General features: G+C 56.2%; 58 protein-coding genes, 2 tRNA genes and 1 other annotated feature (2 of these 61 only partly in view). Of the genes, 12 read left to right on the top strand and 48 right to left on the bottom strand.

Annotated features, from left to right (window positions below):
- From P0G09_RS03180 to P0G09_RS03170, 3 genes are all read right to left on the bottom strand, one after another.
- On the bottom strand, positions 1-651 hold the 5' portion of the coding sequence (locus tag P0G09_RS03180; protein WP_005934239.1) for a sugar phosphate isomerase/epimerase family protein. The gene continues 222 nt to the left of window position 1, outside the view; 651 of the gene's 873 nt are visible here — the first part of the coding sequence; the start codon lies at positions 649-651; its stop codon lies off the left edge, out of view.
- A gap of 871 nt (positions 652-1522) precedes the next feature.
- A complete protein-coding gene (locus tag P0G09_RS03175) occupies positions 1523-1936 on the bottom strand; it encodes an AraC family transcriptional regulator (protein ID WP_275251899.1) in 414 nt (137 codons plus the stop codon).
- 83 nt (positions 1937-2019) lie between these two features.
- Positions 2020-2580, bottom strand: a complete 561-nt coding sequence (locus P0G09_RS03170; RefSeq protein ID WP_207683854.1) for a TetR/AcrR family transcriptional regulator — start codon at positions 2578-2580, stop codon at positions 2020-2022.
- 156 nt (positions 2581-2736) lie between these two features.
- On the opposite strand from P0G09_RS03170, the gene P0G09_RS03165 reads away from it, so the two are divergent.
- Positions 2737-2812, top strand: a tRNA-Thr gene (locus P0G09_RS03165).
- Between the two features lie 76 nt (positions 2813-2888).
- Here the strand turns inward: P0G09_RS03165 and P0G09_RS03160 are convergent.
- The 5 genes from P0G09_RS03160 to queA all read right to left on the bottom strand — a co-directional run bounded on the left by P0G09_RS03160 (position 2889) and on the right by queA (position 6880).
- Complete coding sequence (locus P0G09_RS03160; RefSeq protein WP_275251898.1) at positions 2889-3671, bottom strand: hypothetical protein; 783 nt, start codon at positions 3669-3671, stop codon at positions 2889-2891.
- Between the two features lie 35 nt (positions 3672-3706).
- Positions 3707-4093 (bottom strand): TIGR04086 family membrane protein, encoded by a 387-nt coding sequence (locus P0G09_RS03155; protein ID WP_005934226.1) that lies wholly within the window; start codon positions 4091-4093, stop codon positions 3707-3709.
- A gap of 65 nt (positions 4094-4158) precedes the next feature.
- Positions 4159-4479 (bottom strand): preprotein translocase subunit YajC, encoded by a 321-nt coding sequence (gene yajC, locus P0G09_RS03150; protein ID WP_249258273.1) that lies wholly within the window; start codon positions 4477-4479, stop codon positions 4159-4161.
- Positions 4480-4562: 83 nt separating this feature from the next.
- Positions 4563-5708, bottom strand: a complete 1146-nt coding sequence (tgt, locus tag P0G09_RS03145; RefSeq protein WP_275251897.1) for a tRNA guanosine(34) transglycosylase Tgt — start codon at positions 5706-5708, stop codon at positions 4563-4565.
- A 143-nt stretch (positions 5709-5851) separates the two neighbouring features.
- Entirely contained in the window at positions 5852-6880 is a 1029-nt protein-coding gene (gene queA / locus P0G09_RS03140) for a tRNA preQ1(34) S-adenosylmethionine ribosyltransferase-isomerase QueA (protein ID WP_099357184.1), read from the bottom strand.
- 153 nt (positions 6881-7033) lie between these two features.
- Between queA and asd the strand changes: the two genes are divergently transcribed.
- The 5 genes from asd (at position 7034) to P0G09_RS03115 (ending at position 11731) form a co-directional block, all read left to right on the top strand.
- Positions 7034-8116 (top strand): aspartate-semialdehyde dehydrogenase, encoded by a 1083-nt coding sequence (gene asd, locus P0G09_RS03135; RefSeq protein WP_035394444.1) that lies wholly within the window; start codon positions 7034-7036, stop codon positions 8114-8116.
- 41 nt (positions 8117-8157) lie between these two features.
- Positions 8158-9051: a 4-hydroxy-tetrahydrodipicolinate synthase gene (dapA, locus tag P0G09_RS03130; RefSeq protein ID WP_005934211.1), complete on the top strand. Its 894-nt coding sequence runs from the start codon at positions 8158-8160 to the stop codon at positions 9049-9051.
- A 78-nt stretch (positions 9052-9129) separates the two neighbouring features.
- Entirely contained in the window at positions 9130-9888 is a 759-nt protein-coding gene (gene dapB / locus P0G09_RS03125) for a 4-hydroxy-tetrahydrodipicolinate reductase (protein ID WP_275251896.1), read from the top strand.
- A 46-nt stretch (positions 9889-9934) separates the two neighbouring features.
- Positions 9935-11227 (top strand): CapA family protein, encoded by a 1293-nt coding sequence (locus P0G09_RS03120; protein WP_275251895.1) that lies wholly within the window; start codon positions 9935-9937, stop codon positions 11225-11227.
- Between the two features lie 36 nt (positions 11228-11263).
- The gene (locus P0G09_RS03115) at positions 11264-11731 is read left to right on the top strand and encodes an ACT domain-containing protein (protein WP_097771119.1); all 468 of its coding nucleotides are present in this window, start codon (positions 11264-11266) and stop codon (positions 11729-11731) included.
- Positions 11732-11828: 97 nt separating this feature from the next.
- On the opposite strand, the gene tyrS is transcribed toward P0G09_RS03115, so the two are convergent.
- The 14 genes from tyrS to P0G09_RS03045 form a co-directional block, all read right to left on the bottom strand.
- Entirely contained in the window at positions 11829-13046 is a 1218-nt protein-coding gene (tyrS, locus tag P0G09_RS03110) for a tyrosine--tRNA ligase (RefSeq protein WP_097771118.1), read from the bottom strand.
- 66 nt (positions 13047-13112) lie between these two features.
- Positions 13113-13365, bottom strand: a binding site (T-box leader).
- A gap of 34 nt (positions 13366-13399) precedes the next feature.
- Positions 13400-15076 carry a DNA repair protein RecN gene (gene recN / locus P0G09_RS03105; protein WP_005934201.1) on the bottom strand — a complete coding sequence of 559 codons (1677 nt, stop codon included), beginning with the start codon at positions 15074-15076 and terminating at the stop codon, positions 13400-13402.
- A gap of 18 nt (positions 15077-15094) precedes the next feature.
- Complete coding sequence (locus P0G09_RS03100) at positions 15095-15583, bottom strand: arginine repressor (protein WP_098922368.1); 489 nt, start codon at positions 15581-15583, stop codon at positions 15095-15097.
- A gap of 28 nt (positions 15584-15611) precedes the next feature.
- Positions 15612-16463: an NAD(+)/NADH kinase gene (locus tag P0G09_RS03095; RefSeq protein ID WP_275251894.1), complete on the bottom strand. Its 852-nt coding sequence runs from the start codon at positions 16461-16463 to the stop codon at positions 15612-15614.
- A 34-nt stretch (positions 16464-16497) separates the two neighbouring features.
- Entirely contained in the window at positions 16498-17301 is an 804-nt protein-coding gene (locus tag P0G09_RS03090; RefSeq protein ID WP_227612379.1) for a TlyA family RNA methyltransferase, read from the bottom strand.
- Complete coding sequence (gene dxs, locus P0G09_RS03085; RefSeq protein ID WP_275251893.1) at positions 17298-19175, bottom strand: 1-deoxy-D-xylulose-5-phosphate synthase; 1878 nt, start codon at positions 19173-19175, stop codon at positions 17298-17300. The genes P0G09_RS03090 and dxs overlap by 4 nt, the downstream gene beginning before the upstream one ends.
- 36 nt (positions 19176-19211) lie before the next feature.
- Entirely contained in the window at positions 19212-19682 is a 471-nt protein-coding gene (locus P0G09_RS03080) for a divergent PAP2 family protein (RefSeq protein ID WP_005934165.1), read from the bottom strand.
- A gap of 27 nt (positions 19683-19709) precedes the next feature.
- Positions 19710-20591: a polyprenyl synthetase family protein gene (locus P0G09_RS03075; RefSeq protein ID WP_275251892.1), complete on the bottom strand. Its 882-nt coding sequence runs from the start codon at positions 20589-20591 to the stop codon at positions 19710-19712.
- Positions 20592-20603: 12 nt separating this feature from the next.
- On the bottom strand, positions 20604-20819 hold the full coding sequence (xseB, locus tag P0G09_RS03070; RefSeq protein ID WP_275251891.1) for an exodeoxyribonuclease VII small subunit: 216 nt from the start codon (positions 20817-20819) through the stop codon (positions 20604-20606).
- Positions 20797-22020, bottom strand: coding sequence for an exodeoxyribonuclease VII large subunit (gene xseA, locus P0G09_RS03065; RefSeq protein WP_275251890.1), 1224 nt, complete (start codon positions 22018-22020; stop codon positions 20797-20799). The genes xseB and xseA overlap by 23 nt, the downstream gene beginning before the upstream one ends.
- Entirely contained in the window at positions 22008-22949 is a 942-nt protein-coding gene (locus P0G09_RS03060) for a glycoprotease (protein WP_275251889.1), read from the bottom strand. The genes xseA and P0G09_RS03060 overlap by 13 nt, the downstream gene beginning before the upstream one ends.
- Positions 22946-23389 carry a transcription antitermination factor NusB gene (gene nusB, locus P0G09_RS03055; RefSeq protein WP_005933702.1) on the bottom strand — a complete coding sequence of 148 codons (444 nt, stop codon included), beginning with the start codon at positions 23387-23389 and terminating at the stop codon, positions 22946-22948. The genes P0G09_RS03060 and nusB overlap by 4 nt, the downstream gene beginning before the upstream one ends.
- Before the next feature lie 19 nt (positions 23390-23408).
- Positions 23409-23789 (bottom strand): Asp23/Gls24 family envelope stress response protein, encoded by a 381-nt coding sequence (locus P0G09_RS03050; RefSeq protein ID WP_275251888.1) that lies wholly within the window; start codon positions 23787-23789, stop codon positions 23409-23411.
- Between the two features lie 78 nt (positions 23790-23867).
- Positions 23868-24977: a hypothetical protein gene (locus P0G09_RS03045; protein WP_275251887.1), complete on the bottom strand. Its 1110-nt coding sequence runs from the start codon at positions 24975-24977 to the stop codon at positions 23868-23870.
- 69 nt (positions 24978-25046) lie between these two features.
- On the opposite strand from P0G09_RS03045, the gene P0G09_RS03040 reads away from it, so the two are divergent.
- Both P0G09_RS03040 and P0G09_RS03035 read left to right on the top strand, forming a co-directional pair.
- Positions 25047-25334: a YabP/YqfC family sporulation protein gene (locus tag P0G09_RS03040; protein ID WP_275251886.1), complete on the top strand. Its 288-nt coding sequence runs from the start codon at positions 25047-25049 to the stop codon at positions 25332-25334.
- On the top strand, positions 25246-26484 hold the full coding sequence (locus tag P0G09_RS03035; protein WP_275251885.1) for a sporulation protein YqfD: 1239 nt from the start codon (positions 25246-25248) through the stop codon (positions 26482-26484). The genes P0G09_RS03040 and P0G09_RS03035 overlap by 89 nt, the downstream gene beginning before the upstream one ends.
- 45 nt (positions 26485-26529) lie before the next feature.
- On the opposite strand, the gene hslO is transcribed toward P0G09_RS03035, so the two are convergent.
- From hslO to P0G09_RS02975, 12 genes are all read right to left on the bottom strand, one after another.
- Positions 26530-27441 (bottom strand): Hsp33 family molecular chaperone HslO, encoded by a 912-nt coding sequence (gene hslO / locus P0G09_RS03030; protein ID WP_275251884.1) that lies wholly within the window; start codon positions 27439-27441, stop codon positions 26530-26532.
- A complete protein-coding gene (locus tag P0G09_RS03025; RefSeq protein WP_275251883.1) occupies positions 27434-28195 on the bottom strand; it encodes a class I SAM-dependent methyltransferase in 762 nt (253 codons plus the stop codon). Before P0G09_RS03025 ends, hslO begins: the two co-directional genes overlap by 8 nt.
- Before the next feature lie 3 nt (positions 28196-28198).
- Positions 28199-28810, bottom strand: a complete 612-nt coding sequence (gene yihA / locus P0G09_RS03020) for a ribosome biogenesis GTP-binding protein YihA/YsxC (protein WP_005932873.1) — start codon at positions 28808-28810, stop codon at positions 28199-28201.
- Positions 28811-28825: 15 nt separating this feature from the next.
- Positions 28826-31276 (bottom strand): endopeptidase La, encoded by a 2451-nt coding sequence (gene lon, locus P0G09_RS03015; RefSeq protein WP_207683844.1) that lies wholly within the window; start codon positions 31274-31276, stop codon positions 28826-28828.
- Positions 31277-31398: 122 nt separating this feature from the next.
- Positions 31399-31977 carry a Gx transporter family protein gene (locus P0G09_RS03010; RefSeq protein WP_275251882.1) on the bottom strand — a complete coding sequence of 193 codons (579 nt, stop codon included), beginning with the start codon at positions 31975-31977 and terminating at the stop codon, positions 31399-31401.
- Positions 31967-33862 carry an ABC-F family ATP-binding cassette domain-containing protein gene (locus tag P0G09_RS03005; protein WP_275251881.1) on the bottom strand — a complete coding sequence of 632 codons (1896 nt, stop codon included), beginning with the start codon at positions 33860-33862 and terminating at the stop codon, positions 31967-31969. Before P0G09_RS03005 ends, P0G09_RS03010 begins: the two co-directional genes overlap by 11 nt.
- A 37-nt stretch (positions 33863-33899) precedes the next feature.
- Positions 33900-34640 (bottom strand): YjjG family noncanonical pyrimidine nucleotidase, encoded by a 741-nt coding sequence (locus tag P0G09_RS03000; RefSeq protein WP_275251880.1) that lies wholly within the window; start codon positions 34638-34640, stop codon positions 33900-33902.
- 126 nt (positions 34641-34766) lie between these two features.
- Positions 34767-34988, bottom strand: a complete 222-nt coding sequence (locus tag P0G09_RS02995) for a hypothetical protein (RefSeq protein WP_275251879.1) — start codon at positions 34986-34988, stop codon at positions 34767-34769.
- A 48-nt stretch (positions 34989-35036) separates the two neighbouring features.
- Complete coding sequence (locus P0G09_RS02990) at positions 35037-36833, bottom strand: SGNH/GDSL hydrolase family protein (RefSeq protein WP_275251878.1); 1797 nt, start codon at positions 36831-36833, stop codon at positions 35037-35039.
- A gap of 59 nt (positions 36834-36892) precedes the next feature.
- Positions 36893-37552 (bottom strand): HAD hydrolase-like protein, encoded by a 660-nt coding sequence (locus tag P0G09_RS02985; RefSeq protein ID WP_035394092.1) that lies wholly within the window; start codon positions 37550-37552, stop codon positions 36893-36895.
- A 172-nt stretch (positions 37553-37724) separates the two neighbouring features.
- Positions 37725-38048 (bottom strand): hypothetical protein, encoded by a 324-nt coding sequence (locus P0G09_RS02980; RefSeq protein WP_035394090.1) that lies wholly within the window; start codon positions 38046-38048, stop codon positions 37725-37727.
- A gap of 60 nt (positions 38049-38108) precedes the next feature.
- The gene (locus P0G09_RS02975) at positions 38109-38417 is read right to left on the bottom strand and encodes a YerC/YecD family TrpR-related protein (protein WP_275251877.1); all 309 of its coding nucleotides are present in this window, start codon (positions 38415-38417) and stop codon (positions 38109-38111) included.
- A gap of 328 nt (positions 38418-38745) precedes the next feature.
- On the opposite strand from P0G09_RS02975, the gene P0G09_RS02970 reads away from it, so the two are divergent.
- Positions 38746-40473 carry a carbon starvation CstA family protein gene (locus P0G09_RS02970; protein ID WP_005932856.1) on the top strand — a complete coding sequence of 576 codons (1728 nt, stop codon included), beginning with the start codon at positions 38746-38748 and terminating at the stop codon, positions 40471-40473.
- 91 nt (positions 40474-40564) lie between these two features.
- Here the strand turns inward: P0G09_RS02970 and P0G09_RS02965 are convergent, their stop codons facing one another.
- The 6 genes from P0G09_RS02965 to P0G09_RS02940 all read right to left on the bottom strand — a co-directional run bounded on the left by P0G09_RS02965 (position 40565) and on the right by P0G09_RS02940 (position 46294).
- Positions 40565-41110, bottom strand: a complete 546-nt coding sequence (locus tag P0G09_RS02965; RefSeq protein ID WP_275251876.1) for a GNAT family N-acetyltransferase — start codon at positions 41108-41110, stop codon at positions 40565-40567.
- 19 nt (positions 41111-41129) lie between these two features.
- Positions 41130-41822 (bottom strand): alpha/beta hydrolase, encoded by a 693-nt coding sequence (locus P0G09_RS02960; RefSeq protein WP_275251954.1) that lies wholly within the window; start codon positions 41820-41822, stop codon positions 41130-41132.
- A gap of 191 nt (positions 41823-42013) precedes the next feature.
- Positions 42014-42937 carry a translation elongation factor Ts gene (gene tsf / locus P0G09_RS02955; protein ID WP_275251875.1) on the bottom strand — a complete coding sequence of 308 codons (924 nt, stop codon included), beginning with the start codon at positions 42935-42937 and terminating at the stop codon, positions 42014-42016.
- 54 nt (positions 42938-42991) lie between these two features.
- The gene (gene rpsB, locus P0G09_RS02950; RefSeq protein WP_035394088.1) at positions 42992-43711 is read right to left on the bottom strand and encodes a 30S ribosomal protein S2; all 720 of its coding nucleotides are present in this window, start codon (positions 43709-43711) and stop codon (positions 42992-42994) included.
- Between the two features lie 202 nt (positions 43712-43913).
- A complete protein-coding gene (locus tag P0G09_RS02945; RefSeq protein WP_275251874.1) occupies positions 43914-45866 on the bottom strand; it encodes an LTA synthase family protein in 1953 nt (650 codons plus the stop codon).
- A 134-nt stretch (positions 45867-46000) separates the two neighbouring features.
- Complete coding sequence (locus P0G09_RS02940) at positions 46001-46294, bottom strand: YlmC/YmxH family sporulation protein (protein ID WP_156068266.1); 294 nt, start codon at positions 46292-46294, stop codon at positions 46001-46003.
- Between the two features lie 135 nt (positions 46295-46429).
- Here P0G09_RS02940 and P0G09_RS02935 point away from each other — a divergent pair, with 135 nt between their 5' ends.
- Positions 46430-47044: an HAD family phosphatase gene (locus P0G09_RS02935; protein ID WP_275251873.1), complete on the top strand. Its 615-nt coding sequence runs from the start codon at positions 46430-46432 to the stop codon at positions 47042-47044.
- Between the two features lie 70 nt (positions 47045-47114).
- Here the strand turns inward: P0G09_RS02935 and P0G09_RS02930 are convergent, their stop codons facing one another.
- The 6 genes from P0G09_RS02930 to P0G09_RS02905 all read right to left on the bottom strand — a co-directional run bounded on the left by P0G09_RS02930 (position 47115) and on the right by P0G09_RS02905 (position 51504).
- Positions 47115-47273 (bottom strand): DUF1540 domain-containing protein, encoded by a 159-nt coding sequence (locus P0G09_RS02930; protein WP_097771984.1) that lies wholly within the window; start codon positions 47271-47273, stop codon positions 47115-47117.
- Positions 47274-47330: 57 nt separating this feature from the next.
- A complete protein-coding gene (locus P0G09_RS02925) occupies positions 47331-47690 on the bottom strand; it encodes a nitrous oxide-stimulated promoter family protein (RefSeq protein WP_097771985.1) in 360 nt (119 codons plus the stop codon).
- A 284-nt stretch (positions 47691-47974) separates the two neighbouring features.
- A complete protein-coding gene (locus P0G09_RS02920; protein ID WP_097771090.1) occupies positions 47975-48391 on the bottom strand; it encodes a flavodoxin in 417 nt (138 codons plus the stop codon).
- Positions 48392-48552: 161 nt separating this feature from the next.
- Entirely contained in the window at positions 48553-49323 is a 771-nt protein-coding gene (locus P0G09_RS02915) for a heparan-alpha-glucosaminide N-acetyltransferase (RefSeq protein WP_275251872.1), read from the bottom strand.
- Between the two features lie 133 nt (positions 49324-49456).
- Positions 49457-50008: a ferritin family protein gene (locus P0G09_RS02910; RefSeq protein ID WP_035394078.1), complete on the bottom strand. Its 552-nt coding sequence runs from the start codon at positions 50006-50008 to the stop codon at positions 49457-49459.
- A 134-nt stretch (positions 50009-50142) separates the two neighbouring features.
- Complete coding sequence (locus tag P0G09_RS02905) at positions 50143-51504, bottom strand: uracil-xanthine permease family protein (RefSeq protein ID WP_275251871.1); 1362 nt, start codon at positions 51502-51504, stop codon at positions 50143-50145.
- 306 nt (positions 51505-51810) lie between these two features.
- On the opposite strand from P0G09_RS02905, the gene P0G09_RS02900 reads away from it, so the two are divergent.
- On the top strand, positions 51811-52938 hold the full coding sequence (locus P0G09_RS02900; protein WP_275251870.1) for a cysteine desulfurase family protein: 1128 nt from the start codon (positions 51811-51813) through the stop codon (positions 52936-52938).
- An 18-nt stretch (positions 52939-52956) separates the two neighbouring features.
- Entirely contained in the window at positions 52957-53811 is an 855-nt protein-coding gene (locus tag P0G09_RS02895; protein WP_117476216.1) for an ATP-binding protein, read from the top strand.
- A gap of 95 nt (positions 53812-53906) precedes the next feature.
- Here the strand turns inward: P0G09_RS02895 and P0G09_RS02890 are convergent.
- Positions 53907-53990, bottom strand: a tRNA-Leu gene (locus P0G09_RS02890).
- Between the two features lie 180 nt (positions 53991-54170).
- On the bottom strand, positions 54171-55367 hold the 3' portion of the coding sequence (locus P0G09_RS02885) for a nicotinate phosphoribosyltransferase (RefSeq protein ID WP_098922425.1). The gene runs 321 nt beyond the window's last position; only the last 1197 of its 1518 coding nucleotides appear in the window; the start codon falls outside the window, past its right edge; its stop codon occupies positions 54171-54173.

The raw sequence follows: 55367 nt of genomic DNA, 5'->3' as shown, positions 1-55367 counted from the left end.
ACCGCAGAGCACATTCTCCTTGTCGGTAGAAACGGCATCCTTGATATGAATATATACAATGTACGGGCGGAGAGCATCCCAGCATTTGGCGGTATCCTCGCCGCACTGTACAAAGTTTGCAAAGTCGAATGCGGACTTGAAGTGTGCGCTGTTCAGCGTCTGCATCAGGTCAACACAGCGGGAAAGAACATCACCATAGATATCCTTCTCGTTTTCGTGCATCAGGATCACGTCGTGCTTCTCAGCAATGGCAATGAACTTGCGCAGCTTCTCGATGACAGCGTCACGATAGTCGGCAGGATCCTTGCCTTCCGGCATAAAGAAGCTGAACATGCGGATGTACTTGCAATTCAGGACCTTAGCGATCTCGCACAGCGTTTCCAGCTGAGCACACTGCTTTTCAAAGCCCTCTTCATCGTCGATCTTGACCTTGCCAATGGGACTGCCCAGGCTGGAAACGCCAACACCAGCGGCCTGCAGACGGGGCAGCAGATCGGTCTTGACTTCCTCAACGGTAAAGTCAGCGATTCCCTTTTTATCTGCACTGCGCAGGCTGATGTACTGCATTCCAAGCTCACGGACTGTCTTGAGCTGCTCATCAAAAGAAGAGCTGATCTCATCGGCAAAGCCGGAAATATAAATATCCTTCATAAAAATCTCCTTTTTTGTGTAGGATACAAGCCTTACTGTAACTAATATATCACAATTGTTAAAAAAATGCCGCACAAATCTTTTTCGGTTTTTTTAGCACATTGTGCAACAGATTTTGTTGTTTTGTTGCATATCATGAAACAAGGTGCATCAAACCAATCTTGTGGGGTGAAAAAAGGAGAAAAACTGTGCAAAATGTCCATTTTCGACTTCGATTTCTTGGCAGCGAAAAACAGAACAGCAGGATTCACAATGTAAATGGCACAGGATTTACACACGACAATCATCGAACAAACTGATATATTAAACCCTAGAGATCGGCTCCTTTGATTCTTAAGGGCCGTGGCAGACTTTTAAGATCAGACTGAGAACGCCTAATTTGCTTTCCTTCAGAAACACTCACCTTTGCCGAGTGTTCAAAACCGTGAGCTGATCTGCCACTGAGGCTTACACTGACTCGAACCTGTCCCCCGTGGGCAGGTTTGAGTTGTTTTCAGACCAATCAAAGGAGTTCAAACCCATGTCCAAGACGAAGACTGAGACCCCCTGTCCTGCGCAATTCCGCTGATATCCCCTGGGAGGAGACCCGCCTCCGCCACAAGGTAGATAAGCGGATCTATGTCCTCTTACTGTTTTTCTGGGCTGGTGCGGTGCACACCGCTTTCTGGAGCACCGCTGGAAACTGGGCATCTTCTACCTGCTTGTCGGCTGGACCGGTCTCGGCCTTGCATTTTCTCTGGTTGACCTCCTGATCGCACTCCCTATTCCGAAGGACGAAAACGGAATGATCGAGATCTGATCTCCGTTTCTTGACACGCAAAATCCCCTCAGAGCTCTGACAGTGCTGTCAGAAATCTCTGAGGGGATTTTTCTATGCATCTGGGGCCGTGGGTTCCTCCGCCGCTTTCCGGTGGGCCCGAGCATATTCCCGGGGGCTCTGCCCGTATGCGCTGCGGAACGCCCTATAGAAGTTTGCATAATCCTTGAAGCCGCACAGCAGATAAGCCTCGTTCGGCACGGTTCCCCGTCCCAGCAGTTCACACACTGCGTGGAGCCGCTGCTGCATCAGGTAACGATAAACGCTCGTACCAGTCTTTTGACTGAACTCGTGCATCAGGTGATATTTGCTGACGAAGAACTGCTCCGCCAATTGGTCTATGGTCAGCGAGTCCGCGTAATGCTGGTTGATGTATTCCGTCACATTTTCGGTCAGGCTTCGGTTTTCAATTTCCTGCTTCCGAAGCTCTGCATCCTGGTTGTAGAGGTTCACCAGAAACAGTGACATCACACTGAGCTGATTGATGGCATGTCCGTACGTCTCCGGCGCTTTCTGTTTTCCGCAAGTCCGCCATCCCGTTTCACCCCTCCTCAGTGAAGATAGAATGAAGCCATACATTTGGCCAGATCCTCTGGTCGTTCTGCAAAGTTTCCATAGCGCCAGCTGTTGAAAAAACCCATATATGCCCCGATGAACGAGTTGCGGAAGTATCGATTTTCGCCCGGCAATGAAACGGGCCATGGCACAAACTGTCTTGCATCCCCGACTTCGATGTTGGAGATCAGAACAAGAATGATCTTCTCACTCAACGCATCGCTGAAAAAACTGGTCAGATGGCAATCCATCAGGACACAAAGGTTCTTTCGCTCCGCATACGTCCAGCGGAACAGCGCAGTCAGGTTTTTTTCCAGGGTACTGTACGCCGGCAGCTGCCCCGCAAGCAGGGTCATCTGCCGGTCGAGATAGTAATCCAGCACGTCGTCCTTGGATTCAAAGCTGCGGTAAAAGGTAGTTCGGTCGAGGTCCGCCATGTGACACAGCTCTGTGACGGAGATCTTTTCCAGCGGCTTTTTCATTAAAAGCTGAAACAGTGCCGTGCAAAATGCATCCTGATTTTTCTGCGCAACGGGGTTGATATGGTTCGTGTACATTGTGCGCTGTGTTCAGCTCCTTCCTCAAAATGATTGACTTTATTGTACCATATTCTCTAAAAAAAGCAATTTGATTTCACTGAAAGCGTTTTTTCAAAAAGAAATCTTGACAGTTATTTTCTTTTATGCTAAACTATCTATCGTTGCGAAACATTTGCTACTGTGGCTCAGTTGGTAGAGCAGTTCACTCGTAATGAACAGGCCGCCGGTTCAAGTCCGGCCAGTAGCTCCAAAATGAAAACTCCCGAGAATCAGCTTATGAGGCTGGTTTTCGGGAGTTTTTTTGTCCAGACATTTCTCTTTTCAGCTCATATAAGTTTCGCCTGCCCTGCCAGATACAGCATCCCCACTGCCGCACCGCAAAGTGGCAGGAGCAGAAACAGCATCCGGGCAAACTGACCCAAAAGCGCGCCTGTGCTGGGGGCCTGTCCTCCACGCCCGAATGCGGCTGAACAGAGCCTTCCGCTTACCTGCAGTGCGGATGCGCCGAACGTGCACAGCGTTCCGGCCGCAAGGGATGCAGGGATACCGCAGACGCAGAGCAGCACAAATGCTGTCCGTGGGTTCAAATCCACAAGCAGCCTGGACGAAAGCAATCCGGAGCCTGTCCCATACAGCATCGCAAAAAGGAAGATGGGCAGCGGCCCCAGGGCGGAAAGCCCCAGGAACAGCACTGCCGTCAGCGCACCTGCCACAGTGAGAAATTCCGTTCGGAACAGGCGCACTGCCCCGGCGGCATCCTGCACAGAAAACAGGCTCTGCCAGCAGTTCAGGTAATAGGAAAGCGTTTCAGCATCGCCTGCCACACAACGCGCTGCCGCCACACCCGCCAGAAAGGTCCCCAGAAGGTACGCCGCCGCCAGAAGGATAGTTTCCCTGCCCAGCTTGCTTCGGCGCATAGCGGCTCTCTCCGGTGTGTTTCCGTACCTCTCAGAGAACGCCGCCGGGATGGATCGCCTTTCTTCCTGCGCTGTCTCAGGAAGAACTCCACCGTTCTTTTGTTTTAGCTGCTCTTCCTGTGCTGTCGGCATGATCGCTTCGGGCAGTGCCTTTGCCGCTGCGGTTTCCGGTGTTTCCTGATAGACCCACATGCTTCCCTGTCCTCCTGTTTTTCTGCTGTAAATTCTCAATGCCGGTGCCGTTCTGTACGCAGGATGCTGAACACCCCGCCCAGACAGCCAAAAACGAATACCAGTGCAAAGCGGGTCAGCTGCATTTCCGTTGGTTCAATGCCCTCCGAAAGACCGAACCCCAGCAGAAGCAGAACAAACAGTCCGCCCTGTACAGCACCGCAGATAAGGCCTCTGCTGTGATAGAAAAACGCCATGAGCCAGCCGCTGCAAAAGCTCCCGGCACAGACAATGGCACTGACCATGGGCCAGGCAGTGCTCTGCGCAAGGCTCTGGTTTGCCATCAGGTAGGCCAGCCCGGCCATGCAGGCGGCGGTGAATATCCCACCAATGCCGAATGCGGCCAGTGCTTCCAGGATGGGTAACTTCTTCTGTTCCAACATAAAAACCCGCCTCCCTGCACTACTGTATGCAGAGGGGCGGGTAAAAAAGACCTTGCTTTTAGAGATTACTTCTTTGCGTTGGCAGGAGCATTGTCCATGTTCAGCTTCTCAACAGAGCTGATCGCATTCTTGGTGAAGCGGATCTTCACACGGTCAGAACCGGTTTCCAGAACAAAGGTGTCATCCTTGATGGCGACCACACGGCCAACAATACCGCCGATGGTCACGACCTGATCACCGATCTCCAGAGCTGCACGCATGGCAGCATCCTTCTTCTCCTGCTTCTTCTGGGGACGATAGATCATAAAGTAGAGCAGGACCAGCATCAGAGCCAGGGTGAAGAACAGGCTGAGATAGCTTTCAGTGGTAGTAGTCAGAAATTGCATGGGACAAAGTCTCCTCTCAAAATTCAGATAAACTCATTATAACCGCTTCTGCTCCCTCTTGCAAGGGAAAAGCATGAAAAAGCTCAAATTCTTGTATCCAGCAGCTTGACGTAACGGTCATGGAAGGCGGTAAAGGTGCCTGCGTCCAACTCATCGCGGATACGCTCCATCAGGTGGTTGTAGAACCACAGGTTGTGCATAACGGCCAGACGCATGCCCAGCAGTTCCTCTGCCTTGAACAGGTGGCGGATATAGGCACGGGAGTAGTTCCGGCAGGCCGGGCAGCCACAGGTGGGGTCAATGGGGCGCTCGTCCCGCTCGTACTTTGCGTTCTTGATGTTAATAATGCCGCCCCAGGTATTCAGGTGGCCATGGCGGGCATTGCGGCTGGGCATGACGCAGTCAAACAGATCCACGCCGCGGGAAACAGCCTCGATCATATTGCCGGGGGTGCCGACACCCATCAGATAGCGGATCCTATCCTTGGGCATATAAGGCTCCACCTCACTGATCATCTCGTACATCACCTCAGCAGGCTCACCCACGGCCAGGCCGCCGATGGCGTAGCCGTCCAGCTCCAGCTCCGCGATCTGCTTCATGTGCTCTACACGCAGGTCAGCAAAGGTGCAGCCCTGATTGATGCCGAACAGCAGCTGGTCAGGGTTGGTGGCCTTGCCCTCCTGCTTCAGACGGGCCATCTCAGCCTTGCAGCGCTTGAGCCAGCGGGTGGTGCGCTCACAGCTGGCTTTTGAGTACGCGTGCTGGGCAGGATTCTCCACACACTCATCAAAGGCCATTGCAATGGTGGAGCCCAGGTTTGCCTGGATCTGCATACTCTCCTCAGGGCCCATAAAGATGCGGTGGCCGTCCAGATGGGAAGCAAAGGTCACGCCTTCTTCCGTGATCTTACGCAGCTTGGACAGGCTGAACACCTGGAATCCGCCGCTGTCGGTCAGGATGGGCCCGTTCCAGCGGGTAAATTTGTGCAGACCGCCCATATCGGCTACCAGCTGATCACCGGGACGCAGATGCAGGTGGTAGGTGTTGCAGAGCATCACCTGGGTGCCGATCTGCTGCAGATCCTGCGCGGACAGGCCGCCCTTGATGGCACCGGCGGTGGCAACATTCTGGAAAGCCGGGGTCTGCACCGTGCCGTGCACGGTCTTGAACTCACCCCGCCGGGCGTTGTGCTCCTGCTTGAGCAGCTTAAAAGTGGTCAAAGAAGGCATAAGTTTTTTCCTTTCTGTGTACGGAAAACAGCCGTACAGCCTTGTGCCGCCGGGCAGGCGGCAGGTTCAGAAGTGGTGGATACCAAGCTGCCGAAACGGATCCGGCAGTGTTTTGGGCTTTTGGGAGAGCGGGTGCTGAGGGATCACAGGATCAGCATCGCATCGCCGAAGGAAAAGAAGCGGTACTTTTCCTCTACGGCAACTTTATAGGCAGCCATGGTCTTTTCGTAGCCGTAGAGGGCAGAGACCAGCATGATGAGGGTGCTTTCCGGCAGGTGGAAGTTGGTGATCAGGCCATCGATGCAGTTGAACTTGACACCCGGGTAGAGGAAGATAGAGGTGTTGCCGCTGCAGGCCTTGATCTCGCCATATTTTGCGGCGGCGGCTTCCAGCGTGCGGCAGCTGGTGGTGCCAACGGCGATCACGCGGTGCCCGGCGGCCTTGGTTTCCCGGATGCGCTGAGCAGTCTCCTCGCTGATGGAATACCACTCACTGTGCATCTTGTGATCCGAGATCTCGTCCTCCTGCACGGGGCGGAAGGTTCCCAGACCCACATGCAGGGTAACCTCGGCAATGCCGACACCCTTGGAACGGATGGTATCCATCAGCTCCGGGGTAAAGTGCAGGCCTGCCGTGGGTGCAGCAGCGCTGCCCAGCTCCTTGGCATAGACCGTCTGATACTGGCTCTGATCTTCCAACTGCTTGGTGATGTAGGGCGGCAGCGGCATCTTGCCAAATTCATCCAGCTTTTCATAAAGGGTCTCGGTGTCATAATAGAATGTAACAAACTTGTTGCCATCCTCCAGCGTTTCGTCCACCACAGCGGTCAGGGTGCCGTCACCAAAACTGACCTTGGTGCCGGGCTGCATCCGCTTGCCGGGCTTTGCCAGGCACTCCCACTGATCTCCCTTGACCTGCCGCAGAAGCAGCAGCTCACACACAGCACCGGTGGGCTGTTTGACACCCACGATGCGGGCGGGCAGCACCTTGGAGTTATTGACCACCAGCAGGTCACCCGGCTCAAGATACTCCGGCAGATCGCGGAAGATCCGGTGCTGGATGCTGTCGTCCTTCTGGCTCAGAACCATGAGCCGGGCCGAGTCTCTGGGATCTGCAGGCTCCTGTGCAATGAGTTCTTTGGGTAAATCATACCAAAAATCTTTTTTTAACATACTTTGCATTTGCCTTTCCGATGATTGACACGAGTGCCGTATCAATGTTATCATAAAATCTGTATAAACAGTATCTATTATATTGCAAGGTCGGCTGGTTTGCAAGCCGTGTTCGATGTAAATTTGCTTTTATTGAAAGGAAAGGTGCTGGAAATGGAAAAACAGTATAAAGTTGGTATCGTTGGTGCAACGGGCATGGTGGGGCAGCGTTTTGTGACCCTGCTTGAGAATCATCCCTGGTTCAAGCTGACCACGCTGGCCGCGTCCGGCCGCAGCGCAGGCAAGACCTATGAGGATGCCGTTGGCAGCCGCTGGGCAATGACCACCCCGATGCCCGAGAGCGTCAAGAAGATGGTCGTGCTGGATGCCGCCAAGGTGGAAGAGGTCGCTTCTCAGGTCGATTTCATCTTCTGCGCAGTCAATATGCCCAAGGCCGAGATCAAGGCACTGGAAGAGGCTTACGCAAAGGCCGAGTGCCCTGTGGTCTCCAACAACAGCGCAAACCGCTTTACCCCAGATGTTCCCATGGTCGTGCCTGAGATCAACGCAGACCACATTGAGATCATCCCTGCCCAGCGCAAGCGTCTGGGTACCAAGCGCGGCTTCATCGCGGTCAAGTCCAACTGCAGCCTGCAGAGCTATGTGCCTGCCCTGCATCCCCTGATGAAGGAGTTTGGTGTCAACAAGGCTCTGGTCTGCACCTATCAGGCCATTTCCGGTGCAGGCAAGACCTTTGACCGGATGCCCGAGATCGTAGATAACGTCATCCCCTACATCGGCGGTGAGGAAGAGAAGAGCGAGCGCGAGCCGCTGAAGCTGTGGGGCCACATCGAGGGCGATCAGATCGTCAACGCCGAGAAGCCCACGATCACTGCGCAGTGCTTCCGTGTTCCCGTTTCTGACGGCCACACCGCCGCCGTGTTTGTAAGCTTTGACAAAAAGCCCACCCAGGAGCAGATGCTCGAGGCCTGGGCTAACTTCCGCGGCCCTGCACAGGAGCTGAACCTGCCCAGCGCACCCAAGCAGTTCCTGCACTACTTCACTGAGCCTGATCGTCCTCAGCCCAAGCTGGATCGCAACACAGAGAACGGCATGGCTGTCTGCATCGGCCGCCTGCGCGAGGACACCCTGTTTGACTACAAGTTCGCCTGCATGAGTCACAACACCCTGCGCGGCGCTGCCGGCGGTGCCGTGCTGCTGGCTGAGCTGCTGGCAGCAAAGGGCTATTTTGACTGAACAACACGTTCCTGACGGAGCGTACAAAGGAGTTTTATACTATGAAGAATCCTGTCTTTACCGGCGCGGCGGTGGCGATCATCACCCCCATGTACGAAGATGGCAGCATCAACTTTGATGAGCTGGGCCGCATCATTGAAGATCAGATTGCACGGGGCACCGATGCTATTGTGATCTGCGGCACTACCGGCGAATGCTCTACCATGACCGATGAGGAGCAGCTGGCCGCCATCAAGTTTACGGTCGAGACGGTCAACCACCGGGTGCCTGTTATTGCGGGTGCTGGTTCCAATGATACCGATCACGGCTGTGCACTGGCAGCAAAGTCTGCTGCCTGCGGTGCCGATGCCCTGCTGCTGGTGACCCCCTATTACAACAAGACCACGCAGGCAGGTCTGGTGGCTCACTTTACCGCTATGGCCGAGGCGGGCGGCATCCCTGTTATCCTGTATAATGTGCCTTCCCGTACCGGTCTGAACATCACCCCCGAGACAGCGCTGGAGCTGAGCCGGAATCCGCTTATCAACGGCATCAAGGAGGCCTCGGGCAACATCTCTCAGGTGGCCAAGATCGCTCAGCTGTGCGGTGACGAGCTGAACATCTACTCTGGCAACGATGATCAGGTTGTTCCCCTGCTGTCTCTGGGCGGCAAGGGTGTCATCAGTGTGGTCTCCAATGTCAAACCTGAGCTGGTGCACAACTGCTGCAAGGCATGGTTTGAGGGCGACACCAAAACTGCCTGCAAGCTGCAGCTGGAGATCCTGCCCTTGGCGGATGCACTCTTCTGCGAAGTAAATCCCATCCCTGTCAAGTACGCCATGAATGTGCTGGGCTGGGAGGCCGGTCCCTGCCGTCTGCCGCTGGTCGAGCCCAGTGATGCCCACAAGGAGAAGATCGAGCAGGCACTGGAGGCCGAAGGTCTGATTCAGGAATAAACGAAACAACGCACAATGCCTGGTGGGATTGGTTCCTCCCGGGCATTTGCCGTTACAACAGAAAACGAGGAAACAAAAATGACAGATATTATCATTCAGGGCATTGGCGGCCGGATGGGCCACGTCCTCTGCGAGATGATTGCAAACCGGAGTGACTGCCGCGTGGTCGCCGGGATCGACCAGCAGGACGGTGAGCAGAACGGCATCCCCGTATACGACAGTCTGGATAAGCTGGACGGCAAGGGCGATGTCATCATTGATTTCAGCGCTCCTGCTGCTGTGGAAAAGGCACTGACCTATTGCGAAGCACACAAGATGCCCATCGTGGTCTGCACCACTGGCCTTTCCGAAGAGCTGCAGCTGAAGGTGGTGCAGCTGTCCCGCATTGTGCCCGTGTTCAAGAGCGCCAACATGTCCATCGGCATCAACCTGCTGTCGGAGCTGTGCAAGCGTGCATCGGCCATTCTGGGTGCAGACTATGATGTGGAGATCGTGGAGCAGCACCACCACAACAAGCTGGATGCCCCCAGCGGCACTGCCCTGATGCTGGCCGATGCCATCAATGAAGAGAATAACGGCGCATATCATTATGTTTACGACCGTTCCTGTGTGCGCCAGAAGCGCGACCCGAAGGAAATCGGCATCAGCTCCGTGCGCGGAGGCAGCATCGTGGGCGACCACGAGGTGCTGTTCTGCGGTCCGGACGAGGTCATCACCCTCAAGCATACTGCATATTCCCGCAGTGTTTTTGCAAATGGCGCAATAAATGCTGCTGTCTATCTTGCAAAAAAGGAGCCTGGCCTGTACAATATGGGTAACATGATCGCAGAGCTGTAAGGTCTCTGCGTCTTCCACCATTTTGAGCGGCAGGAGGGCTGACGGAATGGAACAGGCAAGACACGCGGCATCCACGAAACGACATTCGCGGCACGAACTGCAGAACCGGCGAAAACGAAAACCCGTTTTTCTGAGGATGATGGGAGTGCTGCTGGTGGCTGGTGCGGCATTGGCCTGCTTTGGCCTCTGGCGCTTCCAGACTCCTGGCATCGTGCTTGGCCCCTTTGAGGACGAGCCTTCGACCGCTGAAAGCGTTCCCCCGCCCGAACCGGAACCGCAGCCTGTTACAACCACACTGCGTTTTTCGGCCACCGGGGACAATCTGATCCATGCTCCCATCTACAAACAGGCAGCCCGCCGGGCAGCGGAAGGCCAGCGATATAATTTTGACTACTGCTACGAGCACCTGCTGGATTTTTATGCCGCGCAGGATGTAAACTGGATCAACCAGGAAACACTCTGCAGCAAGGAACTGGAGCCTTCCACCTATCCCTGCTTTTCTACCCCCGGTGAATGCGCAGAGGCTCTTTACCGGGCAGGCATCCGGGTGTTCAGTCTTTCCAACAATCACACCTACGATAAAGGTGCCAAAGGTATCGCAGCAACGCTGCGGTTTTGGGACGAGATGCCGGAAGATGTGGTCACGACCGGCCTGTGGTACGGAGAGAGCGATTATGGTACTATCCCCTTGCAGACGGTAAACGGTGTGACGATTGCCTACCTCTCCTACACCGACCACACCAATGGCATCCCGCAGAGCAGTGCAATGACGGCCAATGTCATCTACACCAGCCAGCGGGATGTGATGGAACAGCAGGTGCGCAGGGCGCGTGAGCTGGCCGATTTCGTGGTGGTGGGAGTTCACTGGGGCGTGGAGGATAGTCACAAGATCACCCAGACCCAGCGGGACCTCGCCCAGCAGCTTTCCGACTGGGGTGCGGATGTTATTCTGGGCACGCACCCTCATGTGGTGCAGGATGCCGAGTGGAAAACCTCTGTGGATGGCCGCCAGACCTTTGTGGCCTATTCTCTGGGAAATTTCCTCAGCACCCAGAGCAAACCGGATCAGCTCATCGGTGCCATCCTGACACTGGAGCTGAACAAGACGACGGACCCGGATGGCAGCGTTCACTGCGCTGTCGCTTTCCCGCAATTACATCCCACCGTGACCCACTATGATGCCGGTAAATCCAACGTCCGCACCTACCTCTTCCAGGAATATACGCCGGAGCTGGCGCAGGCGCACGGTGTCCGGGCCGCTTACCCCAGCTTTGGGATAGAGTACATCCAGAACGTATTACAGACCAACATCAACAGCGCGTTTTTGGCGCTCGCCTGAATTTGTAGCCCTTTGGGGCAGATTGGAGTGTTCATTATGTATGGTGTTTCCAAAATCAACATTGAGCCCAGCCTGATGATGATCAGTGTGCAGGATGTGGAGTTCAAGGGCAACAGCCTGGCCCGCTACCTGCAGATCTTTGCCGATACCGGCGTTGTGGTGGATATGATCAGTCAGAGCGCCCCTCACGGTACCAACATTGATTTCAGCTTTACCGCATCTGCCAGCGATCTGACGCTGGTGATGAAGGCCATCTCTGCCGCCAATCTCGACAAGGATGCCAAGGCTTCCCCGCTGATCAGCGTTGGTTACTCCAAGCTGAACCTCTTCGGTGAGGACATGGTCACCAGCTGCGGTGTAGCTGCCCGGGCCCTGAACGCATTGGCCATGGCTGACATCGAGGTTCTGCTCATCACCACCAGCGATCTGGATATTTCTCTGCTGGTGCGCAGTGAGAACGAGGACTCCGCTTACGATGTGCTGAAGAAGGCCTTTGAGCTGTAAGTGCCCTTCTCTATAAACATTACACAAACGTAAAAAGCCCGGCGGCATCCGATTTTTGGATGCCGCCGGGCTTTTATCATACGCTGGTTCTAAAAGATTACAGGGTCACTTTGTGGTAAATCTTCTTGCCCTTCTTGATGACGATACCGTTCTTCAGCTGATCAGCGGTAAAGCTGACAGTGGGAGCAGCTACCTTTTCACCATCCACCAGGACACCGCCCTGCACAACCAGGCGGCGGGCCTCGCCGTTGGAAGCGGCCAGACCGGCCTTGACCATGAGGGTCAGGATGCCGATGGAGCCATCGGTCAGATCCGCTTCGGTCAGCTGAGTGGAGGGCATGTGCTCAGTGTCAGCAGCACCGCTGAACAGGGCACGGGCAGCGTTCTGGGCCTTCTCAGCCTCTTCCTCGCCGTGCACCATCTTGGTCAGCTCGTAGGCCAGGATTTCCTTGGCCTCATTCAGACGCTGATCCTTCCAGGTGCTCATCTCATCGATCTGCTCCAGCGGAAGGAAGGTCAGCATCCGGATGCACTTCATCACATCAGCATCGCCGACATTGCGCCAGTACTGGTAGAACTCAAAGGGACTGGTCTTGTTGGGGTCGAGCCAGACCGCATTGCCTGCAGTCTTGCCCATCTTCTTGCCCTGAGAATCAGTCAGCAGAGTAATGGTCATCGCGTAGGCATCCTTGCCCAGCTTGCGGCGGATCAGCTCAGTGCCGCCCAGCATGTTGCTCCACTGGTCATCGCCGCCGAACTGCATGTTGCAGCCGTAGTGCTGGAACATGTAGTAGAAGTCGTAGCTCTGCATGATCATGTAGTTGAACTCGAGGAAGGACAGGCCCTTCTCCATGCGCTGCTCATAGCACTTGGCACGGAGCATGTTGTTGACGGAGAAGCAGGCACCCACATCACGCAGCAGCTCAACATAATTCAGGTTCAGCAGCCAGTCGGCATTGTTCAGCATCAGAGCCTTGCCCTCAGAGAAATCGATGAACTTCTCCATCTGCTTCTTGAAGCAGGCTGCATTGTGAGCAATGTCCTCCTTGGTCAGCATCTTGCGCATATCGGTACGGCCAGAGGGGTCACCGATCATGGTGGTGCCGCCGCCGATCAGGGCAATGGGCTTATTGCCAGCCATCTGCAAGCGCTTCATCAGGGTCAAGGCCATAAAGTGGCCCGCAGTCAGGCTGTCCGCAGTGCAGTCAAAGCCAATGTAGAAAGTGGCCTTGCCGTTGTTGATGAGGTCAATGATCTCATTGTCGGTGATCTGGGCCACCAGACCGCGTGCCTGCAGTTCTTCGTAAAGGGTCATAGGATTATCCTCCTGTTTTGTCGGGCAGAGGACAAAAGAAAACGCCCCCTGCCAAAAATGAATTTGGCAGAGGGCGAGAAAATCGCGGTACCACCTCTGTTTGCCGCCCCCTCACAGGAACGGCCTCACGAGTGCGCCCCACAGAGATGGGATACACTCCTGCGTTTGTAACGCTCGCACGCGGCACAGCCTACTAGCCAAAGCATTCAGCCTGCAACTCCGGGAGGTATTTCCCCTGCTGTTCTGCACACCCCTTGCACCAACCGGGGTCTCTCTGGGCAGACACTGACAAGGTACTTGTTCCCTTCAACGTCTTTCAACAAAAATTAGTTTAGCACAAAGCAGCAGGGTTGTCAATCACCGGTTTCATGCTCGGCCAGCCCCAGCATCTCTCGAGCATTGGCACGGGAAAGCTCCGTGACATGGTCACCGGAAATGATATGCGCCAGCGCGTCCACTCTGCCTTCGGTATCCAGCGGGTGGATCTCGGTATAGGTTCGCTCATTCGTGATATTCTTCTGGATGAGCAGATGGCAGTCGGCCAGTGCAGCGATCTGCGCTGTGTGGGTGATGCAGAGGATCTGGTGATCTTTTGCGCTCTGTTTGAGCACCTCACCGATGCGGCTGGCCGCCTTGCCGGACACGCCGCTGTCGATCTCATCGTAGATAACCGTAGGCACTGCGTCCTTATCGGCCATAGCGTTCTTGATTGCCAGCGTGATACGGCTCAGTTCACCGCCGGAAGCAATTTTTGCCAGCGGCTTGGGATCCTCACCGGGGTTTGTGGAAATATAAAACTCCACGCTGTCCTGGCCATGGCTGGCCAGCGGGCCGCGGGTATGGCGCAGGGTCATGCGGACACCGGGCATATTCAAAAAATCCAGTGTGCCGGAGATGCGCCTGTTCAATTCCTCAAAGGCCTTCAGGCGGGTCTGGGTCAGTACCTCGGCCTTATCCCTGGCCAGTACATAGAGCCGATGCTTTTCAGCCTGCAGGTGCTCTGTCCGCTCCTGTGAGAATTGGATGCGGTCCAGCTCTTCCCTTGCCTGCTGTCCAAATGCGATGATATCTTCCACAGTATCACCGTATTTCCGCTTGAGCTTGTAGATCAGATCCATCCGCTGTTCGATTTCATCCAGCTCTGCATCATTCGTCTCGTAGCCCTCCAGCCGCCCGATCAGGTCAGCAGAAAGGTCTTTTGCGGTGTAATAAAGATCCAGCAACTGTCCGGCGGCAGCAGAAAGGCCGCTGTCCAGTTGGGCGGCTCCATCGATCGCATTGGATGCTTCCCCCAGCAGATCAACGGCACCCGGGGCATCATCTCCGCCCGAAAGCAGCGCATAGCTCTGGGAGATGCGCTCCCGGATGGTGGAGGCATTCGCCAGCACCTTACGGCGGGCCATCAGCGTCTCCTCTTCGCCTGCGGTCAGGCTGGCATCCTCGATCTCCTGTACCTGATAACTCAGCAGATCGATCTTTCGCTGTTTTTCACCCTCATCGGTGATGATGGCATCCAGCTCCTTTTTGACTTTGATAAGCTCCCGGTAAACAGCATAATACTCCTGATACACCGCCCCGTTCTGGGCGTAGGCATCCAGGATACCCTCATGGCGGGCCGGGTTCAACAGGCCTACGGAATCGTGCTGGCCGTTGATGTTGATGAGCCCACCGCACAGTTCCCGCAGAATGGCTGCTGTGGCAGGCATTCCGTTGATGCGGCAGGTGCTCTTGCCCTCGGCAGTGATCTCACGGCTCAGGGTCAGCGCTTCTGAACGCTCATACCCCGCCTTTTCCAGGCTGTCCAGCACTGCAGGCGGAACATCATCAAATGCCGCCCGGATGACTGCTTTTGCAGCCCCCGTGCGCACCAGATCCTTGGAGGTGCGGTTGCCCAGAATGGCATTGATGGAGTCGATCAGGATAGATTTGCCCGCACCGGTCTCGCCGGTAAGGACATTCAGGCCCTTTTCAAAATGCACGTTGGCCTTCTGGATGACTGCAACATTTTCAATTTGCAGACTGCTCAACATGTTCGTTCTCTCCCGCCTTTATTTCTGCCCGATGTAATGCCCAAGCTCGGTGCAAATGGTCTTTGCGTCCCGCTCTGAGCGGGCCACGATTAGAAAGGTATCATCACCGGAAAGGGTGCCAACCACATTTTTCCACTTGAGTGCGTCAAACACCTCACAGGCTGCATTGGCCATGCCGGAATAGCATTTGACAAGCACCACATGGCCCGCAAAGTCCACCCCCAGGACAGATTCATGGAAGATGGTCTCAAACCGGGCCTGCATCTTGGGGTTCAGTGCCTCGCTGTGGCTGGAAACATAGCGGTAGCCGGTGGTGGTGGCAGCTTTGACAAGGTTCATCTCCCGGATATCGCGGGAGATGGTTGCCTGTGTGGCATCAAAACCCTCCTTGCTCAGGTACTCCAACAGGGTCTCCTGCCGGCTGATGGGATTCTCCTGGATCAGACGCAGGATGGCCTGCTGCCGCTTCTGCTTGCTCTTGTTATCCCCTCGGCTGGTGCGTCCCATGTGATCTTCTCCCTTCGTTGTGTTTGTGTCATCGTCTGCCGCGCAGTTTCTGGTCAATGGCCTGGAACTGGTCGGCCTTGCTGAAGGTGATGAGCTGCACGACCTGGTCAGACAGCCGCACCTCCGCGGTGGCTCCGGCTTTTACGGAATAGCCCGCATCCCCATCACAGCTGATAAAAACTTCTTCATCTGCCACCTGGCCCACACAGAGGTTGATCTTGCGCTCCTGCGCAAAAACCATGGCCGGGCTGGCAAGGCTGTGGGGGCAGATGGGCGTGACAACGATGCCTTTGGTCTGAGAATCAAGGATCGGCCCGCCTGCCGCCAGAGAATAAGCGGTGGAGCCGGTGGGCGTTGCCACAATGACACCATCGCCCCGGTAATGCTCCACCAGGATATCATCACAATAGATGCTGAAATCCACCGCCTGCTGCAGGCGGCCCTTGGTCATAACCACATCATTCAGGGCATGGCCCTCCCAGCTGTCATCCCCCAGCACACGGACATAGAGCAGCATCCGGTTATCCAGAAAATATTCACCCCGGGCTACGGCGGAGAGCTTGGCTTCCATTTCATCGACCTCACAGGTAGCCAGAAAGCCGCACCGGCCCAGATTGATGCCGAGAATGGGCTTTCGGTATACCAGTGAGAGATTCGCCTCGTGCAGGATGGTGCCATCTCCTCCGATGGTCAGGATGACATCCGTCCGCTCCAGGCATTCCTTCTGGGACAGATACTCTACGCCCATGGTCATGCACTCGGCCTGCAGGCCATCATGCATCAGCACCTGTGCCCCATGGGTCAGCAGGATCTGCGCCGCCCGCTGGGAAATGCCGTAGGCCATAGCCTTGCCGGGGTTTGGGGAAATGTAGACGGTCATCGTCCGCGCCCTCCCTGATTTTATGGATTATGGTTCAGCGGTCCAGCGTAGAATGGCTGGATGCCACCACCTGTTCAGCAACCGAATCATCCAGTGCACCGGGTTCATCGCTCTTCTGAACGAACATCAGATATTCAATGTTTCCCTCAGGGCCCTTGACGGGGCTGAAATCCAGTCCGCAGACCTTGAAGCCGTTGGCAGCAGCATAGCCCATGGCATTGTGCAGCACCTCACGGTGGGTGGCAGGGTCACGGACAACGCCGTTCTTGCCCACTTTTTCGCGGCCAGCCTCAAACTGAGGCTTGACCAGGCAGACACCCATAGCGTCCGGAGTGGTGATGGCCTGCGCCACCGGGAAAATATGATGCAGCGAGATAAAAGAGACATCTACGCTGAAAAACTCGATTGGCTCTGCCAGCTGGTCAAGGGTCACGTTGCGGATGTTTGTGCGCTCCATATTGACCACCCGCTCATCGGTGCGCAAACTCCATGCCAGCTGACCGTAGCCCACATCCACTGCGTAGACTTTGACTGCACCATTTTGCAGCATACAGTCGGTAAAGCCGCCGGTGGATGCGCCAATATCCATGCAGACTTTCCCCTTGGGGGTCAGCGGAAAACACTTCATTGCCTTTTCCAGCTTCAGGCCGCCGCGGCTGACATAACCGATATCATGGCCGCGCACCTCCACCTTGGCATCCTCCTTGATCATCTCACCGGCTTTGTCTACCTTCTGTTCATTGACAAAGACCACGCCGGACATGATCAGCGCCTTAGCGCGCTCACGGCTCTGGATCAGGCCATGCTGAACCAGATATTGATCCAAACGAATCTTCAAGATTCTGCTCCTTTCCATGTACGGATGGCCTGTGCCAGATGTTCTGCATCCAGGCCGGTGCTCTGCTTGATCTGCGGAACCGTCGCATGGGGCAGACGCACATCCTCCACACCACGGTGGATATAAGCACCCTGCCAGCCTGCTTTCTGCAGAGCCATTTCCAGATGCTCACCGATGCCGCCGCAGGCTACGCATTCCTCCGCGAACAAAACAACGTCATATCTTGAAATTTCAGAAATAAACTCAGGTGTAAAGGGATATATCTTTACAAGCTTATAAACATCACAGGGAACGTTTTCTTTGCCCAGAAGCTTCGCCGCAGTCAGCACATCCTCGACTTCGTCGGCGTAACTGACCATTACAGCCTTGGCATCAGGGGCGGTATAGAGCCGATCATATTCTCTGCCGGAACAGCCAAACTGCGCCAGTGCTGCGCTCTCACCACCGCGGGGATACCGGATTGCCCGGGGGCCCTGCATCTCATCACTGAGCAGGATGGGCAGCCAGTGCCGCAGTTCGGCATAGTTGGAGGGCGAATAGACCGGGATCCCCACCTGACTGAGGAAGGCCGGGTCAAAGATTCCCTGATGGGTCTCGCCGTCTGCCGGAACAAAACCGGCACGGTCGATGGCAAGGACAACGTTCTCCTTCAGCAGGTTCACATCATGGATGATCTGGTCATAGGAACGCTGCAGGAAGGTAGAGTAGATACAAACTACCGGAAGCATTCCCTGGCTGGCAAGGCCCGCTGCAAAGGTCACAGCATGCTGCTCTGCCATGCCCACATCAAAGAAACGCTTGGGGTGGGTGTGTGCAAAGAACTGCAGGCCCGTACCATACTTCATTGCGGCCGTGATGGCGCAGATTTTCTGGTTTTCCGCCCCCTCCTTGTTCAGAACATTGCCGAACACCGTCGAGAAAGACTCCTTGGGAGCCACCTCAGGGTCCGGGATGCTGTTGACCAGATCAAAGGTCGAAACACCGTGGAAGTTACCGGGGTTGCTCTCAGCCGGGGCATAGCCCTTGCCTTTCTTGGTCACGACATGCAGGAAATGGGGGCCGGGCTGCCTGTGGATATCGCGCAGGATCCCTTCAAGCTCCGGCTCATTGTTACCATCAAAAGGACCATAATAGTGGAAGCCCATATCCTCGAACATGGTCGAATGATACATTGCCCTGCGCACCATGGCCTTGCTGTTCTGGATCGCAGATTTCAGCGGTGGGCCGATGACAGGCACGCCATCCAGAAAGGAACGCACATTTTCTTTGGCATCGTAATAGCGGCTGGTGGTGCGCAGATGGCTCAGGTAGCGGGACAACGCGCCCACATTCTTGGAAATGGACATCTTGTTGTCATTCAGGATGACCAGCAGATTGTCCAGCCCGCCGATATTGTTCATCCCCTCGTAGACCATACCGCCGGTAAAGGCACCGTCACCAATGAGGGCAACCACCTGTCCCGGCTCGCCCCGCAGCTTTTTGGCCCAGGCAATGCCCACAGCCAGCGAGAGCGCGGTGTTGCCGTGACCGGCAATAAAAGCATCATGCTCACTTTCATTGGGGTTCGGGAAACCTGAAATGCCATCCAGCTGCCGCAGCTTGGCAAAACCCTCGCGGCGGCCGGTCAGCAACTTGTGGGTATAGCACTGATGGCCCACATCAAACACGATCTCATCCGTGGGGGTGGTCAGCACCCGGTGCAGAGCCACCGTCAGCTCCACAGCACCCAGATTGGATGCCAGATGGCCGCCGGTCTTTGATACGTTATCCAGAAGAAATTCACGGATTTCTGCGCAAAGCTGCACGGTCTGCTGACTGGACAGCTTTTTCAGATCGCTGGGCTGAGAGATTTTCTCCAGCAAAGGCGAATTCATAAATTCACGTCCTTCTCACGTTTTGAAATGGGGCGCTCAGAGGCCCATAGGATAGAGGAAGCCGACCAGTATACCCAGTGCAAAACCGGCCATAACCTGCAGCGGAGTGTGACCAACCATCTCTTTCAGGTGCATATTCTGCAGGAAGGGATTGTTTTTCTCGGTCACTTCGATCCACTGCTCCAGCATCTTGTTCAGCACCTTGGCCTGCTCGCCGGTCTCGCGGCGCACACCCATAGCATCGTGCATGGTGATGATGGCAACAACTGCGGCCACCGCAAAGATAGCCGAATGGATGCCCTCGCTGCGTGCCGTAGCAATGACCATGGCCGTTACCGTGGCGCTGTGGGCACTGGGCATACCGCCATCGCCCCACATCCGCTCCAGCTGGAACCTGCCCAGCAGGACAAAGTTGATGATGGTCTTGAGCACCTGCGCCACAAACCAGGACAACAGGGATACTGTAAGAATCTCATTGAACGTCAGGACGCTATGGATAAATTGCATGGTAGTTCCACCTTCTTATTTTTCGGATCAGCTGCGGCGCACCAGCAGCTCTTTTGCCAGCTGCTCCAGGAAAGCGGCCTTTTCGCCAAATTCCGCGTGCAGGGAGGCGCAGGTCTCGTTGTTCAGTTTTTTTGCCAGCTCCATGGCACCCTCGGCCCCATACAAGGTCACAAAGGTGGTCTTGCCGTTCTCACTGTCGCTGCCAATGGGTTTGCCCAGCTGTTCGGCGGTGCTGGTCACATCCAGCACATCATCCACGATCTGGAACACCAGACCAATGCCGAAGGCATAGTCCTCCAGCTCCTTGCACTGGGTCTCATTGGCCTGAGCAGCGGCAGCACCCATCTGAACAGCAGCATTGATGAGCGCACCGGTCTTGTTCCGGTGGATCAGCCGCAGCTGCTCCTCGGTGGCAGCCAGTGCCTCATATTTCAGGTCAAGCTCCTGCCCGTAAACCATGCCATGGCTGCCCGCACCAGCGCCCAAGGCCCTTGCGGCCTGCACACTGACAATGGGCGAAGCCGGTGCATTTGCGACCACGTTGAACGCCTCGGTCAACAGTACATCGCCGGCCAGCATAGCAGTGGATTCACCAAAGGCCTTGTGGCAGCTGGGCTTGCCCCGGCGCAGGTCATCGTTGTCCATGCAGGGCAGGTCATCATGGATCAAAGAATAGCAGTGCAGCATCTCGACCGCCGCCGCAAACTGCTCGGCTGCTTCAGCGCTGCCGTTGAGCATCTCGCACACGGCCAGAACCAGCACTGCGCGGATGCGTTTGCCGCCGCCCAGCAGGCTGTAACGGGCAGCCCGGCAGACCTCAGATTCCTCGGGTAAAAAAGTCTCGCAGGCCTTTTCCAGTGCCTGATTTGCCCTGGCAAGATACTCTTGATACTGCTTCGCGTAATCCATGAAACTTCCTCCTTAATGTGCGGCATCCGGCCGGGGAGCCCGCTGCGCGTCGATCTCATCCAGCTGCAGCGTGGCCTTTTCCAGCGTACCGTTACAATAATCCATCAGGGATGCGGCTTCGGCATAGAGTTTGACCGATTCCGCCAGCGTTGTTTCCGGCTGCTGCATCTGTTCAAGGATGGATTCCAGCCGGGTCATTCCATCCTCAAAGCTTTTGGGTGCTCTCATCCAGTTCCTCCACTGTATTGACCGTGCAGGTCACGCGGTGTTCCGTGCCCCGGAGTTTACAGGTCTGCCCGGGCCGGAGCGCATCCGGCGTGCAGATCCTTCCTCTATTGTCCTGCACCATGGCATAGCCGCGGGCCAGCACACCGTAGGGGTTCAGGGATGCGGCAAGTGCTGCCGTATGCTTCAGACGCAGCTCTCCGGCCTGCAGCTTACCTCTGGCGGCAGTTTGCAGCCGCCCGGCCAGAGTATCCAGGTGGGCAGCACGCTCCTCCAGCGCTGCCTGTACACCGGCACGGGAAAGCAGCTGTTCGGTCTGTTCCAATCTATTATAGCATAAACTCAGCTTAAATTGGATACAATTGTGAATATTTTCTTCCAAAGTGCATAATTTTCGTCCTTGTTCGGCACGGTCGGGCACAGCAAGCTCTGCCGCCGCTGAGGGCGTGGGCGCGCGCTGATCTGCCACAAAATCCAGGATCGTAAAATCGATCTCGTGACCAATGGCGCTGATGAGGGGCATTTTGCAGCGGTAGGCCGCCCGGGCAATGACCTCGGCGTTGAATACCCACAGGTCCTCCCGGCTTCCGCCGCCGCGCGCTACAATGATCTCGTCCACCCGCCCGCTTTTGTCCAGCCGGGTAATGGCATCGGCGATCTCCTCTGCCGCTTCAAAGCCCTGCACATTCACAGGAGCCAGCAGCAGACGCACCGCAGGCCAGCGCCGCCCGATGACATTGCGGATATCCTGCAGTGCAGCACCAGTCTTGCTGGTAACAAGGCCGATACACTGCGGGAACCGGGGCAGCGGCTTTTTATGCTCCGGTGCAAAAAGTCCTTCTTTGTCCAGTTTTGCCTTTAGCTGTTCAAAGGCCAGCTGTGTCGAACCGATGCCGTCCGGAAACATGTCGTTGACATAGACCTGAAACGCACCGTCCCGCTCGTAGAGGGTCACACGGCAGCGCACCACCACCTTCATACCCTCTTCGGGCTGGAAACCCAGCCGCCGCGCATCGGAGCGGAACATCACAGCCCTGACGCTGGCGGCTTCGTCCCGCAGGGAAAAGTAGCAGTGCCCGCTCCGGGCGTTCTGCACAAAGTTGGCAATCTCGCCCCGCAGGGCCAGATCGAACAGAACATCATTCACGTCCAGCAGATTCTTGACGTACCGGTTCAGGGCCGAGACTGAGATCACTTCAGCCATAATCCAGCCCCCTGTGCGGCAAGAATGGACACACCGATGGCGTTGTCGCTGGAATACTGCCCGGGCACGAAATACACCTGTGGCAGGCGCTGCTGCACCCAGGCGCGGATGATATCACTGCTCATCACACCGCCCGCACAGACCACCGGCAGGCCGGGGTATTCCTTCTGGGCGGCTTTTGTCATTTTGACCACGGTGTCCGCTACACAGAGCAGGCAGTATTTGCAGACATACGCCGGGGTTTTGCCCTCATTCAGCAGGGCATTGCACTGATTTTCCAGCCCCGAAAGACTGCACTGCATCCCCTTCACGCTGGATCTGGGCTTAATGGGTTCCTCACACAAGGCAGCCAGACGGGAAACTTCCACACCTGCCGGGAAGCCAAACCCCAGCTTGACCCCCACACGATCCACTGCCTGCCCGGCGTATAGGTCGGTGCTGGTGCCCAGTGTGGTGATCTCCTTTACCTCATTGCAGAGAAGAAGATCCGTTGTACCGCCTGAGATGTGGAAGAGCAGCACTTTCTGGCGGAAGAGCTCTTCCCCTTTTGCTGCAAACAGCGCTGCCGCCGCGTGTCCCTGCTGATGGGTGGTATGGATGAGCGGGATGCCCCGGGCCTGCGCAAAGGCTGTGGCCGCGCTGACACCCGCCAGGAAGCAGGGCATATAGCTTCCCTCCACGGGGCGCGGCTTCTGGGAAACGCCCACTGCCGAGATCCGGGTCAGATCAAACTCCCGGCCAAGCTCCTCCAACATCTCGGGCAGAGCCGCGGTATGGTGGAAGAGCGCATCACTCTGCCGCAGGCCCAGTTGGCCCTCCTTGACCGGCAGAAAACGTTTCTTTGCGCAAACAACCTCTCCGGCTGTGTGAAAAACCGCCAGAGAGGTTGCATAGTTGCTTGTGTCGATGCCCAGCGTATAGTGGCTCACTGTTCTTCCGACTCCACCGGCTCCGTATCCAGACCCTGCTCACGGGCAACAGCACCCAGCAGACCATTCACGAACTGATAGTCCTCATCTGCGCCGTATTTCTTGGTCAGCTCCACAGCCTCATTGATGACAACACCGGGCTTACGCTCGTCGCCATACAGCATCTCAGCCAGAGCCAGACGCAGGACAGTCAGGCTGACACGGGGCAGGCGCTCCATGGTCCAGTTGCGCAGATGGTCACGAATGAGGTCATCCACCTCTGCAGAGTGGCTGTAATAGGCACTCAGCAGGCGCTGGCCGAACACATCCACAGGGCGCTCTTCCCCACACTCGTTGTTTGTATCCAGTGCTTCCTGCAGGGGCACATCACCAAAGGTCTGGGAAAAAGCCAGCAGGAACGCATTCTCACGGGCTTCACGACGGGGCAAAATATTTTCCATAATCTTCCTCTTCTACTTTTTATTCCTGTTCCTCAGCCGCAAGGCCGGCAATGACAAGGTTCACACGGCTTACCGTGACATTGGTCATGTTCTGAACAGCAGACTTGACATTCTCCTGTACCTTTTCGGCCACAGCAGGGATCTTTGCACCAAACTTGACCACCAGATTCAGGGTCAGTTCTGCGGTGCCATCCCGCATCTCCACGGTAACAGGGGGCTGGATGCTGGCAGCAGCCAGCATCTCCTTGACCTTTTTGTTCTGCTTGCCGCAGGAGACCTCGGACACACCGTCCACTTCCAGTGCAGCACAGCGTGCGATCTTGCCGATGACCTCGGTGGAAATTTGCAGGCTCCCGCCCTTAAGATCCATATTCTGTAAATCCATTCTATGGTCCTCCATCTAAAATAAGCGTGTGCTCATTTATTTTATTTCCATCTGTTCAGGGAAGCTTCCCTGTCATTGAATGCTTACGTCTTATTATAGCAAAGTTTTGGAATTTATACAACACCCACCTGCATTTCTTGCCATCTGTTTCTGTTCAACTTGACGGATTCCACTGCGCAAAGTGCAGGCTGCCATACAACACACTGCAAAAACGAGCAGGGCACAATCCGGCGGCACCCGCCGCATCAAAAGGACCCGGGCAGGCAGAGTGCTGAACACGTCCGCCTCCCCGCCCGGCAGCAGCAGATAGAACAGGGCCAGTGAAAGCGGCAGATGGAGCAACCTGGACCGGTAGAGCGGGCGCAGGGTCATTTCCGGCGGGCAGATGGTGCGCACCTGCAGCAACACGGAAAGACCCTGCACGCTCAGTGTTGCACAGCAGAGCAGGCTCCCCCATCGTCCGGTGCGGGAGGCCATGTCACAGCCGGAGCAGACCTCCAGCAGAATGGAACAGAGTGTGCCCGCACCGGCAGGCAAAAGCGCCCCTGCCCCGGCAGCCAGCATCCGGAAAAAGAGGATAAACCCGCAGAGCTTGCAGTACGTTATGGCGGCATCGGCCAGGATCTCATCCAGCCGCGGCGGTGCAGGGGATGCTGGCGCTGCAGATCCCGGTTTGACCGAACGCACTCCTGCAAACCGGTTCAGCAGGGCGGCGGTCAGATAGTTTGCGGTGATCTGTGACGCAAACAGCAGCACGCCAAGCTCTGCACTGCCCAGCAGGCTCTGCCCCACCGTCAGCACCACAAAGGATGGCCCGGAACAGATACAGGCAGGCAGCAGGGCATCCGCTTCCTCAGCCGTAAGCTGACCGGTCCTGACTGCCTGCGCCGCAGCACTGGCCGCTGGTGCAAAGCCACCTAGGAACCCGATGCAGAGCACCCGTGCCGCACAGGGTGTGCGGATACCGATGCCCCACGCCGCCAGACGGAACGGCAGGGCCAGCAGGTCGCTTTCCGGGCATTGGACGAGCAGGCGCGATACCACGAGAAACGGGAACAGCGAGAGCAGCAGCGGCCCGCTGCAGAGGGTCAGCCCTTCCCGCAGAGCAGCGGCACAAACCTCCGGCACTGCAAACGGCAGAATCCCTGCCGCCAGTGCCAGCAAAAACAAACCCATCTGATCCCATCTGAAAAGCTGATTCATACACACGCCCTCCGGTTCCATATATATGTGATACGGGGCGCAGTTTTGCCCGGCGGGGAGGGAGCGGGTGTGAAACAGCAGAAAACCGGGCGGCTCTCCCTGCGCGGCTGGTTTGGCCGGATGCTGCGCCAGCCTCCCCGGGGCTTTTATGGGCAGTCGTCTGTCTATCTGAGCGGCGGTGTGATGGAGATCGAGCACTTCCTCAGGGTGCGCACCTATGAGGAGGGCAGGCTCTGCCTGGAATTCGCGGGCGGGTTGTTCACCGTGTATGGGGACGGGCTTAGAATCGAAACGCTGGCCGCTCACCGAATTACCCTGCGGGGGCGGTTTTTACGCACAGAATTTTCCAGCGATTAGGGAGGGATGCAGCATCTTACAGCTTTGGGCCGGGGCAGCATTTTCTGCCCGGAACGGTGATACCGAGGGCCTGCTCTCCGAAGCTGCACGGACAGGCCTGCATCTCACTGATATCTTCCCTGCTCCCGGCGGCTTTACAGCCCGATGTGCGGCATGGCGTTACCTCCGGCTGGCAAAACTTGCCCGCAAGCGGCGGGTGCATCTGCACATCCGCAAAAAGACAGGGCTGTTTTTTCTCCTGCGGCCCTACCTCCGGCGGCGGGGGCTGTGGGCCGGGCTTTTGCTGTTTGTGCCGCTTTTGCTTTGGTCACAGGGCCTTGTCTGGGCTGTGGATGCTTCCGGCCTGACGACCGGCCAGCAGGCGCGGGCAGCTTCCGTGCTGCGGGAAACTGTTTCCTTGATGCCGGGCAGTATCGTCACGCAGGAAAAACTTGCCGCCGGGGAATATGCTCTGCTCCAGAGCGGTGAATTCTCGTGGGTCAGCCTGAATTTTCTGGATGGGCGGCTGGAACTGGAAGCGGCAGAAGCCAAACCGGTGCCGGAGATCGCCGCCGGAACGCTCCATGGCCTGCGGGCAAAGGCTGCGGGCACGGTGGTCAGCACAAACCTTGTCAGTGGGACAATGCTGGTGGTTCCCGGGCAGGCAGTGGAAAAAGGTCAGGGACTCATCGGCACTGCCCGGGCTGAACGGGACGGCACGCTGATCTTTCAGCCTGCCGCCGGAAGCGTCCGGGCGCAGTTCGAGTGGGAGTTTGCGGAAGAGCTTCCGCTGATGGCTGCCACATACCAGCTGACCGGGAACACTGTCGTTCAGCGAAGGCTTTTCCTTGCCGGGCGGGTGTTCCCATTGCCTTCCCTTTTCTCCCCTGCGGACGATTTCACGGCGGTCACACGGCATCTTCAGCCGGAGCTTCTGGGGCTGATGTTCCCGCTTTCCGTCGAGGAAACCACCTATTACGAACAGGTAGAAAATGAAATTCATTCCTCAGAGGATGAAGCCAGCGCACTGGCCCGTCTGCATGGCTTACAGGCCTTGCAAAATGATTACCCGGACGCAGAATTTGTGGCGCAGAAAGTGGATGTCACAACCGAGAACGATACGCTGCATTACCGGGTGGTCTACACCATCATTGCTGATATCTGCACCTGAAAACGGCCCGGAGTTTCTCGCTCCAGGCCGTTTTCAGGTTACATCTTATGCGTTTTCATTGGGTTCTTCGGCCGCTTCTTTTTTATAAGCAGCCTTCTCCACCAGCTGATTCAGGTCAAAATGATATTTGGTGTGGCAGAAATGACAGACGACCTCACAATCCGGGTCCTCATCCCGGAGCTTTTCCAGCTCCTTGCGGCCCAGGCTCAGCAGCATCTCTTCGGTGCGCTCGGCACTGCAGTCACACTTGTACTGCACCTCGCGCTCATCCAGAACATTGGGGTTGAAGCCTGCCAGTGCAAGGTTCATCATATCCTCGGGGGTCTTGCCTACCCGAAGCAGTTCAGTGACGGAAGGCATTGCGGCGATGTTCTGCTCCAGCTGGGTGATCTCGGCATCGGTGGCACCGGGCAGCAGCTGCAGCAGGAAGCCGCCCGCGCAGGCAATGGTCAGGTCGGTATCCACCAGCACCCCCAGAGCGCAGACGGTGGGCACCTGCTCGCTGTAAGCATAGTAGCTGGTCAGGTCCTCGGCAATCTCGCCGGAGACCAGCGGCACCTGGCCCACAGTGGGTTCTTTCTGCAGGCGGTTGTCACGGATGACAGTCAGCACGCCGTTTTTGCCCACAGCACCGCCCACATCCAGATGGCCGTTTGCTTTCAGCGGCAGCTCTACCAGCGGGTGGTCGATGCAACCCTTGACATTGCCGGTGCCATCGGTACAGGCAACAACCGTGCCGGTGGGGCCGCCGCCCGCCACACGCAGCGTGATGGAATCGCCGTCATCCTTGAGCATGGAGCCCATCAGGGACGCACCGGTGAGCAGGCGGCCCAGGGCTGCGCTGCAGGTCGCACTGGTGTGGTGCAGCTGCTCGGCCGTGCGGACGATCTCAGTGGAGTCCACACCGCAGAACACAACACCGCCATTTTCAGAAATACCGCGGATCAGATTAGACATTTTCTTTTTCCTCCAATTGGGTATACTGCTTGACGGCACAGAAGAAATAGCGCTCGCTCTCTTCGGTCAGGGGGCCGAAGCTCTCACCGTCGCAGACCTTTTCCAGCACAAAGCCGTGCTTTTCCAACGCAGCTCGGATGGTATCCAGGTCGTAGGTATATTCATAGAACTGTTCATGGAAGTGTTCGCCGGTCTCGCGGTAGTCGATGTCCACCGTGATCTCCACCCGGCGGTCCGCAGGGCGATAGTGGTTGCGCCAGACGCAGGCAGCATCCTCTTCCTCAAAGGTAAATACATTCTCCCCCAGCACCTTCTGGTGCTTGTAAGGGGTGTTCATATCAAAGAGGAACACGCCGCCCTCTTCCATGAAAAAAGCCGCGTTGGCAATGGCGGTATCCAGGTCCGGGATGTGGTTGAAGGTATCGAAGGTAGACACCGCGCCACGAATCGTGCCGTAGAGGTCAAGCTTGAGCAGATCCTGCTGCAAAAGCAGCAGCTTACCGGAAAGGCCCAGCTGTTCCGCCTTATCCCGCACGACACAGAGCATCTCCTCGGACTGATCGATGCCGATCATATCATAGCCCGCCTGGGTCAGCATCAGGGTCAGCTCCCCTGTTCCACAACCCAGATCGGCCAGAATACCATCCCGGATATCGTGAGCATTCAGTTCCTGCCGGATCTGCTCATAAAGGGCATCATAGTCGGCTTCGCCGTTGAATTCATCATAGAAATAGGCAAATTCATTGTAGGCCATGGTTTACTCCGCTTCCTCGTCATCGGTGAACTCAGCCGCCACAGCCTCGTTCAACACCGCCTGCAGCTCCGGGATGCCGTAGCCGTTCTCGCCGCTGGTCAGTACCACCTTCTGGCAGCCATAGGGCAGGCAGACCTTTTCAAAATCCTCCTGTGTCTTGGCAAGCTGGCTCTTTTTGAGCTTATCGGCTTTGGTCAATGCCACAACAAAGGGGATCTGATGGTAGTGCAGATACTTCAGCATCTGCAGGTCATCTGCGCTGGGGGCATGGCGGCAGTCGATGAGCTGCACCAGCAGGGTATGATGCCGGGGAGCCTCAAAATAGCTGTTGATGAGGTCATCCCAGCGCTCGCGGTCTGCATTGCTGACCTTGGCATAGCCATAGCCGGGCAGATCCACAAAATAGCAGTTGTCCACCTCATAGAAGTTGATGGTGGCCGTTTTGCCCGGTGTACTGGACACGCGGGCAAGGTTCTTGCGGTTGCACAGCTTGTTGATGAGGCTGGACTTGCCCACGTTGGAACGGCCTGAGAAGCTGAGTTCCGGACGGTCACTTTCGGGCAGCTGGCTGGAAATGCCGTAGCTTGCAATAAAATCCGCTTTGTTGTAATTCATCGTTTGCTCCTTTGATTAGCAGACAGCCCCCGGCTTCGGTTTTTCCGGTGCGGGCGGGATGGCCGCTTCCACCGGCTTTGCCTTTTTGGCGGGGTGCGGATGACGGGCAGAAACGCTCTTGGGCTTAAGCAGAGCGGCATTGAGCACCTGTGCGAGGTCAGACATGGGCAGGAAGGTCAGATTCTTCTTCACCTCGTCATCCACCTCGTACAGGTCCGGAACATTATCCTTTGGGATGAGCACGGTTTTCATCCCCTCACGGTAAGCAGCCATGCTCTTTTCGCGCAGACCGCCGATGGGCAGCACATTGCCGTGCAGGGTGATCTCGCCGGTCATGGCAACATCACCGCGCACCGGGATGCCGGACAGACAGGACACCAGAGCCGTGGTCAGAGTAACACCGGCGCTGGGGCCGTCCTTGGGCACGGCACCCTCGGGGGCATGGATGTGCAGATCGCACTTTTTCAGCCGCTCAGGGTCGATGCCATATTCCTCGGCGTGGACACGGACATAGGTGATGGCCAGCTGGGCACTTTCCTTCATCACGTCGCCCAGCGAACCGGTGACGGTGATCTTGCCGCTGCCATTGTCCATGACCTGCACCTCGATGGGCAGAGTCTCGCCGCCGATGCTGGTCCAGGCCAGACCGTTGGCAATGCCAATGGCGTTGGTCCGGTTGAGAAAATCGGGCTTGACGAAGCGGGGCCCCAGCAGCTCTTCCAGGCTGCTGCCGGTCACAGAAACGTTCTCCGCCTCACCGGACGCGATCTTGCGGGCGCACTTGCGCAGGACACTGGTGATGGTACGCTCCAGGGTGCGGACACCGGCCTCACGGGTGTAGCCGTCAATGATGCCGTAGAGTGCGCTCTGGGAGAAGGTGACCTTCCCGGCCAGACCGCAGGCCTTGAGCTGCTTGGGCACCAGATGCTTGCGGGCAATGTTGTATTTCTCCACCCGGGTATAACTGGGCAGCTCAATGACATCCATGCGGTCACGCAGAGGGCCGGGAATGGCGCTCAGATCATTTGCCGTGGTGATAAAAAGCACATGGCTCAGATCAAACGGCATATCGATAAAGTGATCATTAAAGGTGGTGTTCTGCTCGGGATCAAGGGCTTCCAGCAGGGCAGCAGCCGGGTCACCCCGGAAATCGCCCGCCAGCTTGTCGATCTCGTCCAGCAGCATCAGGGGGTTGGAGCTCTTGGCGGAGATCATGGCGTTGATGATCTTGCCGGGCATGGCCCCGATATAGGTGCGGCGGTGGCCGCGGATCTCTGCCTCATCCCGCACACCGCCCAGGCTGATGCGCACATACTTGCGGTTCAGGCTCTCGGCAATGGAGCGGGCAATGCTGGTCTTGCCGACACCCGGAGGGCCGACCAGGCAGATGATCTGACCCTTGACATCCGGAGCCAGCTTGCGGACAGCCAACACTTCAAGAATGCGGTCCTTGACTTTCTTCAGGCCGTAGTGGTCGCGGTCAAGGATGCGCTGTGCCTTGGCAATATCGAGGTCGTCCTCGGTAAAGCTGTTCCAGGGCAGATCCAGGCAGGTATCCAGATAGGTGCGGATGACCGTTCCCTCCTGATTGCTGCTCTGCATCTTGGCAAGGCGGTCTACTTCCTTGAGCAGTTTCTTCTCCCGCTCCTCGTCCAGATGCAGCTCCTGGATCCTGCGGCGGTACTCCTCGGCCTCGGCCGTGGTATCATCGTCCTCGCCCAGCTCCTGGCTGATCATGTGCATCTGCTCATGCAGGTAGTAATCACGCTGGTTCTTATCCATGGCCTCGTCCACTTTCTGGGCGATCTCCTTGTCGATCTCCAGCATCCGGCGCTCCCGATGCAGGCGTTCCACCAGCAGGCGCAGACGGCCGATGAGGGTGCTCTCTTCCATCACAGCCTGCTTATCCTCAAAGCGGAAGAGCAGATTGGCAGGGATGTACTCGCACAGGAAGGCGGGGTCGTTATTCGAGGTAACGGCAAACACCACGTCCTTGCTGATGCGGGGATTCATGGAAAGCACCGCATCGAAGCTCGTTTTTACGTTGCGGAGCAGGGCCTCCGCCTCGGTCTCTTCCTCTGCCTTGATGGGGCGCACAGGAGCCGGCCGCACCGATGCCAGCAGGAAGCTGCCGTCGGTATCCAGCTCGGTGCGCTTGGCGCGGAACTTGCCCTCCACCAGAATGCGCACCAGATCATCCGAAACACGCATGACCTGCTTGATCTCGGCCACAACGCCGTACTGGTACATCTCCTCTGCCTTGGGGTCCTCAGCCTTCATATCCTTCTGCGCAATGAGGAACACCTCGGATTTATTCCGCACGGCCCATTCCACAGCGGCAATACTCTTGTCACGACCTACCTCAAAATGCAGCAGGTTGTTGGGGAACACCACCAGCCCACGCAGGGCAATGGCGGGAAGATGGAGGATATTGCGCTCCACCTTGACAGTCACTTTTTCAGACATAAACTCATACCTCCCAGCTGCCCCGCGCCAAAGTGCGCTATCCCGGGGGCAGTTTTTTTGTTGGGTAAAAATCAGATTTGATTTATTATATCGGATTCCGGCCCCGGTTGCAACCGGGCAGCTCATCCTTTGCTGTTTTCCTGGATATTATAACCCAGCCGTCCCAGTGCAGGCAGCATGGCCCGCAGGGTGACACTGGTGAGCATTCCCATCACAAGGCCCAGCACCAGCATAATCGGTGCATAGTAAAGGGACACTGCTGTGGAAAGGATGACACTGGCTCCCAGCAGCTGGCCGATGTTGTGGGCCAGCGCGCCGCAGACCGACAGGATGAACCAGGTAGGCCGCAGCGGGCAGTGATAGTAGAGCAGCCACATCACCAGCAGTGAGAGCAGGCCGCCGCAGAGGGAAAGAAAACCTGCCGTCCAGCCGGAGACCAGAAAGACGAAGAACGCCTTCAGCATATCCAGCACAAGGGCCTGTTTTGGCCCCATGAAGAACAGGGCATACATCACCACAATATTCGCCAACCCCAGCTTCATGCCTGGCAAAAGCCCGGGGATGACCAATGTGCCCTCGATGAAGGAAAGCGCCATCGCCAGAGCAAACAGCAGACCTGAAAGGGCGATGCTGTGCGTTTTGTTGTAATTGCGGCGGTTATAGGGCATCATTGTTCTCCTTTGCAGCAGATTATTCTTCACCAGCAGCCTGTTCGTACTGTTCCTGCTCTTCCATTGCCTTTTCCCAGGCAGCAAACAGCTCCTCCTGATGGAAGCGCAGATCACTGAGCTCATCGCTCTTTTGGCGGAGCAGATCGGGGTCATTGTAGACCTCCGGGGAGTTGATCTCATTGTCAAGCTCCACTTCCCTTGCCCCGCAGGCTTCCATTTCATCCTCGCAAGCCTTGATCTTGGCCCGCAGCTCCGCGCGGCGGCGGCGCTGCTCCTTGCCGTGACCGGCCTTGGCGGGCTGATCCCCGGCTTTTTCCGGAGCGGCAGCAGGAGCGGCACGGCCCATCAGGGCATCGTAGCTCGGATACAGGGTGGCCTTGCCATCTTCCAGATAGAGAATGGGACAGCCCAGACTGTTCATCAGATGGCGGTCATGGGTGACCATGAGCAGGGTCCCGGTGTATGCCATCAGGGCCTCGGTCAGGTTCTCGCGGGTGTAGATGTCCAGGTGGTTGGTTGGCTCGTCCAGAAACAGCAGATTGGGCCGCTCCAGCACGATCTCAGCAAAGCGCAGGCGGGCCAGCTCGCCGCCCGAAAGTGCCTCGCAGGGCTTGAACACCGTCTCGCCCCGGAAACCCAGCTTTGCCAGATGGCTGCGCACTTCCAGCTCCGTCATCCGGGGATACTTGTTCCAGATGACATCGATCACCCGGCCCTGTCCCAGACGGTTCTGCTGCTGGGCAAAAATGCTGGGTCGGGCTCCCGTACCCAGCCGTACCATGCCGCCGGAGGGGCGGCGCTTACCATCCAGCACCTGCATCAGGGTGGATTTGCCCGCACCGTTGGGGCCTGCGATCACCAGCCGCTGACCCCGGCAGACCGTGTAGGTAAAGGGTTCCAGCAGGGTGCGCTCCCCGATCCTGATGGTCAGGTTCTTCATCAGCACCAACTCGTTCCACGGCTCCACATCATACTCAAAGCGGAACTTGAGCTGGTTCGTTTCATCCTTTGGTGCTTCCGTGATCTCCAGCTTTTCCAGCTGTTTGCGGCGACTCTGGGCCATCTTGGTGGTGGAAGCGCGCACAAGATTGCGGTCTACATAATCCTGCAGCTTTTCGGCCAGCGCCACATCTGCATCGTGCTGCTTCTGGCGCAGGGCATCGGCAGCTTCCTTCTGAGGCAGATAGGCTGAGAAGTTGCCCTTATAAGTGGTCATGGTCTGGAAGGAGACCTCCCAGATCCTGGTGCAGATATTGTCCAGGAAATAGCGGTCATGGCTGACGACCAGCACGGCACCGGAATAGCCCTTGAGGTAATTCTCCAGCCATTCCATGGTGGCAAAATCCAAGTGGTTGGTGGGCTCGTCCAAGATCAGGACATCCGGCTTTTCCAACAGCAGCTTTGCCAGACGAAGGCGCGTCAGCTCACCGCCCGAAAGCACAGCGATATTCTTCGTCCAGGTATCCTGCGCAAACCCCATACCGGACAGCACCTTTTTGATGTTGACATCCATATTGTAGCCGTCAGCGGCATCAATGATGTTCTGCAAGGCATCGTGCTGTTCCAGCAAAGAGGCATCCTCCGGGCTGGCGGCCATTCTGCGCTCCAGGATCTGCATCTGGGCCATGGCATCCAGCACATGGGCAAAGCAGGAGCGCATCTCGCCGTAGATATCCAACGTGGGGTCGAGCTTTGCATTCTGCTCCAGATAACCCAGCGTCACACCATGGGTCACACTGAACTCACCCTCGTAGTCCGTATATTCGCCGGTCAGGATCTTCAGCAGAGTCGTTTTGCCTGCGCCGTTCTGGCCCACGATGCCGATGCGGTCCTCCCGTTCGACACTGGCCGTGACATCATGCAGGACGATCTTCTCGCCAAAGCTCTTGCCCAGCTTTTCCAAATGTATCAGCATTGTTCGTTTTCCAATCTCTCACACAGGCCGCACAGCATTACAGCTGGTGGCGGCGATTCTTCAGGCCCACATTGGCCAGTTCCTCCGGCTCCATCACCAGCGGATAAAGCTCTTCCAGGCTGCTGATCTCATAGGTAGGAACGACCTTGCCGGGATTCTCGGCGTGGTTGGGGTTATACCAGCAGGTATCCAGCCCAGCGTTCACACCGCCCTGCACATCACTGCTCAGGCTGTCGCCCACCATCAGCACGTGCTCACGGTTCTCCACGCCCAGCGCACGGAGCGCGGCATCAAAAATCTTGCGGTTGGGCTTTTCACTGTCCATTTTTTCAGAAACGAACACATCCTCCACAAAATCCAGAATGCCGGATTCCCGCACACGGCGGCTCTGCACCCGGTCAAAGCCATTGGTCACCACAGCCAGTGTTGCCACTTCGGAAAGCTCCCGGAGCACGTCCAGCACGTTGGGAGAAGCCAGGTCAGGGTGGGTAGAGAGCTGATCCAGATAGAATTTGTTCATCTCCACACCGTTGCCTGCGGCATTCACTGCCTTCAGAAAGCGGGTGAACCGCTCCCCCATCAGCTTGTCCCGGCGGATCTGACCCTTTTCCAGCTGCCGCCAGAGCTCCTCGTTGATGGTGCGGTAGGTCTGCACCGTCTCGGCATCCGGCTCAATGCCGTACTCCCGCAGGGTGTCAGCCAGCGCCTTGTTTTCCGCTGCATCAAAATCCAGCAGTGTATTATCAGCATCAAACAGAACACAGTAGTATTTTGCCATGGTTCATTACCCCTCTTTCATACTTGTGTCATTTTCCGGGACGCTTGTCCCCGATCACCGGGGAATTTTTCCCAGATCAAAAGAACAGCGAGAAGCCAGCCCCGCCCCGGCAGAGCTGGCTTCCGGTTATTCCTGAACTATCTCATAGGTTTCATCATCGGTCTGCACCGGGGAATTGTCCGTGCACGGATCTTGTGCGGCGCAGGGTTTGTCAACGTTTCTGGGCATCTGCTCCTCGGTCACGCCGTTGTCCACATTCTCCCAGTCCATCTCATACCAGTCCACACTGCCATCGGTCACAGTTCCCTCACCGGGCAGCCCGGGGATCTTGATCTCTTCACAGAACATCCGGCTCCCTCCCTTCTGCCCAGCCTATGCGGGCAGACAGAAAAAGGTTTACCGGCTGGCTTCTGCTTCGGTGGAAGCGGAAGCCCCCTCTGCAGGCTCAATATCATTTTCAACCGAAGCGGAGACCGATTCACTGTTGGTCTGCTCTTTGGATTCCGTTTTGCTCTCAGAGGCAGCACTGCTGGAGGACGAAGTGCTCTCTGCCTTGCTCTCCGAGCTGCTGTGAGAAGAAGAGGTGCTCTCGCTCTGGGATTCGCTCTTACTCTCACTTTCCGCCGTGCTGTGGGAAGAACTGCTGCTCGAGCTCTCAGACTTGCTGCTCTCCGAAGAGGACGCGGATGTACTGCCGGAAGAAGTAGAAGAGCTGCCGGAGCTTGAGCTGGAGGCAGGCTCCGGGCTGACCGTGATGGTCAGCGCATTGCTGGCCACGGCGCAGTCGTTGTACACAACCACCGCATAGATCTTATAGCTGCCGCTGGTGATGGCCGAAGCGGACACGGTGACCGTTGTATGGCCTGCGGCCTCCTTCACTTCCTGACCGTTGGCGAACCAATGCAGGTTTTCACTCTTGGCATATTTGCCCTCCAGCGCAGCCTTAAAGACATAGGAGCCGGCGGAAGCCTTGCCTTCCGAGATGTGAACGGAAGCAGCTGCAAACACGGCTGTCACGTCCAGATTCTGCTTGAAGCCGGTATCGGTACGGGTCTTGCTGGTCACGCCATCGCTCCACTTGACGAACACATGGCCCTCCGCAGGGGTGGCCGTGACAGTCAGCGACTGGGATGCATCTGTGATGCCGTATGTCAGGCTGGTCTTGCCGTTCTCGTTCCCACAGCTCAGGGTACCGCCGCCGCTCTTTTCCACCTGATAACGGGCCTCAAACTTGACGCTGGCAGTCTCAGAGCTGCTGACGCTTTCACTCTCGCTGGAAGAAGCGGGTTCTTCCGAGCTGGGGGCCTGCACCGCCGAGCTGGGGTTGGATACATATTCCAGCGTACGGGTGGGGATATTATTGGTGTCCGGGCGGCGATCCTCGGTCTGGTAGGCGTGGGTGCGCAGATAGTTCAGCGCAGCCTTAAGACCGGCGCTCTTGAGGTGGATATCACCGTCCGTGTAGTAATCCAGCTGGCCGTAGCCATTTTCTCCCTTGAGAACCTCAGCCGTATTCAGAAATTTGACCCCCAGCTGTTCACACATGTTGAGCAGCGCCATGTTAAAATCATCGATCTTGGCTTGATCCATGTGGGGGTAATTGGAGTGATTCTCCGGGATAGGAGGCACCGTGTTCACGATGAGATCAGTGTAGGGGTAAGCCTCCTGAATGGCCTGCACCAGCGCGGTATAGTTGCTGATAAAATCAGCCACCTCCATGCCGGTGTCGTTGGTGCCAAAGGTCATCACGACACGGCGGGGCTTCATTTTTGCCACCGCCTGTGCGATGGTGTAGTGGGTGGTGTCATTCTTAAAGGTGACGATTCCTTCGTTCAGGGCCACCTGGGTGCCAATGCCCTCCTTGGCACAGAACTGCTGCAAGGAGATCAGGCCGTTGTTATACAGACGCACGGTGTTGGAGTCTCCCAGAAACAGGGTGCTGTCCAGATATTCCGTGCCCGCATCCGCTGTTTCAGTCAGCAGAGCACTGGAGGTGTTATCGATCTGGTAGTGATTGGCAAGATCTGTGCTTTCGCCGTCCCCGGTGGTGTCCGTCGGCACAGAGCCTGCGGGTGTGCCGGGCGTTTCCGGCTTTCCCCGTTTGAGCAGGGTCAAGGTGATGCCTACGGTCAGCAAAGCCGCCAGTGCGCAGACCACACAGACCAGAACGGCCTGCCGCTGCAGCGATGTCATAGACTGTTTGTCCGATTGATTCTTATGATTCATGTTATATTCACCACTTATCCTATCGTTCAACCGTTTGCACGGCAGGCCAGGAGCTTGTCCGTCAGTTCTTCACAACTTTCCGCCAGCAGCACCGGGCCAAAGGGCTCCAGTTCTTCCCTGCTGCCGTAGCCATACAGGGCACCGGCGGCATCCAGCCCGCAATCAGCAGCACCGCGCATATCATCGTTACGGTCGCCCACCATCAGCACCCGCTTGCCCTGTACACAGGGCTGGGTGAGAACATAGCGCACCACTTCCGTTTTGGTATCCCGGCTCTCATCCATGGACGCGCCGCCGATGAAATCAAAGTAAGGGGCCAGTCCCTGTTCTTCCAGAATGGGGGTCACGACCACAGTCGGCTTGGAGGTTGCGGTGCAGAGCACAAATCCTGCCTCCTTCAGGCGGCGCAGCATCTCTGCCGCACCGGGGTAGGCCGTACCCTCATGGCTGCCCTTTTCGCGGTAACTCTCCCGATAGAGCTCGGTGGCCTCCTCGATTTTTGCAGGGTCAGAAAAATGCTCTCCAAAGCTCTTGCGGAGCGGCGGCCCCAGATAGCGCCGCAGGTTCACATGGGTGACATCCACGCCCATCTTGGTAAAAACTTCTTCCAGTGTATTCAGGATGCCGGGGGCGGAATCGATCAGGGTTCCGTCCACGTCAAATAAGATCACGTCATAGTGCTGCAAGTTCGTTTCCCTCTCTTTCACACATATACACGGTATAGTATAGCACAGAATTGCGCTTTCAGCAATTCCAACAAATCGTTTTTATTCTTTTTATACAAATCGGTCACAATCTGGCCTTAAAACGCAAAATGCCTGCCCGCCAGAATGCGGACAGGCAGGGGGTCATGCAGGCTTATTGGGCTGCAGCGCCGTTATCAGCGGAGGGATAATAGAGGTTATTGGAGATAAACTCCAGCTTTTCCTTCAACACCAGCTCCAGATTTGCCACGGCGTGCACCATGTTGGTGGCCGAATCGTTCACTTCCAGCAGCTTGCACAGGTCGATCTCGTTCATGGCGAGTGCGGTTTTCATCTTCTGGCTCTCGGCGCAGAGGATGTGGCTCAGAGCACTTTCCTGCAGCGCGATACTTTCCATCAGATCGATCACAGCCTGACTCAGGGTAACACGGGGCAGGGCCGGACATTCCAGCGTGGTGGGACAATTGATCGTTGCCATAGGGGACTCATCCTTTCTATATAAGGTGTACCCCATCTTATGTCCCCTGCCGTGCAGCCGTTACTGCTTTTTCTCCTGTGCAGAGATCTTTTCAATTACGCTCTGGTAACCGCCGGTTCCGTATTGGATACAGCGATTGATGCGGCTGATGGTCGCCGTGCTGATCTCTACCTCTTTCACGATCTGGTCATAGGTGCGGCCGTCAAGCAGCAGCTTTGCCGCTTCCAGCCGTTGTGCCATATCGGAGATTTCCTTTACTGTGCACAGATCCTCAAAAAAAGCATAGCACTCCTCCCGGCTCTCAAGGCTCAGGATGGCATCGAACAATGCATCTACGGTCTCGTTTTTTCTGGAATTTTTCTCAGTCATTGCGGTCTCCTCTGCGGCAAACGCCGGAACTTCTGACAGAAAGAATCATATCATGTTATCACTTTAGCACATGAAAGTGCGAAAGTCAAGTCTTTTGCGTGAATCGTTTTCAATTCAACGTGTCCACAGTTTTCTTCTCTTCATAAATGAAATAAAATCACCTAAAATTTTTTGCCTGATTTTCTGTCGAATTAGCACATCCTCTGAACTGCTCCGAAATATATTGACAAATTATGAAAATGGGGATAAAGTATACACAATTTTCAGGCAAAGGAGCCACAGCGTGACCTCTTTGCCGCATGAAAAGCAAAGGAAAGAGGTAAAAGAAATGAACACGCTGGTCATTGTTTTGATCGCAGCCGTGTGTCTGTTTGGTGCTTACACCCTCTACGGACGCTGGCTGGCAAACAAGTGGGGCATCGATCCCACCGCCAAGACCCCTGCGGTCGTCCATGAGGACGGCCGGGATTACGTTCCCACCAACGGCTGGACCGTTTTTGCACATCAGTTCAGCTCCATTGCAGGTGCCGGCCCTGTTACCGGTGCCATTCAGGCTGCTGCCTTTGGCTGGCTGCCTGTTCTGCTGTGGGTCCTGCTGGGCGGCATCTTCTTTGGTGCCGTTACCGACTTCGGCGCTCTGTATGCTTCTGTAAAGAATGACGGCAAGTCCATGGGTATGCTGATCGAAAAGTATATCGGCAAGACGGGCCGCAAGCTGTTCCTGCTGTTCTGCTGGCTGTTCTGCGGCATCGTTATTGCAGCGTTTGCTGACATGGTCGCCGGCACCTTCAATGCTTATGGCGCGGACGGTGCTCTGGTGGACGCTGCTCAGACCAACGGCGCTGCCGGCATGGTTTCCATCATGTTCATGGTCTTCGCTGTGGTCTTTGGCCTGATCCAGAAGAAGTTCAACTTCTCCGGTTGGAAGGAAAGCGTCATCAGCATCGTCTTCATCGTGCTGTCTTTTGTCATTGGCGCAAATCTGCCCATCATCCTGGGCAAGGCCGCATGGAGCTATATCACCTTCGTTTATATCTTCTTTGCCGCCGTGCTTCCCATGTGGCTGCTGAAGCAGCCCCGAGACCACATGACCACTTTCATGTTCGTTGCCATGATCGCAGGCGCTGTGGTTGGTCTGGTCGTTGCACACCCCACCATGAATCTGCCCGTTTACACCGGCTTCACCAACGAGAAGCTGGGCACCATGTTCCCCATCCTGTTCGTCACCGTTGCCTGTGGTGCTGTTTCCGGCTTCCACAGCCTGGTCTCCTCCGGTACTTCTTCCAAGACCGTTGAGAATGAGAAGGATATGCTGAAGGTTGGCTATGGCGCAATGATCCTGGAGAGCCTGCTGGCTGTTCTGGCCCTGTGCGTTGCCGGTGCTGCCGCTGCTGCGGACGGCACCCCCGCTGCAGGCACCCCGTTCCAGATCTTCAGCCGCGGTGTTGCCGGTTTCTTTGAGATGTTCGGTGTTCCCGCTTATGCAGCAACGGTCTTTATGACGATGTGTGTTTCCGCTCTGGCTCTGACCAGTCTGGATGCTGTGGCCCGTATCGGCCGCATGAGCTTCCAGGAGCTGTTCAGTGTGGACGACATGGAGCACGCTGAGGGCTGGCGCAAGCTGTTCTGCAACGTCTACTTCTCCACCTTCCTCACTCTGGCCTTCGGCTTCCTGCTGACCAAGATCGGCTACGCAAACATCTGGCCTTTGTTCGGTTCCGCCAACCAGCTGCTGAGCGCTCTGGTTCTGGCCACTCTGTGCGTCTTCCTGAAGGTCACCGGCCGCAGCAACAAGATGCTGTTCCCCCCGCTGATCATCATGCTGTGCGTCACCTTCACCGCTCTGGTGCAGCGCCTGATCGCCATGGTCAAGGCCATCAGCACCGCCGCTTCTGTCAGCATTCCTGCTGGCGAGACCACTTGGGGTGCCGTGTTCATTGCCAACGGCCTGCAGCTGATCCTGGCTGTCCTGCTGATCGTTCTGGGTCTGAACATTGTGTTCCACTCCTTCTCTGCTTACAAAAAGGCTGAGCACAACAGCGAGGCCAAAATCTGAGGTTTTCACGGTTTTACCGTAAAACGATAAAAATCTCCCACTGACGACATCGAACCCCGTCAGTGGGAGATTTTATTTTATCCTTTTCAGGTCACAGCATCTTCACCATGATGATCTCATCCCGGTAGGTGCCGTCTTTCAGTTTAAAGGCCCGGGGCTGGATGCCATAGCGCTCAAACCCAAACTTCTCATAGAGATGGATGGCACGGGCGTTATCGCTGTACACCCCCAGCTCCAGCTGTTCGAAGCCGTTGGTACGGGTCTGGTCAATGGCCAGCTGCATCAGATAGCTGCCCAGACCGCAGCCCCAGTAATCTTTCCGTACGGAGATGCCTACTACGGCACGATGGCGGTATTTGATATGCGGCCGCACCTGTGCAACACCAAACTCCCCCACCAGCTTTTCCCCGGCAAAAGCGCCCACCTCAAAGTTCACAGGGCTTTCCACGAAGCCTGCGAGCCAGTTCCGCATCGCTTCCAGACTCGCTCCTTCCTCCGGGTATCGGGCCATAAAATGTGTTTCGCTGTAGATTGCATTGCGGAATGCACTCAATGCCTCCGCATCATCGGCGCATAAGCTGCGCACCGTCAGCACTTCCCCGTTGGGCAGTGTGAACATTCTGGGTTCGATCTTCATATTCCTCTCTCCTCTTCTTTCAGATATGTGCTCGCTCCCATTCCTGCAGAACAGCCAATTGCAGCTCGGTATGGAACCAGTGCTCTCCTTCTACCATGATGGTCAAATGCGCACCTGTCCGTTGTTTGAACTGCTCAAGCACTGCCCTGGAAGTCAGGTTATCCTTTGCGCCATAGAGCACCTGCGTGGGCACTTTCCAGCGGTAGGGATGCTCCCTCACCCAGCAGAGATACTGCCACGACAACGTCTCATCGAAATCCGTGGAAATCTCCCCTGCTTCTTTCAACTGGGCCTCACTCACATTTGCCCACTGCATCATATTGGTGATAAGATCTTCCATATCTACCACTGGTGAGAGCAAAAGAGCACCCCGCAAAGGCTTTGCCTGTAAGGCCAACATGGAAAACCAGGCTCCAATACTTGTAGCCCGCAGCGAAACATTCTTCCAACGCTCTGCAGCATAGGAATAGACCGCTTCCAACTCTGGAACCGCCACCCACGGCAGCAGCTTCTCGGAGCTGCCCCTGCGCTCTCCATGTTCGGGCAAATCAACAGCAAGAACCTGATATCCTGCTGGGCAGGCAAGTTCTGCAAACGGCAGGGCTTCTTCTTTGCATCCCATTTTGCCATGGACATAGAGATATACTTTTCGGCTTTCTTTCCCGTACAGCAAAGCAGGAATACCGCTGATTCCAAGTTTCTGTGTTTTCATCGTAACATCTCCTGTCAGATGCCGCCTTCCTTCTTTCCGGTACAGCGGCTGGTCGAGATTCTTCACTTCCAGCTTTCTCTTCATTGTAATTGTTCCTATGATAACACACTTCCCGTTCAAACACAAACAAAAAGAGCTGTGACACCCTGTTACAGGTACCACAGCTCTTAAATTCATTCAGTCAGACTGAATTACTTCACCATGCTTGCAACTTCAGCAGCGAAGTCGTCAGCACGCTTCTCCAGGCCCTCGCCCTTCACGAAACGGGTGAACTTGACGATCTTAATCTCGCCGCCCAGATCCTTAGCGACCTTAGCGGTGTACTGAGCAACAGACAGATCGCCGTCCTTGACGAACTCCTGATCGACCAGGCAGTTCTCCTTGAAGAACTTCTTGATCTTGCCCTCGATCATCTTCTGCTTCACAGCATCAGGCTTGTTGGCGTTCTTGGGATCGCCAGCCATCTGAGCCAGCATGATCTCCTTCTCCTTGGCAACGACCTCAGCAGGGACAGAAGCCTCATCGACATAGCTGGGGTTAGCAGCTGCGACCTGCATGGCGATGTCCTTGCCGTAAGCAGTGAACTCGTCCTTGCTGTCAATGTCGTTGGTGGTCTCGAAGTTGACCAGGATGCCGTGGGTGCCGCCGCCGTGGACGTAAGCAGAGCAAACGCCCTCGTAACGGACGAAACGACGGATCTTGATGTTCTCCTTGATGACCAGAATCAGGTTCTTCAGAGCCTCGTCAACGGTCTCGCCAGCCTCGGTCTTGCAAGCCATCAGAGCCTCAACATCAGCAGGGTTCTGCAGCATGACGACCTTGGTTGCTTCCTTGACGAACTCAACGAACTTGTCGTTCTTGGCAACGAAGTCAGTCTCAGCGTTGACCTCAATGACAACACCGACCTTGCACTTGGGGCAGTAGTCAGCGTAGACCATACCCTCGGCAGCAACGCGGCTTGCCTTCTTGGCAGCAGTAGCCAGACCACGCTCGCGCAGGATCTCAATAGCTTTCTCGAAGTTGCCGTCAGCCTCAGTCAGAGCCTTCTTGCACTCCATCATGCCGCAGTCGGTCTGCTTGCGCAGTTCCATAACGTCCTTTGCAGAAATAGCCATTTTTGTAGTCTCCCTTACACGTTATTTCACGGGTTTGTTCTGTACAGCCAAAAATCAGGCGTTGGCAGCTTCCTCAGCGGGAGCCTCCTGGTTGCCCTGCTTGCCTTCCAGAACAGCGTCAGCCATAGCGCCAGCGATCAGCTTGACAGCGCGGATAGCGTCGTCGTTGCCGGGGATGACGTAATCGATCTCGTCGGGGTTGCAGTTGGTATCAACGATAGCCACGATGGGGATGTTCAGCTTGCGGGCCTCAGCAACAGCGATGCGCTCCTTGTGAGGATCAACGATGAACATAGCCTTCGGCAGGGTCTTCATGTTCTTGACACCGCCCAGGTACTTGTCCAGCTTCTCCATCTCCAGCTCGAGCTTAGCAACTTCCTTCTTGGGCAGCAGCTCGAAGGTGCCGTTCTCCTTCATCTTAGCCAGCTGATCCATACGGTCGATGCGCTTACGGATGGTGCGGAAGTTGGTCAGCATACCGCCCAGCCAGCGAGCGTTGACATAGTGCATGCCGCAGCGCAGAGCCTCGTCACGGATGGACTCCTGAGCCTGCTTCTTGGTGCCGACGAACAGGATGTCGCCGCCCTCAGCTGCAACTTCCTTCACGTAGTTGTAAGCCTCGTCCAGCTTCTTCACGGTCTTCTGCAGATCGATGATATAGATGCCGTTGCGCTCGGTGAAGATATACTTCTTCATCTTGGGGTTCCAGCGGCGGGTCTGGTGACCGAAGTGCACACCTGCCTCGAGAAGCTGCTTCATAGAAACGACTGCCATAGTAAAAATACCTCCAATATTGTTTTGCCTCCGCACACCGTGATCCGTGGCCATATCGGATGGCCTTGGACTGCCCTCCACTCCCGAAAGAGCACAAAAGGGCATAGTGATGCGTGTGTAATGCCAAATAATAATAGCACAAACAGGCGTGTGATGCAAGGGGTTTTCTCTGTTTTTTACAAGAAAATCGCGTATTTTTTGTTTATTCGTCCGTCTGAGTGCTGTTCAGGCTCTCCATGCCCATCCGGCTGAGGGCATAGCCCTTGCCGAACATCAGGTCATATTGCAGCAGCCAGTGCTTCTGGCTCCAGCTTTCCTGCAGGGAGCTCGGGGTCTGGGTGGTGGTGCCGTCCAGATTCATCACCGTGCCCCGGGTATTGGCGCGGTCGGCCACCTGCAGCTGGCGGTTCAGCAGCTGGAAATAAAGCGGCTGTTCCAGACCGTAGAGGTTCATCATCACTGGCGAGATATCGTAAGCGGCAATGGTGCCCAGATCCACGGGCTTGTCGGTGTAGTTCGCCCACATCAACAGGGTGGTCTGGTGCAGGCGCGGGTCCGCACTGGAATCACTGGCATAGCCGCTGCTGGTAAAGACATCATAATTGGAATCAATGGGGTTGTAATGGTCGCCCCAGAACACCAGGATCACCGGCTCGTCCACCTGCGAGAAGTATTGGGTCAGCTTGCCCAGCATGGCATCGGCATCCCGGATGCCGGTCGCAAAATCTTCCAGTGCGCCGATGGTGCTGGCCTTGAGGCCCGCCGGGTGCTCTGTCACCTTCACCCGCACATCGTCCGGGTAGTTGTCTTTATTATAATTGGTATGGTTCTGCATTGTGACCGCGTGCAGAAAAACCGGTGCATCCGAGGATGTCTTCATCTTCTCGTACTGCTGGATGATCTGGTCCGCCATGGAGTCATCCGTGACCAGACCGCTGGTCCAGTAGTGCCTGCGCACCTTGTTGACATGGGTCATCTGTTCCAGGCTCAGGAAGGTGTCAAAGCCCAGGTTGGGGTATGCTGTGTCCCGGCTCCAATACTTGGCCCAGAAGCAATGAACTGCCGCCGTCTGATATCCCTGCGTCAGCTTGAGGTAATTGGGCAGCGAGAACATGGGCTTGGTCACATGCTGCTGGTAGGGCTTGCTGCCGTTGGGCAGAAAGGAAGCCGAATAGCCTGTCAGCGCTTCAAACTCCACATCGCAGGTTCCGCCGCCGAAACTGGGGCTGTACGCCCGACCAGAGGCACTGGTCTGCTGCAAGACGTGGAGGTTGGCAGAGACATCGGTATCAAACTGGAAACCGTACTGCTCCAGTTCCGACACATCCCAGTAGGACTCGTCCATCACATAGATGATGGTGGGCTTTTTCACAGTCTCGTCCGCAGAGGTGGTGGCACCGTAAGATTCCGGGTAGAGCGGAGCGGTGGAATATTTCTGTGCAGCTTCGGTATCATCCAGGATCTCGTTGACAGCCTCCTCTGAATACCCCTCCGGCTTGGAGATCTCCAGATTGGTCAGATTGGTCAGAAAGCTGGTGATGACACCATAATAGCGGTAGTAGCGATCCTGCATCCAGGCATCCGGCACAATGCCAATGGCCTGTGTCACGGCAGGCTGCAGGAACACGCCAAAGAGCAGGCCGCAGGTAGCTGCCGCACTGGCAAGAAAGCCTGCCACCCGGGGCTTCCAGTTCAGCTTCTGTCGCTCTCTATAAAGGAAGAAAGACACCACGACCAGCAGCACGATAATAACAATGGATACCACCATGCTGGTCTGGATGTGGATACCGGCCGCAGCTGCCACACCCGCAGCCTCTGACACCTGCATCAGATCCCAGGGCAGGAAGGGCTCGCCGCGCAGCTGCAGTGTGTAGAAATTGACTGCCGCCGGGGCACAGCCCAGCACCGCTGCCAGCAGGGTCGCCAACGGTGCAAACCGGGTCAGCCAGTCCACTGCCAGCCAGCTGAGGAACAGCATGGCCCACGCCAGCAGATAGGCTTCGGCATGGGGGAAAATGTATTGGGTAAAGGTCTCCCCTGTCAGGCTGCCGCGGGCGATCCACTCTGTCAGAAACAGAATGCCCAGCGTTGCCAGTGGAGGGAAGAGCAGCCGCAGCCCATGCAGGGAAAGCGGCGTATGTTTTTTTGCGCTCATAGAGAGAAGTTCCTTTCACTTCCGGAAATCAGATTTTAAACCGGAGCGGCAAGGCTCTGCCGCTCACGGTTCTCTATTATAATCCGATTTTTTGTAAAATCAAACCCTGATGCAGGAAAAATTCACGAAAAATTTCAGCCGTCCAGCCAGTGCCGCATTTTTTGCCAGAAACCCTGCTTTTTGGCTTCCGGCTCCGGCAGCTCCGTGCGGACCAGGATCGCGTCCACTCCCAGTGTTTCGATGTCCGTCCAGGGGATGACCAGAGTCTCGTCCCGGCCCAGCAGCCCAAACAGATGAGGCTGCCCGAGCAGCAGCAGGCTTTTGACCTGCGCCGTTGCCGGATCGAGCTCCAGATCATCGGCGCGGCCAAGGCAGGCCCCGTTGCTCAGCTGAACGATCTCCTTTGTGCACAGCTCCCGGAATTTCATCGTGCTCCCCTCCCCGCAGTTTGCCTGTTTCATCCTATGCGGCGGCACAGTGCTTGATGCAGGGCGGGCAGTTGTGCTATACTGTGGGCAGAATCTTTCTGGCAGAAACATCCATACAGAATTGAGGAAACAGCGATGTATAAAAATATCATCTTTGATCTGGGCGGTGTCATGGTGGATTTCGACCCCAAGACCTACCTGGTAGACCGCTTCTGCAATGCCGAGGTAGAGGAGCAGGTCTCCCAGCTGACTTTTGAAAGCGAGGAGTGGAAGCTGCTGGATGCAGGGCTTATCACCCGCTCCGAGGCCAACCTGCGGATGCTGGCCCGCGCAAAGGAATATGGCCGCGCGTTTGAGGTGCAGGGCGTGCTGGACGATTGGATGCATATCCTCCGCCCCCGCCGCCGGATGCAGGAGCTGGTGCGGAAACTCAAGAGCCGTGGCTACTGTGTCTACTACCTGAGCAATATCCCCGAGGATGTGCTGGATTTTCTGACTGAGCGCGACCTCAAGGACCTGTTCGACGGCGGCGTGGCCTCCTGCGAGGTGCACATCAACAAGCCCGACCCGCGCATCTATAAGGCCCTGCTGGACAAATACCAGCTCAAGGCCGGGGAAAGTGTTTTCATTGATGACCGGCTGGAGAATGTGCAGACCGCTTTCCGTCTGGGCTTTGCCGGCATCCAGATGAAGGACAGCGTCGGCACACTGGTGCGCAGCCTTGCTACCTGCAGTGTGGCAATCCACTGAACTACACACAAAAACTCCCCGCTCATGCCCTGTCTGGGGCGCTGGGCGGGGAGTTTTCTGCCATTACAGATTATTTCTTTTCGTAATTCTGGCAGAAGTGCGGGGTCTCCACCTGCTGGGTGGTGCAGGAGCAGTGCTCTGTCACTTTGATCTGGGGCAGATCACACTTGCAGTTCTGCACATTGTGACGGCACTCGCAGACATCGCAGGTCACACCTGTGTTTTCCATTTCTATCGCCTCCTTGGCTCTAGGTTGCCCCGGCTTCAGGCGATTATACATGGCTGCTTATTTTCCTGCGTTTGCTTCACGCCTTGCCTTCATTGTCACGATCACATGCTTGATGGAGAGAACGGGATGCACCGGCAGCATTCTGGGTCCGGCCCAGCGCATGACAGTGCGGATCTTTTCCCGCATCTCCGGCTGATAGCAATGCACCTTGCAGGCCGAGCAAAAGGTCTTGGTCTCCATAAAGGGGCAGTGCTCAATGCGGGCCAGCGCATAATCATGCAGCTGCTGGCATTCCGGGCAGAGACTGCCTCTGAGGGTGTGATGTTGCTTGCGGCAGTAGAGCGCGATCATCTCACTGACAAGCATTTTTTCGTCGGAACGCTTCTTTGCCAGGTCTTCCGGGGTGGTTTTGGACATTGGGACTGTTCCTCCTGCATTTTTTCCTTGCGGGCCATCCGCAGAGCCGCGCAACGCACCGCGTGACGCAAAACTGCGAAACAGGCCGTAATTCCAACAGCAACAGCCATTTCCATACACACCACCTTTCCTAAAAAGCAAAACAGCAGGAGACCGGGTTCAGCCCCTGTTGTTCCCCTGCTGCTCTCAGGTTCGTTTGTCCGGCAAATGGGCTGCTGCGCAACTTCTAGAGTTTAACACAGCAAACCACATTTGTCAAATTTTGCAATGTGCTTCTAATCCGGTCACCACGCTGCCAGATCTGCACCCAGCTTGCGGCAGGCAGCCTGAACATCCTCATCCGGTGCCTCGTTGCAGATCAGACCCTCACCGTTGAGCACCTGTGCGCCATCACCCTGTGCACGCTCGACCCAGTCGCGCATCCACTGGCCGTCGCCCCAGCCATAAGAGCCGAACAGAGCGATCTTCTTGCCGTTCAGGGAGCCCTCCAGATCAGAGAACATCGGCTCAAACTCGCTCTCTTCCAGCTGCTCTGCGCCCATTGCGGGGCAGCCAAATGCAACTGCATCAAACTCTGCCAGCTTTGCGGCGTTCATTTCGCCACAGGGAACGATGGTGCCGTTTGCACCCTCCGCCACGCAGTTTGCCATAGTCTCCGTGTTGCCGGTTGCACTCCAGAATACAACTGCTACTTTGCTCATAAAGAAGAACCTCTCTTTCAATTTTGGTTAGTATATTCTAACTTTTATCTTCAAGAAATTGTTCTGCCTGACATAAGACAGAACAATTTGGTTAGGCTTTTCTAACCACCAAAAGAATACCACAGGGCGGGCTCCTTGTCAAGAACCTTTTGCAGAATTTTTCAGAGCGCTCCTCCACCCCGGCGCAGCAACAGGAACACCACCGTCAGCACGCCGTAGATCACCGGCTGGTGGAGCAGATATAGCATCAGCGAGTTCCGCCCCAGCCACCCCAGCGGCGGGCAAACCGAACGACGCAGCGGACGGAGACTCTGCGCTGTTCGCTCTGCCAGATGATGCAGGTAAAAACCAGCCCAGAACAGGAAGAGCCACGGGGTCAGTGGGAAGTAATCCGTAGAGAAGAAGCCAAAGGGATAAAACCCCAGATAGGCCGTGAAGTAGTTGGCGTAGAGAAAACCCGGCAGTGTGATGAGCCAATGGCCCAGCTGCAAATAGCCATCGGCTGCATAGCGGGTGAAGTAAAACAGAAACATGCTCCCTGCAAGGCCGACCACCGGGGGCACCTTTTCCATCCACTTTTCCAGCAGTCCTGTGATGATCATAGCCGAGCCCAGCAGGGTCAACACGCCGAACCAGACAGCACCCGCAGGCATGAAGATCAGCGTGACCGCCGTGACAAGTGCGCCGCACCCAAACACCACCGCGCCTCGTTTGACCGGGTGGCGGCCCAGCGGCAGACAGAAGCCGGACAGCAGGATGAACACCCAGCAGATGGATTGCTGCCACAGTTCTCCCTGCCAGCTGCCATACCACGGTGCACGCACACCAAACAGATAAACCAGATCCCACATGCCATGGTAAAGCATCATGCTGATCAGGTCCAGCCCGCGCAGCTCGTCCAGCAGCGCACAGCGTGTGGAAGTTGATTTCATAAGACTTCCCCTTTTTCGGAATGTTTTTTCCATTGTACGCCCTGCCATGGATCCCGTCAAGCAAAAAAAGCTGCCGTGCAGCTTTGGAACCGCACGGCAGCTTTATAATAACAGGTTCAGAAGAATGCAGGAATTACAGCTCCACGTTGAAGTAGCGCTTCAGCAGGCCCTCGAAGCCGCGGCCATGGCGAGCCTCGTCCTTTGCCATCTCATGGACGGTATCGTGGATCGCATCCAGATTCAGGGCCTTTGCCTTCTTGGCCAGATCCATCTTGCCGGAGCATGCGCCGCACTCAGCCTCAGCACGCATCATCAGGTTCTTCTTGGTGCTGTCGGTCACGACCTCGCCCAGCAGCTCGGCGAAACGAGATGCGTGGTCAGCCTCTTCGTAGGCATAGCGCTTGTAAGCCTCAGCGATCTCGGGGTAGCCCTCGCGCTCTGCCACACGGGCCATGGCCAGGTACATGCCGACCTCGCTGCACTCACCCTCAAAGTTTGCACGCAGACCGTCAACGATCTCCTGAGGCACACCCTCAGCCTTGCCGATGCCGACCACATGCTCGGTCACATAGGTGTTGCCGGTCTTTTCGACAAACGCAGATGCAGGAGCCTTGCAGACAGGGCACTGCTCAGGGATAGAGCCTTCAGCGATATAACCACAGACGGTGCAAACATACTTTTTCATAAGAATATCCTCCATTGTTTTTCATTATGATCTTGGCCTCTCCTCTGGTACAGGGGGCCTTGCTTCTGAGCCTATTATAGCAATGATTCCTAGATTAGTCAAGACTAATTTTAAGAATTATTCCTATTTATTTTTTAGACCTGCAGGTTGCCGCTGCTCGGAGCTTCGGAACCGTTGGCAGCATCAAACTCGTAGTCATTGCCGGGGAGGATGGCGTTGAGCAGGATGCCCACGATAGCGGCAATGGCCAGGCCGGACAGGTTGATGGAGACACCACCCACAGCGAAGGTCAGACCGCCCACAGAGTTGAAGCCCAGTGCGCAGACCAAGATGACAGCGGCAACGATCAGGTTGCGGCTGTTGGTAAAGTCCACACGGTTCTCGACCACATTGCGGACACCGATCGCGGAGATCATGCCGTACAGCACAAAGCTGATGCCGCCAATGATGCCGGTGGGGATGGTGTTGATGACGGCCTCAAACTTGGGGCTGAAGCTCAGGATCACAGCCATCACAGCGGCAATGCGGATGACGAGCGGATCGTAGATGCGGCTCAGGGCCAGAACACCGGTGTTCTCACCGTAGGTAGTATTGGCGGGTCCGCCCAGCAGACCAGCCATGGCAGTGGCAAGGCCGTCGCCCATCAGGGTGCGGTTCAGGCCGGGGTCATTGATATAGTTGTGGCCGACCGTAGCGCTGATGGCAGCGATATCGCCCACATGCTCCATCATGGTTGCCAGCGCAATGGGGATGATGGTGAACATTGCACTGATGAACTCAGGGCTGCCGTCGATGGCAAACAGACCCATGGCACTCTTGTGCAGGGGGATGCCGAACCAGTCGGCAGCGGCAATGGCCTCAAAGTTGACTGCACCAGTGACCAGAGCCACAGCATAGGAGACCAGCACACCGATCAGGATGGGCAGGATCTTGACCATGCCCTTGCCCCAGATGTTGCAGACAATAACGGTGCCCAGGGCCACAAAAGCCAGCAGCCAGTTGGACTCGCAGTTGGTGATGGCGGAGGGGGCCAGGATCAAACCAATAGAGATGATGATGGGGCCTGTGACCACCGGCGGGAAGAATTTCATAATGCGGCGGATGCCAAAGGTGGAGATGAGCAGGCTGACCAGCAGGTACAGAATGCCGGACAGTGCCACGCCCGCGCAGGCGTAGGGCAGCATTTTGGTATTGACAACGGTCAGGTTGCCGTCTGCGTCAGCCAGCATGGGGGCTACAATGGAAAAACCGCCCAGGTAAGCAAACGAGGAGCCAAGGAAGGCCGGGACCTTGCCCTTGGTGACAAGGTGGAACAGCAGGGTGCCCAGACCGGCACAGAGCAGAGTGGTGGAAACGCTCAGGCCGGTGAGCAGGGGCACCAGCACAGTTGCGCCGAACATGGCAAACATGTGCTGCAAGCCCAGGATCAGCATCCGTCCGGTGCCGAGCTGCCGGGCATCGTAAATGCCCTTGGAGTAATCGATCTTTTCACTCATAGAGAAGTTCTCCTTTCATCGCTGCCCAAAAAAAGAGGCATTGCCGCAGCAACGGCAGTGCCTCAATCTTCTGGAGCAGATTCAAAAAACGGGACCGGAAGGCAAAACACGCGCTCCGCAAAGTCGAACGAAACATTTTGCTCTCCCCTTCCCTGTCTGACTTTATAAAGTATACCAGAAACCCTGCCCGGATGCAATCCGTTTGCCGTAGTTTCTCTCAGCTTTTTGGCCGGACATCTTGAAATATGCCCCTGTCCGCACTATAATATAACCTATTGAATTGATTTGTATTTCAAGAGGAATGTTATGATCTATCTGGATTATTCTGCAAACACCCCGGTGGATGCGCGGGTGTTGGAGCAGTTCTGTGCCGTGGAGCGCCGCTGCATCGGCAACGCCAACTCTTACCACCAGGCAGGCTCTGCCGCCAAGGCAGAGATCGATGCTGCCACCATCAAAATCGCCTCTCTGCTGGGCGTTCAGCCAGCCGAGATCATCTATACCTCCGGTGCCAGCGAAGCCAACAACTTTGCTTTAAAGGGGCTGGCCCGTCTCTCCCGCCATGCGGGCAGGCACATCATCTCCACTCCGCTGGAACATTCTTCGGTCAGCGGCACCCTGACGGCATTACAGGAACAGGGGTATGAGATCGACCTGCTGGACGTGAAACAGGACGGCACCGTGGATCTTGAGCACCTGAAGGATCTGCTTCGCCCGGATACCATCTGCGTTGCCGTAACGCTGGTGGACAGTGAGCTGGGTGTGGTGCAGCCTGTACAGGAGATCGCCGCCATCCTGAAAGCATACCCTCACTGTCACCTGCATGTGGATGCGACCCAGGCTGTGGGTAAGATCCCCGTTTCTTTTGAGGGCGTGGACACCATGAGCCTGACGGCCCACAAATTCTACGGACTGAACGGCATCGGCCTGCTGATCAAGCGGCGGAATCTGGCGCTTGAGCCTCTCATCCATGGCGGCGAGAGTACCACCATCTACCGCAGCGGCACCCCCACTGTGGCGCTGGCCTCCTCATTGGCTTGTGCGCTTGATTTTGCCGTCACTGACCTGCCCGGACGCGTTGACCATGTGGCAAAGCTGAATGCAGAGCTCCGCGCCGCCCTCAGCACATATCCGCTGGTGCGCATCAACAGCCCGGAACACGCCATCCCTCATGTACTGAATCTGAGCGTCCGTAATGTCAAGGGCACCGTGTTCCAGCGGGAGCTGGATGCCAAAGGGGTCTGCGTCTCGGTCAAGTCAGCCTGCTCTTCGGATGGTCTGCCTTCGCGTGCGGTGTTTGCGGTCAGCCGCGACCGCCGCAACGCACTGTCCTCCTGGCGCATCAGTCTGAGCCATCTGACCACCGAGGACGAGATCAAAGCCTTTTTGCAGGCGTTCGATGTCTGCTACCGTGAGCTGACCGCCGTACATTAAATAAAAAGAGGAACCAACATGAAACGTGAGCTTGAACCTTATCAGATGATCGAACGCAGTATCATCAAGAAATACCGCAAGGAGCTGTGGACCCCCTTTATCGTGGCGGTAAAGCGCTACGAGCTGGTACAGGAGGGAGACAAGATCGCTGTCTGCATCTCGGGCGGCAAAGACTCCATGCTGATGGCAAAGCTGATGCAGGAACTGCAGAAGCACAGCGATGTTCCCTTTGAGCTGGTCTTTCTGGTGATGGACCCCGGCTACAATGAGATCAACCGCCAGAAGATCGAGTCCAATGCCGAGCTGCTGCACATTCCGGTGACCATCTTCGAGAGCAACATCTTTTCCGTTGCCAACAACACCGAAAAGAACCCCTGCTACCTCTGTGCCCGGATGCGGCGCGGCCACCTGTACAGCAAGGCCAAGGAGCTGGGATGCAATAAGATCGCGCTGGGCCACCACTTCAACGATGTCATTGAGACGACCGTGATGAGCATGTTCTACGGCTCCCAGATGCAGGCCATGCCGCCCAAGCTCCACAGCACCAGCTTCCCCGGCATGACCCTGATCCGCCCCATGTACTGCATCCGGGAAGAAGATATCCTGGCCTGGAAGCGCTACAATGATCTGGAATTCATCCAGTGTGCCTGCCGCTTTACTGAGAACTGCACCATGTGCGACAACGGCGGCGGTGGTTCCAAGCGGCAGGAGATCAAGATCCTGCTTCGCCGCCTGAAGCGCGACAATCCCAATATCGAAAACAGCATCTTCCGCAGCATCCACAATGTTGCCATTGATACCATGCCGGGCTATCGATCCGAGGGTGTGGATCACAGCTTCCTGGAACGATTCAATGCTATGGAAAACCGCTGAGCTGCATCCGGCATTTCTGCCTGCGCAGAATCACACTTTGTACGCGATACAACAGTAAAAAATCCCCCTCAGCTTACGCTGAAGGGGATTTTTTATGCCACCGGCGGGGCTTGAACCCGCACTCTGTCTCCAGAAAGGGATTTTAAGTCCCTCGTGTCTGCCAATTTCACCACAGTGGCGCATAGAAACCCGGCTTACAAAGCCCTGCTGCTCTGGACATTCACAGAGAGCCGGGAATAACAGGTGATGAGTCAAACATTTATCACAAGTCCATCGTTACGGAGTTGCAAACATGTATCAAAACATGTAAGATTCACACAACGGCTATTATAATACAATAGAAACCCTGCTTTGTCAAGTTACACCTTTCCGCCATGCAGTTCCGAATACATCTTGGCGCGGCACTCGGCCACAGCGGGGGTCATATTGACATAGTGCTTATGCGGCATCTCGATACGCAGCTCGGTCTCCCAAGTCTCTTCGGTCAGCTGCTTTGCGATATAGGCCTTTTTCTCAGCAATGCCGGGCAGTTCAATGGCCAGTTCACCGTTCAGGATATGGGGCACCAGCAGCTGCTTGACCTTGGTGGGGGTGATGGTAATGGTGCGCTCGATGGCATCCGGGTCAAGGTTAACCATCTTTACCGGCTTGCCTGCTTCGATGACCTCGCCATCCATGGCGATCAGATCGCACTGGGCCTGACCATTTTCATCGTAGAGCCGCCAGGGCATTTTCTTGCCCGGGATGATGGCCTTGCTGGCAGAATCCGAGCACTTCATCTTGGGCTGATAGGTGCCATCCGGCAGCTTGACCGCCACCAGTTTATACACGCCGCCGAACACAGGGTCAGAAGCGGAGGTGATGAGATTCTCGCCCACGCCATAGGAATCAAAATGAGCGTGCTCATAGAGCTCCATGTTGGCGATTTTCCGCTCGTCCAGACCATTGGAAGCCACCAGCTTGATATAAGGCTTGCCTGCGGCATCCAGTGCCTTGCGCAGGCGCTTGGATCCACGGGCCAGATCGCCGGAATCGATACGGGCACTCTTGACGCGGCGGTTGGGGTCATTGGGGTACTTCTCGATCAGGTAGTCGTCCAGCTTGATGAGGTTGGGCAGGCCGCTCTCCATGATGTTGTAGGTATCCAGCAGCAGGCTGACGGAATCCGGGTAGGTATCCGCAAAGGCCTTGAAGGCATCAAACTCCGTCGGGAAGAACTCGATGAAGCTGTGTGCCACGGTGCCAACCGCCTTGACCTCAGAGCCATACTTCATCTCAGCCAAGCAGTTGGCAGTGCCGATGCAGCCGCCCAGAACAGCGGCATACGCGCCATCATTACCTGCGCTCTCGCCCTGTGCGCGGCGGGTGCCAAACTCCATGACGCTGCGGGGCGTATGGGTGTTCAGGCCGGTCACACGGGTCGCCTTGGTGGTAATCAGGCTGTGGAAGTTCATCGTCTGCAGCAGGTAGGTCTCGATCAGAATCGCACCCACCAGGTCGCACTCAATGCGGACCATCTGCACATGGGGGTAGCAAACCGTGCCCTCGGGCAGAGC

The organism is Faecalibacterium sp. DFI.5.82, from assembly GCF_029076575.1.
In the GTDB taxonomy this organism is placed as follows: Bacteria; Bacillota; Clostridia; order Oscillospirales; family Ruminococcaceae; genus Faecalibacterium; species Faecalibacterium duncaniae.
Note: the sequence above shows the minus strand (reverse complement) of the source record. Positions and strands in the feature narration are given on the sequence as shown.

What these genes read in the sequence shown, in the direction of transcription:
- P0G09_RS03075 (WP_275251892.1), bottom strand. Translation starts at nt 20,591, where the DNA reads ATGGATTACGCGAAGCAGTATCAAGAGTATCTTGCCAGGGCAAATCAG.
- dapA (WP_005934211.1), top strand. Translation starts at nt 8,158, where the DNA reads ATGAAGAATCCTGTCTTTACCGGCGCGGCGGTGGCGATCATCACCCCC.
- asd (WP_035394444.1), top strand. Translation starts at nt 7,034, where the DNA reads ATGGAAAAACAGTATAAAGTTGGTATCGTTGGTGCAACGGGCATGGTG.
- P0G09_RS03035 (WP_275251885.1), top strand. Translation starts at nt 25,246, where the DNA reads ATGGGGACGGGCTTAGAATCGAAACGCTGGCCGCTCACCGAATTACCC.
- P0G09_RS03000 (WP_275251880.1), bottom strand. Translation starts at nt 34,640, where the DNA reads ATGGCAAAATACTACTGTGTTCTGTTTGATGCTGATAATACACTGCTG.
- xseB (WP_275251891.1), bottom strand. Translation starts at nt 20,819, where the DNA reads ATGAGAGCACCCAAAAGCTTTGAGGATGGAATGACCCGGCTGGAATCC.
- P0G09_RS03045 (WP_275251887.1), bottom strand. Translation starts at nt 24,977, where the DNA reads ATGAATCAGCTTTTCAGATGGGATCAGATGGGTTTGTTTTTGCTGGCA.
- P0G09_RS02940 (WP_156068266.1), bottom strand. Translation starts at nt 46,294, where the DNA reads ATGAAATTCCGGGAGCTGTGCACAAAGGAGATCGTTCAGCTGAGCAAC.
- rpsB (WP_035394088.1), bottom strand. Translation starts at nt 43,711, where the DNA reads ATGGCAGTCGTTTCTATGAAGCAGCTTCTCGAGGCAGGTGTGCACTTC.
- P0G09_RS02965 (WP_275251876.1), bottom strand. Translation starts at nt 41,110, where the DNA reads ATGAAGATCGAACCCAGAATGTTCACACTGCCCAACGGGGAAGTGCTG.
- P0G09_RS02925 (WP_097771985.1), bottom strand. Translation starts at nt 47,690, where the DNA reads ATGTCCAAAACCACCCCGGAAGACCTGGCAAAGAAGCGTTCCGACGAA.
- P0G09_RS02905 (WP_275251871.1), bottom strand. Translation starts at nt 51,504, where the DNA reads ATGAGTGAAAAGATCGATTACTCCAAGGGCATTTACGATGCCCGGCAG.
- P0G09_RS02935 (WP_275251873.1), top strand. Translation starts at nt 46,430, where the DNA reads ATGTATAAAAATATCATCTTTGATCTGGGCGGTGTCATGGTGGATTTC.
- dapB (WP_275251896.1), top strand. Translation starts at nt 9,130, where the DNA reads ATGACAGATATTATCATTCAGGGCATTGGCGGCCGGATGGGCCACGTC.
- P0G09_RS02915 (WP_275251872.1), bottom strand. Translation starts at nt 49,323, where the DNA reads ATGAAATCAACTTCCACACGCTGTGCGCTGCTGGACGAGCTGCGCGGG.
- P0G09_RS03050 (WP_275251888.1), bottom strand. Translation starts at nt 23,789, where the DNA reads ATGGAGGACCATAGAATGGATTTACAGAATATGGATCTTAAGGGCGGG.
- P0G09_RS02960 (WP_275251954.1), bottom strand. Translation starts at nt 41,822, where the DNA reads ATGAAAACACAGAAACTTGGAATCAGCGGTATTCCTGCTTTGCTGTAC.
- P0G09_RS02910 (WP_035394078.1), bottom strand. Translation starts at nt 50,008, where the DNA reads ATGAAAAAGTATGTTTGCACCGTCTGTGGTTATATCGCTGAAGGCTCT.
- tgt (WP_275251897.1), bottom strand. Translation starts at nt 5,708, where the DNA reads ATGCCTTCTTTGACCACTTTTAAGCTGCTCAAGCAGGAGCACAACGCC.
- lon (WP_207683844.1), bottom strand. Translation starts at nt 31,276, where the DNA reads ATGTCTGAAAAAGTGACTGTCAAGGTGGAGCGCAATATCCTCCATCTT.
- xseA (WP_275251890.1), bottom strand. Translation starts at nt 22,020, where the DNA reads ATGGCTGAAGTGATCTCAGTCTCGGCCCTGAACCGGTACGTCAAGAAT.
- P0G09_RS02920 (WP_097771090.1), bottom strand. Translation starts at nt 48,391, where the DNA reads ATGAGCAAAGTAGCAGTTGTATTCTGGAGTGCAACCGGCAACACGGAG.
- P0G09_RS02945 (WP_275251874.1), bottom strand. Translation starts at nt 45,866, where the DNA reads ATGAGCGCAAAAAAACATACGCCGCTTTCCCTGCATGGGCTGCGGCTG.
- P0G09_RS02900 (WP_275251870.1), top strand. Translation starts at nt 51,811, where the DNA reads ATGATCTATCTGGATTATTCTGCAAACACCCCGGTGGATGCGCGGGTG.
- P0G09_RS03080 (WP_005934165.1), bottom strand. Translation starts at nt 19,682, where the DNA reads ATGCAATTTATCCATAGCGTCCTGACGTTCAATGAGATTCTTACAGTA.
- P0G09_RS02995 (WP_275251879.1), bottom strand. Translation starts at nt 34,988, where the DNA reads ATGTTCTGTGAAGAGATCAAGATCCCCGGGCTGCCCGGTGAGGGAACT.
- P0G09_RS03160 (WP_275251898.1), bottom strand. Translation starts at nt 3,671, where the DNA reads ATGTGGGTCTATCAGGAAACACCGGAAACCGCAGCGGCAAAGGCACTG.
- P0G09_RS02895 (WP_117476216.1), top strand. Translation starts at nt 52,957, where the DNA reads ATGAAACGTGAGCTTGAACCTTATCAGATGATCGAACGCAGTATCATC.
- P0G09_RS03155 (WP_005934226.1), bottom strand. Translation starts at nt 4,093, where the DNA reads ATGTTGGAACAGAAGAAGTTACCCATCCTGGAAGCACTGGCCGCATTC.
- P0G09_RS03005 (WP_275251881.1), bottom strand. Translation starts at nt 33,862, where the DNA reads ATGCTGATACATTTGGAAAAGCTGGGCAAGAGCTTTGGCGAGAAGATC.
- hslO (WP_275251884.1), bottom strand. Translation starts at nt 27,441, where the DNA reads ATGTCTAATCTGATCCGCGGTATTTCTGAAAATGGCGGTGTTGTGTTC.
- P0G09_RS03120 (WP_275251895.1), top strand. Translation starts at nt 9,935, where the DNA reads ATGGAACAGGCAAGACACGCGGCATCCACGAAACGACATTCGCGGCAC.
- queA (WP_099357184.1), bottom strand. Translation starts at nt 6,880, where the DNA reads ATGTTAAAAAAAGATTTTTGGTATGATTTACCCAAAGAACTCATTGCA.
- P0G09_RS02990 (WP_275251878.1), bottom strand. Translation starts at nt 36,833, where the DNA reads ATGACATCGCTGCAGCGGCAGGCCGTTCTGGTCTGTGTGGTCTGCGCA.
- P0G09_RS03115 (WP_097771119.1), top strand. Translation starts at nt 11,264, where the DNA reads ATGTATGGTGTTTCCAAAATCAACATTGAGCCCAGCCTGATGATGATC.
- P0G09_RS03170 (WP_207683854.1), bottom strand. Translation starts at nt 2,580, where the DNA reads ATGTACACGAACCATATCAACCCCGTTGCGCAGAAAAATCAGGATGCA.
- P0G09_RS02970 (WP_005932856.1), top strand. Translation starts at nt 38,746, where the DNA reads ATGAACACGCTGGTCATTGTTTTGATCGCAGCCGTGTGTCTGTTTGGT.
- nusB (WP_005933702.1), bottom strand. Translation starts at nt 23,389, where the DNA reads ATGGAAAATATTTTGCCCCGTCGTGAAGCCCGTGAGAATGCGTTCCTG.
- P0G09_RS03025 (WP_275251883.1), bottom strand. Translation starts at nt 28,195, where the DNA reads ATGGCCTACAATGAATTTGCCTATTTCTATGATGAATTCAACGGCGAA.
- P0G09_RS02930 (WP_097771984.1), bottom strand. Translation starts at nt 47,273, where the DNA reads ATGGAAAACACAGGTGTGACCTGCGATGTCTGCGAGTGCCGTCACAAT.
- tsf (WP_275251875.1), bottom strand. Translation starts at nt 42,937, where the DNA reads ATGGCTATTTCTGCAAAGGACGTTATGGAACTGCGCAAGCAGACCGAC.
- P0G09_RS03100 (WP_098922368.1), bottom strand. Translation starts at nt 15,583, where the DNA reads ATGGGACGCACCAGCCGAGGGGATAACAAGAGCAAGCAGAAGCGGCAG.
- P0G09_RS02980 (WP_035394090.1), bottom strand. Translation starts at nt 38,048, where the DNA reads ATGGCAACGATCAATTGTCCCACCACGCTGGAATGTCCGGCCCTGCCC.
- P0G09_RS03175 (WP_275251899.1), bottom strand. Translation starts at nt 1,936, where the DNA reads ATGTCACTGTTTCTGGTGAACCTCTACAACCAGGATGCAGAGCTTCGG.
- yihA (WP_005932873.1), bottom strand. Translation starts at nt 28,810, where the DNA reads ATGAATTACAACAAAGCGGATTTTATTGCAAGCTACGGCATTTCCAGC.
- yajC (WP_249258273.1), bottom strand. Translation starts at nt 4,479, where the DNA reads ATGCAATTTCTGACTACTACCACTGAAAGCTATCTCAGCCTGTTCTTC.
- recN (WP_005934201.1), bottom strand. Translation starts at nt 15,076, where the DNA reads ATGTTGAGCAGTCTGCAAATTGAAAATGTTGCAGTCATCCAGAAGGCC.
- tyrS (WP_097771118.1), bottom strand. Translation starts at nt 13,046, where the DNA reads ATGACCCTTTACGAAGAACTGCAGGCACGCGGTCTGGTGGCCCAGATC.
- P0G09_RS03095 (WP_275251894.1), bottom strand. Translation starts at nt 16,463, where the DNA reads ATGACCGTCTACATTTCCCCAAACCCCGGCAAGGCTATGGCCTACGGC.
- P0G09_RS02975 (WP_275251877.1), bottom strand. Translation starts at nt 38,417, where the DNA reads ATGACTGAGAAAAATTCCAGAAAAAACGAGACCGTAGATGCATTGTTC.
- dxs (WP_275251893.1), bottom strand. Translation starts at nt 19,175, where the DNA reads ATGAATTCGCCTTTGCTGGAGAAAATCTCTCAGCCCAGCGATCTGAAA.